Annotated in this window: 57 protein-coding genes and 2 pseudogenes (1 of these 59 cut by a window edge); 24 read left to right on the top strand and 35 right to left on the bottom strand. The window is 59.4% G+C overall.

Annotated features, from left to right (window positions below; translation table 11 throughout):
* Positions 1-921: the 3' portion of an acetyl-CoA C-acyltransferase gene (locus V1T76_RS27630; protein ID WP_330563891.1), read on the top strand. It extends 282 nt beyond the left edge of the window; the window shows 921 of its 1,203 coding nt (coding positions 283-1,203); its start codon lies off the left edge, out of view; the stop codon is at positions 919-921.
* A 109-nt stretch (positions 922-1,030) separates the two neighbouring features.
* Here the strand turns inward: V1T76_RS27630 and V1T76_RS27625 are convergent, their stop codons facing one another.
* The 7 genes from V1T76_RS27625 to V1T76_RS27595 form a co-directional block, all read right to left on the bottom strand.
* Positions 1,031-1,504: a thioesterase family protein gene (locus V1T76_RS27625; RefSeq protein ID WP_330563890.1), complete on the bottom strand. Its 474-nt coding sequence runs from the start codon at positions 1,502-1,504 to the stop codon at positions 1,031-1,033.
* Positions 1,501-2,475, bottom strand: coding sequence for a branched-chain amino acid ABC transporter permease (locus V1T76_RS27620; protein ID WP_442970192.1), 975 nt, complete (start codon positions 2,473-2,475; stop codon positions 1,501-1,503). Before V1T76_RS27620 ends, V1T76_RS27625 begins: the two co-directional genes overlap by 4 nt.
* Before the next feature lies 1 nt (position 2,476).
* On the bottom strand, positions 2,477-3,364 hold the full coding sequence (locus tag V1T76_RS27615; protein WP_330563889.1) for a branched-chain amino acid ABC transporter permease: 888 nt from the start codon (positions 3,362-3,364) through the stop codon (positions 2,477-2,479).
* 1 nt (position 3,365) lies between these two features.
* Positions 3,366-4,109, bottom strand: coding sequence for an ABC transporter ATP-binding protein (locus V1T76_RS27610; RefSeq protein ID WP_330563888.1), 744 nt, complete (start codon positions 4,107-4,109; stop codon positions 3,366-3,368).
* On the bottom strand, positions 4,102-4,896 hold the full coding sequence (locus V1T76_RS27605; protein WP_330563887.1) for an ABC transporter ATP-binding protein: 795 nt from the start codon (positions 4,894-4,896) through the stop codon (positions 4,102-4,104). Before V1T76_RS27605 ends, V1T76_RS27610 begins: the two co-directional genes overlap by 8 nt.
* Before the next feature lie 10 nt (positions 4,897-4,906).
* A complete protein-coding gene (locus V1T76_RS27600) occupies positions 4,907-6,112 on the bottom strand; it encodes an ABC transporter substrate-binding protein (RefSeq protein WP_330563886.1) in 1,206 nt (401 codons plus the stop codon).
* Positions 6,113-6,182: 70 nt separating this feature from the next.
* On the bottom strand, positions 6,183-6,926 hold the full coding sequence (locus V1T76_RS27595) for an enoyl-CoA hydratase/isomerase family protein (protein WP_330563885.1): 744 nt from the start codon (positions 6,924-6,926) through the stop codon (positions 6,183-6,185).
* A 137-nt stretch (positions 6,927-7,063) separates the two neighbouring features.
* On the opposite strand from V1T76_RS27595, the gene V1T76_RS27590 reads away from it, so the two are divergent.
* On the top strand, positions 7,064-8,692 hold the full coding sequence (locus V1T76_RS27590) for an AMP-binding protein (RefSeq protein WP_330563884.1): 1,629 nt from the start codon (positions 7,064-7,066) through the stop codon (positions 8,690-8,692).
* Positions 8,693-9,084: 392 nt separating this feature from the next.
* Here the strand turns inward: V1T76_RS27590 and V1T76_RS27585 are convergent, their stop codons facing one another.
* The 8 genes from V1T76_RS27585 to hemA form a co-directional block, all read right to left on the bottom strand.
* Positions 9,085-9,732, bottom strand: a complete 648-nt coding sequence (locus tag V1T76_RS27585) for a cytochrome c3 family protein (protein WP_031269311.1) — start codon at positions 9,730-9,732, stop codon at positions 9,085-9,087.
* A complete protein-coding gene (locus V1T76_RS27580; RefSeq protein WP_330563883.1) occupies positions 9,732-10,199 on the bottom strand; it encodes a nitrate reductase cytochrome c-type subunit in 468 nt (155 codons plus the stop codon). The genes V1T76_RS27585 and V1T76_RS27580 overlap by 1 nt, the downstream gene beginning before the upstream one ends.
* An 8-nt stretch (positions 10,200-10,207) precedes the next feature.
* Positions 10,208-12,703, bottom strand: coding sequence for a periplasmic nitrate reductase subunit alpha (gene napA / locus V1T76_RS27575; protein ID WP_330563882.1), 2,496 nt, complete (start codon positions 12,701-12,703; stop codon positions 10,208-10,210).
* Positions 12,700-12,984, bottom strand: a complete 285-nt coding sequence (locus V1T76_RS27570; protein ID WP_330563881.1) for a chaperone NapD — start codon at positions 12,982-12,984, stop codon at positions 12,700-12,702. The genes napA and V1T76_RS27570 overlap by 4 nt, the downstream gene beginning before the upstream one ends.
* Positions 12,981-13,496: a ferredoxin-type protein NapF gene (gene napF, locus V1T76_RS27565; protein WP_330563880.1), complete on the bottom strand. Its 516-nt coding sequence runs from the start codon at positions 13,494-13,496 to the stop codon at positions 12,981-12,983. The genes V1T76_RS27570 and napF overlap by 4 nt, the downstream gene beginning before the upstream one ends.
* Before the next feature lie 4 nt (positions 13,497-13,500).
* Positions 13,501-13,656 (bottom strand): periplasmic nitrate reductase, NapE protein, encoded by a 156-nt coding sequence (napE, locus tag V1T76_RS27560; protein ID WP_330563879.1) that lies wholly within the window; start codon positions 13,654-13,656, stop codon positions 13,501-13,503.
* A 280-nt stretch (positions 13,657-13,936) separates the two neighbouring features.
* Positions 13,937-14,320, bottom strand: a complete 384-nt coding sequence (locus V1T76_RS27555; protein ID WP_006938184.1) for a c-type cytochrome — start codon at positions 14,318-14,320, stop codon at positions 13,937-13,939.
* Positions 14,321-14,536: 216 nt separating this feature from the next.
* A complete protein-coding gene (gene hemA, locus V1T76_RS27550; protein ID WP_330563878.1) occupies positions 14,537-15,760 on the bottom strand; it encodes a 5-aminolevulinate synthase in 1,224 nt (407 codons plus the stop codon).
* Between the two features lie 171 nt (positions 15,761-15,931).
* Between hemA and V1T76_RS27545 the strand changes: the two genes are divergently transcribed.
* Together V1T76_RS27545 and V1T76_RS27540 are read left to right on the top strand one after the other, a co-directional pair.
* Positions 15,932-16,636, top strand: a complete 705-nt coding sequence (locus tag V1T76_RS27545; RefSeq protein ID WP_330563877.1) for a Crp/Fnr family transcriptional regulator — start codon at positions 15,932-15,934, stop codon at positions 16,634-16,636.
* A gap of 2 nt (positions 16,637-16,638) precedes the next feature.
* Positions 16,639-17,199, top strand: coding sequence for a DUF4202 domain-containing protein (locus V1T76_RS27540; RefSeq protein WP_330563876.1), 561 nt, complete (start codon positions 16,639-16,641; stop codon positions 17,197-17,199).
* On the opposite strand, the gene V1T76_RS27535 is transcribed toward V1T76_RS27540, so the two are convergent.
* From V1T76_RS27535 to V1T76_RS27510, 6 genes are read right to left on the bottom strand one after another with little or no spacing between them, the layout of a single operon-like run.
* The gene (locus V1T76_RS27535; RefSeq protein WP_330563875.1) at positions 17,189-17,464 is read right to left on the bottom strand and encodes a hypothetical protein; all 276 of its coding nucleotides are present in this window, start codon (positions 17,462-17,464) and stop codon (positions 17,189-17,191) included. The genes V1T76_RS27540 and V1T76_RS27535 overlap by 11 nt on opposite strands.
* Positions 17,465-17,467: 3 nt before the next feature.
* The gene (locus V1T76_RS27530; protein WP_330563874.1) at positions 17,468-18,046 is read right to left on the bottom strand and encodes a cytochrome c oxidase subunit 3 family protein; all 579 of its coding nucleotides are present in this window, start codon (positions 18,044-18,046) and stop codon (positions 17,468-17,470) included.
* Positions 18,047-18,054: 8 nt separating this feature from the next.
* Positions 18,055-19,992 carry a nitric oxide reductase activation protein NorD gene (locus tag V1T76_RS27525; RefSeq protein ID WP_330563873.1) on the bottom strand — a complete coding sequence of 646 codons (1,938 nt, stop codon included), beginning with the start codon at positions 19,990-19,992 and terminating at the stop codon, positions 18,055-18,057.
* Positions 19,993-20,002: 10 nt separating this feature from the next.
* Positions 20,003-20,818: a CbbQ/NirQ/NorQ/GpvN family protein gene (locus V1T76_RS27520; protein ID WP_330563872.1), complete on the bottom strand. Its 816-nt coding sequence runs from the start codon at positions 20,816-20,818 to the stop codon at positions 20,003-20,005.
* Positions 20,818-22,188: a cbb3-type cytochrome c oxidase subunit I gene (locus V1T76_RS27515; protein ID WP_023001478.1), complete on the bottom strand. Its 1,371-nt coding sequence runs from the start codon at positions 22,186-22,188 to the stop codon at positions 20,818-20,820. Before V1T76_RS27515 ends, V1T76_RS27520 begins: the two co-directional genes overlap by 1 nt.
* Before the next feature lie 24 nt (positions 22,189-22,212).
* Entirely contained in the window at positions 22,213-22,665 is a 453-nt protein-coding gene (locus V1T76_RS27510) for a c-type cytochrome (protein ID WP_023001477.1), read from the bottom strand.
* 370 nt (positions 22,666-23,035) lie between these two features.
* Between V1T76_RS27510 and V1T76_RS27505 the strand changes: the two genes are divergently transcribed.
* The 12 genes from V1T76_RS27505 (at position 23,036) to V1T76_RS27450 (ending at position 33,170) form a co-directional block, all read left to right on the top strand.
* Positions 23,036-24,790, top strand: a complete 1,755-nt coding sequence (locus V1T76_RS27505; RefSeq protein ID WP_055660798.1) for a nitrite reductase — start codon at positions 23,036-23,038, stop codon at positions 24,788-24,790.
* 70 nt (positions 24,791-24,860) lie between these two features.
* Positions 24,861-25,664 (top strand): uroporphyrinogen-III C-methyltransferase, encoded by an 804-nt coding sequence (cobA, locus tag V1T76_RS27500; RefSeq protein ID WP_152507811.1) that lies wholly within the window; start codon positions 24,861-24,863, stop codon positions 25,662-25,664.
* On the top strand, positions 25,657-25,974 hold the full coding sequence (locus V1T76_RS27495; RefSeq protein WP_330563871.1) for a c-type cytochrome: 318 nt from the start codon (positions 25,657-25,659) through the stop codon (positions 25,972-25,974). Before cobA ends, V1T76_RS27495 begins: the two co-directional genes overlap by 8 nt.
* The gene (locus V1T76_RS27490; RefSeq protein WP_330563870.1) at positions 25,971-27,119 is read left to right on the top strand and encodes a cytochrome D1 domain-containing protein; all 1,149 of its coding nucleotides are present in this window, start codon (positions 25,971-25,973) and stop codon (positions 27,117-27,119) included. Before V1T76_RS27495 ends, V1T76_RS27490 begins: the two co-directional genes overlap by 4 nt.
* Positions 27,120-27,122: 3 nt before the next feature.
* A complete protein-coding gene (ahbB, locus tag V1T76_RS27485) occupies positions 27,123-28,112 on the top strand; it encodes a siroheme decarboxylase subunit beta (RefSeq protein ID WP_330563869.1) in 990 nt (329 codons plus the stop codon).
* Entirely contained in the window at positions 28,109-28,564 is a 456-nt protein-coding gene (locus V1T76_RS27480) for an Lrp/AsnC family transcriptional regulator (RefSeq protein ID WP_330563868.1), read from the top strand. The genes ahbB (V1T76_RS27485) and V1T76_RS27480 overlap by 4 nt, the downstream gene beginning before the upstream one ends.
* Entirely contained in the window at positions 28,561-29,049 is a 489-nt protein-coding gene (gene ahbB / locus V1T76_RS27475) for a siroheme decarboxylase subunit beta (protein ID WP_330563867.1), read from the top strand. The genes V1T76_RS27480 and ahbB (V1T76_RS27475) overlap by 4 nt, the downstream gene beginning before the upstream one ends.
* 3 nt (positions 29,050-29,052) lie before the next feature.
* Positions 29,053-30,273, top strand: coding sequence for a heme d1 biosynthesis radical SAM protein NirJ (gene nirJ, locus V1T76_RS27470; protein ID WP_330563866.1), 1,221 nt, complete (start codon positions 29,053-29,055; stop codon positions 30,271-30,273).
* A complete protein-coding gene (locus V1T76_RS27465) occupies positions 30,248-31,795 on the top strand; it encodes a cytochrome D1 domain-containing protein (protein WP_330563865.1) in 1,548 nt (515 codons plus the stop codon). Before nirJ ends, V1T76_RS27465 begins: the two co-directional genes overlap by 26 nt.
* Positions 31,752-32,495 carry a sirohydrochlorin chelatase gene (locus V1T76_RS27460; protein ID WP_330563864.1) on the top strand — a complete coding sequence of 248 codons (744 nt, stop codon included), beginning with the start codon at positions 31,752-31,754 and terminating at the stop codon, positions 32,493-32,495. Before V1T76_RS27465 ends, V1T76_RS27460 begins: the two co-directional genes overlap by 44 nt.
* Entirely contained in the window at positions 32,492-32,743 is a 252-nt protein-coding gene (locus V1T76_RS27455; protein WP_023001466.1) for a hypothetical protein, read from the top strand. The genes V1T76_RS27460 and V1T76_RS27455 overlap by 4 nt, the downstream gene beginning before the upstream one ends.
* 25 nt (positions 32,744-32,768) lie before the next feature.
* Positions 32,769-33,170, top strand: coding sequence for a hypothetical protein (locus tag V1T76_RS27450; RefSeq protein ID WP_330563863.1), 402 nt, complete (start codon positions 32,769-32,771; stop codon positions 33,168-33,170).
* Between the two features lie 12 nt (positions 33,171-33,182).
* Here V1T76_RS27450 and V1T76_RS27445 read toward each other — a convergent pair whose 3' ends face one another.
* From V1T76_RS27445 to V1T76_RS27410, 8 genes are all read right to left on the bottom strand, one after another.
* Complete coding sequence (locus V1T76_RS27445; RefSeq protein WP_330563862.1) at positions 33,183-34,208, bottom strand: FAD:protein FMN transferase; 1,026 nt, start codon at positions 34,206-34,208, stop codon at positions 33,183-33,185.
* On the bottom strand, positions 34,205-34,753 hold the full coding sequence (locus tag V1T76_RS27440) for a nitrous oxide reductase accessory protein NosL (RefSeq protein ID WP_168687703.1): 549 nt from the start codon (positions 34,751-34,753) through the stop codon (positions 34,205-34,207). The genes V1T76_RS27445 and V1T76_RS27440 overlap by 4 nt, the downstream gene beginning before the upstream one ends.
* Positions 34,750-35,580 (bottom strand): ABC transporter permease, encoded by an 831-nt coding sequence (locus V1T76_RS27435; protein ID WP_075281792.1) that lies wholly within the window; start codon positions 35,578-35,580, stop codon positions 34,750-34,752. Before V1T76_RS27435 ends, V1T76_RS27440 begins: the two co-directional genes overlap by 4 nt.
* Before the next feature lie 3 nt (positions 35,581-35,583).
* Entirely contained in the window at positions 35,584-36,504 is a 921-nt protein-coding gene (locus V1T76_RS27430; RefSeq protein ID WP_330563861.1) for an ABC transporter ATP-binding protein, read from the bottom strand.
* Complete coding sequence (locus tag V1T76_RS27425; RefSeq protein WP_330563860.1) at positions 36,501-37,784, bottom strand: nitrous oxide reductase family maturation protein NosD; 1,284 nt, start codon at positions 37,782-37,784, stop codon at positions 36,501-36,503. The genes V1T76_RS27430 and V1T76_RS27425 overlap by 4 nt, the downstream gene beginning before the upstream one ends.
* 3 nt (positions 37,785-37,787) lie before the next feature.
* On the bottom strand, positions 37,788-39,698 hold the full coding sequence (gene nosZ, locus V1T76_RS27420; RefSeq protein ID WP_330563859.1) for a TAT-dependent nitrous-oxide reductase: 1,911 nt from the start codon (positions 39,696-39,698) through the stop codon (positions 37,788-37,790).
* 30 nt (positions 39,699-39,728) lie between these two features.
* On the bottom strand, positions 39,729-41,942 hold the full coding sequence (locus V1T76_RS27415) for a 4Fe-4S binding protein (RefSeq protein WP_330563858.1): 2,214 nt from the start codon (positions 41,940-41,942) through the stop codon (positions 39,729-39,731).
* Between the two features lie 155 nt (positions 41,943-42,097).
* Complete coding sequence (locus V1T76_RS27410; RefSeq protein ID WP_330563857.1) at positions 42,098-43,264, bottom strand: NnrS family protein; 1,167 nt, start codon at positions 43,262-43,264, stop codon at positions 42,098-42,100.
* Between the two features lie 190 nt (positions 43,265-43,454).
* Here V1T76_RS27410 and V1T76_RS27405 point away from each other — a divergent pair, with 190 nt between their 5' ends.
* Positions 43,455-44,216: an NnrU family protein gene (locus tag V1T76_RS27405; RefSeq protein ID WP_330563856.1), complete on the top strand. Its 762-nt coding sequence runs from the start codon at positions 43,455-43,457 to the stop codon at positions 44,214-44,216.
* 11 nt (positions 44,217-44,227) lie between these two features.
* On the opposite strand, the gene V1T76_RS27400 is transcribed toward V1T76_RS27405, so the two are convergent.
* The 4 genes from V1T76_RS27400 to ubiT are packed head-to-tail and all read right to left on the bottom strand — an operon-like array spanning position 44,228 to position 47,066.
* The gene (locus V1T76_RS27400) at positions 44,228-44,614 is read right to left on the bottom strand and encodes a hypothetical protein (protein ID WP_330563855.1); all 387 of its coding nucleotides are present in this window, start codon (positions 44,612-44,614) and stop codon (positions 44,228-44,230) included.
* Entirely contained in the window at positions 44,587-45,501 is a 915-nt protein-coding gene (gene ubiV, locus V1T76_RS27395; RefSeq protein ID WP_330563854.1) for a ubiquinone anaerobic biosynthesis protein UbiV, read from the bottom strand. The genes V1T76_RS27400 and ubiV overlap by 28 nt, the downstream gene beginning before the upstream one ends.
* Complete coding sequence (ubiU, locus tag V1T76_RS27390; protein WP_442970194.1) at positions 45,502-46,488, bottom strand: ubiquinone anaerobic biosynthesis protein UbiU; 987 nt, start codon at positions 46,486-46,488, stop codon at positions 45,502-45,504.
* Between the two features lie 20 nt (positions 46,489-46,508).
* On the bottom strand, positions 46,509-47,066 hold the full coding sequence (ubiT, locus tag V1T76_RS27385; protein ID WP_075281785.1) for a ubiquinone anaerobic biosynthesis accessory factor UbiT: 558 nt from the start codon (positions 47,064-47,066) through the stop codon (positions 46,509-46,511).
* A 149-nt stretch (positions 47,067-47,215) separates the two neighbouring features.
* Between ubiT and V1T76_RS27380 the strand changes: the two genes are divergently transcribed.
* The 5 genes and pseudogenes from V1T76_RS27380 to V1T76_RS27360 form a co-directional block, all read left to right on the top strand.
* On the top strand, positions 47,216-48,730 hold the full coding sequence (locus V1T76_RS27380; RefSeq protein WP_330563852.1) for a UbiD family decarboxylase: 1,515 nt from the start codon (positions 47,216-47,218) through the stop codon (positions 48,728-48,730).
* Positions 48,727-49,308: a UbiX family flavin prenyltransferase gene (locus tag V1T76_RS27375; RefSeq protein WP_330563851.1), complete on the top strand. Its 582-nt coding sequence runs from the start codon at positions 48,727-48,729 to the stop codon at positions 49,306-49,308. The genes V1T76_RS27380 and V1T76_RS27375 overlap by 4 nt, the downstream gene beginning before the upstream one ends.
* Positions 49,309-49,448: 140 nt before the next feature.
* Positions 49,449-49,817, top strand: a complete 369-nt coding sequence (locus V1T76_RS27370) for a FeoA domain-containing protein (protein ID WP_330563850.1) — start codon at positions 49,449-49,451, stop codon at positions 49,815-49,817.
* Positions 49,817-52,186, top strand: coding sequence for a ferrous iron transport protein B (gene feoB, locus V1T76_RS27365; protein WP_330563849.1), 2,370 nt, complete (start codon positions 49,817-49,819; stop codon positions 52,184-52,186). The genes V1T76_RS27370 and feoB overlap by 1 nt, the downstream gene beginning before the upstream one ends.
* Positions 52,187-52,473: 287 nt before the next feature.
* Positions 52,474-52,656 (top strand): annotated as a pseudogene (locus V1T76_RS27360) (class D beta-lactamase); the annotation flags it as partial.
* Between the two features lie 50 nt (positions 52,657-52,706).
* On the opposite strand, the pseudogene V1T76_RS27355 reads toward V1T76_RS27360, so the two are convergent.
* A pseudogene (locus tag V1T76_RS27355) lies at positions 52,707-53,101 on the bottom strand (IS6 family transposase); the annotation flags it as partial.
* Between the two features lie 185 nt (positions 53,102-53,286).
* Between V1T76_RS27355 and V1T76_RS27350 the strand changes: the two are divergent.
* Positions 53,287-53,583, top strand: a complete 297-nt coding sequence (locus tag V1T76_RS27350; protein WP_330563848.1) for a hypothetical protein — start codon at positions 53,287-53,289, stop codon at positions 53,581-53,583.
* Here V1T76_RS27350 and V1T76_RS27345 read toward each other — a convergent pair.
* Entirely contained in the window at positions 53,543-54,295 is a 753-nt protein-coding gene (locus tag V1T76_RS27345) for an IS6 family transposase (protein ID WP_330563907.1), read from the bottom strand. The genes V1T76_RS27350 and V1T76_RS27345 overlap by 41 nt on opposite strands.
* A gap of 440 nt (positions 54,296-54,735) precedes the next feature.
* Here V1T76_RS27345 and V1T76_RS27340 point away from each other — a divergent pair, with 440 nt between their 5' ends.
* Positions 54,736-55,368: a hypothetical protein gene (locus V1T76_RS27340; protein WP_330563846.1), complete on the top strand. Its 633-nt coding sequence runs from the start codon at positions 54,736-54,738 to the stop codon at positions 55,366-55,368.
* Positions 55,369-55,492: the final 124 nt, after the last annotated feature.

The following is a 55,492-nucleotide window of genomic DNA, read 5'->3' as shown; positions in this document are numbered from 1 at the left end:
ATGGCGATCGCGATCGCTGCCAAGCAGATCATATCCGACGGGATGGCTGTGACGATCGGCGGCGGTGTCGAGCAGATTTCGCTGGTTCAGACGCGCGAGATGAACACCCGTAACTGGCAGGATCCATGGATTACCGAGCGGCTTCCCGCAACCTATATGTCGATGGTGGAGACTGCGGAGATCGTCGCGCGCCGCAATGGTGTGAGCCGCGAAGCCCAGGATGCCTACGCCCTGCAGTCGCAACATCGCACCGCCGCTGCCCAAGTGGCCGGCAGGTTCGACAAGGAGATCGTGCCGCTCAGCACGGTCATGCAGGTCACCGACCGAGAGACTGGTGAAACCACAATGCGGGAAGTGACCCTCGAGCGCGACGAGGGAAACCGCCCCGGCACAACTCTGGACGGTCTCGCCAGCCTTGCCCCGGTATTCAAGGATGGCCAGCAGGTGGCGGAGGGCGAGTTTGTGACCGCCGGCAATGCCTCGCAATTGTCTGATGGCGCGTCCGCCGCAGTTCTGATGGAACGCAGCCAGGCGGAACGCCGCGGGGTCTCGCCGCTCGGTCTTTATCGCGGCATTGCCGTGACCGGCGTTTCGCCGGAGGAGATGGGGATCGGCCCGATTTCCGCGATCACAAAGCTTCTAGCCACCCACGGAATGAGCGTCGATGATATCGGCCTTTGGGAATTGAACGAAGCCTTCGCCGCCCAGGTCATCCCCGTGCGCGACCAGCTTGGCATTCCGGAGGAGCTGATGAACGTGAATGGTGGCGCAATCTCGATTGGCCATCCCTATGGTATGTCGGGCGCACGCATGGTCGGCCATGCCCTGATCGAAGGTAAGCGGCGTGGGGCGCGCTACGTTGTCGTCACCATGTGTGTTGGCGGCGGCATGGGAGCGGCAGGACTTTTCGAAGTTCTCTGAGCAAAAACAGTGAAACGGTCAGCGTGAACGGTGGCCGTTTTTTCATTGGCTTTAAGGTCTGCCCGGCATGCGCTGAAGAGGCCGGACGGGCGAGCCTGGAACCTCAAACTCAACCGATGCCGGTGCGCCGATTGAGCCAGTCCGGGTAAGGTTGGTCCCGCTGTGCCATTTGCAACGCCTCGAGGCGTGCGGCGACAATCGGAGGAAAAGGCGCGGCCTTCGGCTGGCCGGACGTGCGGGCAACATGGAGCAGCACTTGCTCGCACCACGCCAGCCGCTCTCCGCTCTCGTCCAGCATCTCCTGATAGAGGTGCATCCGTTTGACATCGACCGCCAGAACCCGCGTGCCGACCGTGAAGGTGTCGCCCTCATGGCACTCTCGCTGATAACCGATCCGCATCTCAAGCGTGTAGAGCGTGGCTTCATTTTCGGTGCGATAGGACTCGTCGAGGCCGATTTCGTCCATCAGAGCAGTGACCGACCGGGAAAAGGCGATGCCATAAGCGAAATCGCCCATGTGGCCGTTGTAGTCGACCCAATCTGGCAGCACGTTGAACGCCTGCCTGGACACTGCGATGCTCATTGTTTGCTCCTGGCAGCGAAACGGTGGCGAAGTTCGCCCACGATTCCGCGGCGGAACAGCAGAACGCAGACAATGAAAGTTGCGCCAAGCGCCGTGGTTACGGGAAACCCGGTTGTGGCAAAATAGTTCTGAAGGGTGACAACCAGCCCCGCACCGACGATCGGCCCCGCAATGCTGCCGATCCCGCCGAGAAGCGTCATCAGGATCACCTCGCCCGACATGTGCCAATTCACGTCCGTCAACGTGGCGAACTGGAACAGAATTGCCTTGAGTCCGCCAGCAAGCCCAGCAAAGCCAGCCGACATCACAAAAGCGCCAAGCTTGTAGCGTTGCACCGAGTAGCCAAGCGAGACTGCCCTTTGTTCATTCTCGCGGATGGCCTGCAAGACCATACCGTAGGGCGAATATACGATCCGCCTGATCGCAAAGATGCTGGCAACGAAGACGACGGCGATGACGTAGTAAAGCACGTTGCTGTCGGCGAGATCGATCAATCCGAAAAGACGCCCACGCGAGAAACCCTGAATCCCGTCTTCGCCATGGGTGAAAGGAGCTTGCAGGCAGAAGAAGTAGAACATCTGCGCAAGCGCGAGGGTGATCATCGCAAAATAGATTCCCTGCCGGCGCACCGCCAGCAGCCCCATGATCAGGCCCAGCACAAGCGCGGCGGCGACCCCTGCAAGAATGGCAAACTCGGGGTTCACCTCCCAGACCTTCAGCGCATGAGCTGTGACATACGCGGAACCGCCGAAAAAAGCAGCATGGCCAAAGGAAAGGAGGCCGCCATAGCCAAGCAACAGGTTGAATGCCGAAGCGAAAAGAGCGAAGCACATCAGCTTCATCAGCAAAACCGGATAAACCCAGAGCGGAAGCAGTATCAGAAGGGCGATGAGCGCCAGCATGACGAGCTGTTGAAGCCGGTGCGGACGGGTGGTGTCGACTACCGTTTCGAATTCTTCGGCTTCGATCATCTCAGTTCTCCTTTCCGAAGAGACCTGCGGGGCGTAACAGCAGAACGATCGCCATGATGACGAAGATCGCAATGTTCGCTGCCTCGGGGTAAAACACCTTGGTCAGACCCTCGACGAGCCCCAGCAGATAGCCCGTGGCTATGGCGCCGAGAATCGATCCCATTCCGCCGACAACGACCACTGCGAAGATGATAATGATCATGTTGGAGCCCATCGTCGGGCTCACCTGAAAGATCGGAGCAGCAAGGACCCCGGCAATGCCCGCAAGCCCGCAGCCGAAGGCATAAGTCAGGGTCAACAGGAGCGGCACATTGACCCCGAATGCCTGCACGAGGATGGAATCTTCCGTCGCAGCGCGCAGGTAGGACCCGATCTTGGTCTTTTCGATCAGCGCCCAAGTGCCGAAGCATATCAGCAGAGAGGCGACGACAACCCAGCCTCGATATACGGGCACTGTCGCGAAATCGGTGCGCACGACGCCCCGCATTTCGACCGGCGTCGAAAAGGGTTTGCCGGACGCGCCGTAAAAATGCTGGAACGCCCCCTCCAGAAGCAGCGCGAGACCGAAAGTGAAGAGCAGGCCGTAGAGGTGGTCGAGATCATAGAGACGGCGCAACATAGTGCGCTCGACCAGGGCGCCGGCAAGGCCAACGATGACAGGTGCAATCAGCAGCGACCCCCAGTAACCCAGTCCCAGATATTGGCCAAGCATCCACGCAACGAAGGCTCCGAACATATAGAAGGCCCCATGGGCGAAGTTCACCACGCGCAACAGCCCGAATATCACCGCCAGGCCGAGCGACAACAGCGCGTAAAACGATCCGTTGATCAGGCCGATCATCACCTGCCCGGTCAGCACCACAAGCGGCACGCCAAAAATCATTGTCATGTCAGACTCCCAGGGCCTTGTTCAGCGCCTCGCGCCTGCCGGGCAGTTCGGCGACTGCAAAGCTGTCAATCATCTCGCCTTGGTCCATGACGTAGAAGTGATCCGCAATCCTGGCGGCGAAGCGAAAATTCTGTTCGACCAAAAGGACGCTGAGGCCGTGCGCCTTGAGTGCCTTCAGCATCTCACCGATCCTGTTAACGATCACCGGGGCCAGACCTTCGGTCGGTTCATCGAGGAGGATCAAGCTGACGCCGGTACGCAAGATGCGCGCAATAGCAAGCATCTGCTGTTCACCCCCCGAAAGCTTGGTGCCGGGGCTGTAACGTCGTTCCAACAGGTTTGGAAACAGCGTGTAGATCTCTTCGAGCGACATTTCCTTGCCGTTGCGGGCCACCAGCGGTGGCAGCATCAGATTCTCTTCCACGTTCAGCGAGGCAAAGATCCCGCGTTCCTCGGGCACGAAGCCGATGCCGGTACGCGCGACCCGATGCAGCGGCAATCGCAAAATCGACTGTTGATCGAATTCGACCGTGCCGGTCCGCTTGCGCACAATACCCATCAGGCTTCGCAACGTCGTGGTCTTGCCGACGCCGTTGCGACCGAGCAGGGTGACGGTTTCGCCGGGATAGACGTCAAGATCGACGCCATAGAGCGCCTGGCTCTCTCCGTACCAGGCTTCCAGGCCGCGCACTTTCAGTTGCTGAGACCCGCGAGCCTCGCGCGTCGTCACGCAAGTATCATTCATCGTCCTCGGTCCCCATATAGGCTTCCCGCACGCGCGGATCGGCGCTGACCTCGTCGTAGCTTCCCTGTGTGAGGATCTCGCCGCGCTGCAGCACGGTGATGTCATCGCCAATATTGGCAACAACCTTGATATTGTGTTCCACCATCAGGACAGCGCAGTCGCGGGCGACATCGGAAATGAGCCTGGCCATGGTTTCCACGTCCTCCTGGCCCATGCCCGCCAGCGGTTCGTCAAGAAGGAGCACTCTCGGGTCGAGCGCCAGCGTGGTGGCAATTTCCAGAGCGCGTTTGCGGCCGTAGGAAAGGTCCGCTGCCCTTTTATCGGCCATGTCGGCAAGGCCGACGCGAGCGAGCAACTCCATCGCGCGGGGCCTCAACCGCGACAGGCTGGCGAGCGACCGCCAGAACTGCACGGCAAGCCCGTTCGGCCTTTGCAGCGCCACGCAGACATTATCCACCAGCGACATGTCGCCGAATGTGGCTGAAATCTGGAACGACCGTGCTACGCCGAGCCGCGCCACATGGGCCGGTGCCAACCGGGTTATGTCTGTCTCGCCAAACATGATTGTCCCCGCGCTTGGCTGCAGGAACTTGGTAAGCAGGTTGAATACCGTACTTTTGCCTGCGCCGTTTGGACCGATCAGCGCATGGATTCGGCCCTGATGAATGTCGATGTCGACATCCTTCACAGCCTGGAAATTTCCGAAGGACTTGCTGAGTCCCCGCGCCGACAGTGCGGCACGGGTGCTCTTCAGCGTGGCGTTCACCGAAACGGTAGCCATCGTCATGATGTCGCCTTCACCCGTTGATCAGCGGACAATCGCTCTTGTCGAGCGGCCGGAACGCCTCGGCACCGGGAATCGTGCGCAGGACCTTGTAGTAGTCCCACGGACCCGCGGATTCCTCGGGCGTCTTTACCTGAACGAGGTACATGTCGTGAACGACGCGGCCATCCTTGCGCAAGGAGGCGTTGCGGTTGAAGAAGTCGTCGATATCCATGCCGCGCATGGTTTCCATGACCCGCGAACCGCTCTCTACCTGCCCCGTTGCCTCGGCCGCCTTGAGATAGTTCATGACAGCCGAATAGACGCCGGCATGCACCATTGTCGGCATCTTGCCGTCCATCCGCTCGCCAAAACGTTTAGACCAGGCGCGAGTTTCGTCGTTCATGTCCCAGTAGAATGCGGTCGTCAGCGTCAGGTTCTGCGCGATGTCGAGGCCGACGCCATTGACGTCGGTCAGGAAAAGCAGCATGCCGGCGATATTCTGCCCGCCAGCCGTGATGCCGAATTCTTCCGCCTGTTTCAGAGCGGTCATCGTATCACCCGAGGAATTCGCAAGCGCGATCACATCTGCGCCAGAGGCCTGAGCCTGCAGCAGGTAAGACGAGAAATCGGAAGTCTCCCGTGGATGCATGACCTGGCCGACAACAGTGCCGCCGGCGGCTTCGACAGCCGCTGCCGTGTCGGCCTCGAGCGCGTGGCCGAAGGTGTAATCTACGGTCAGGAAAAACCACTTCTTGTCGCCTTCGAGCGTCATTGCGCGGCCGGTTCCGTTGGCAAGCGCATAGGTGTCCCAGGTCCACTGGGCCGTCGATGGCGAACAGGAAGCGCCGGTAAGGGCTGAAGAACCTGCAGTCGAGATCAGCAGCGCTGTATCGCTTTGGCGGGTAATTTCCTGAACGGCGAGCGCCACCGAGGATGTCGGTACGTCAGCGATTGCGATCACATTCTGCTCATCGATCCAGCGTCGCGCCAGGGTTGAGCCGACATCCGGCTTGTTCTGGTGGTCGCCTACGATGACTTCAATCTTTTCGCCCAGAAGCGTGCCGCCGAAGTCCTCGACAGCCATTTGCGCAGCGACTTCCGAACCCTTGCCGGAAAGGTCGTAATTCATACCCGACATGTCGGTCAGAACGCCGATCCGATATGGCTCGGCCTGCGCTCCCGCCACGAGGGCGACAGAAAAGGCCGACGTCAGAATAGCCTTTCTTATTAAAGTCATTCAATTTTCCTCCCGTTTTGCACCGCTGAGGTGCATGAAAAAGCCGGACGAACTCACGCCCGGCCAGTGATCATCCTGCACCGCCTTCAGAAAGCAGCTTGGCCAGTAGAAACTGGTCGCCCTCGGTGCCTTCGGCCCAATTCCGACGGGCATGGGCGTCAATGGTGGATTTGGTCATGCGCAGCGACATCGGCGGTATTTCCGCAATTTCGTTCGCCCATGTCTGTGCCTCGTCAAGCGCCGCGCCTGCGGCAGCCTTGCGGTCGGCGAGGCCGAGCGTCAGTGCTTCGTCGGCCCCGATCGTTTCGTCGCAGCACAATATCCTTTTGGCGCGACCCGCGCCGACGCGTTCGGTCAGCAGCGGCAGCCCGCCCCAGCCGAGTGTCATACCGAGTCGGATTTCCGGAAAACGCAGATAGGCATCCTCGGCCATGACGCGGAAGTCGGCGCAAAGGGCAAGGATCGCGCCACCGCCGATCGCCGGTCCCTCAAGCGCGGCGATGACGATCTGCGGCAGCCGCCGCCAGGCCGTGCTCATGCGCACGCCCGCGTTCATCGATAGATGGCGGGAGACGGCCTGGCCCTGTGGGTTCCACAGCCGTGCATCCTTCAGATCAACGCCCGCAGCGAAGATTTTCGGCGTCCCGGCCAGCACGATCACCGAAACGTCGGGATTGAGCGATAGCTCCCTGGCTACCGTCTCCAGCGCATCGATCATCGCATGATCCAGCGCATTGGCTTGTCCGCCACGATCGAATCGGACGGTTGCAATTGCGCCTTCAACCTTAACCTCAGCACCCGGCATTGCGGTCATTCCTCCCGTTATTGCGCTGCGGTAGAGCGACATACTACTAAGTATGTTGCACACTGAGGCGCAACAGTGCAATATGAAATGTGAGAGGACAAAAGCCTGCGCGCGTCCTGATTTTGACTTTTCTTGAGGAGGACAAGATGGCCCATACGCCTGCGGGCAAGGCCCCTGAAATCGTTCGGTCGGTCGATCCTGCACTGGACCGAAGGCGTTCAGTTCTGCGCTATGTTATTGATAGCTATGCACAAACTCAGCCTGACGCCCCCTTCGTTCAATTCTGGCCAGGGCCGACGTGGACCTATGGCGAACTGCATCGCAAGGTGCGCCTGCGGGCGAGCGCGCTGGCCCAGGCGGGTGTCAAACGAAGCGATCATGTGCTTTGTCTGATGGGCAACAGCCCCGACCTTCTTTGCACCTGGTTCGCGATCAACTACCTCGGCGCGGTCTATGTGCCGATCAACACCGGCGCGCGCGGGCACATGCTTGAACACATCCTCAGCGATGCCGATGCGCCCGTCCTGATCGCTCAAGCCGCGCGGCTCGAGCGGTTGGCGGAGGTGCAGCCTGGCAAGGTTGAGACCGTGCTGGTGGTCGAGGGCGAACCTGCTGCAATTGATGGCTACGACGTCCAGCCGCTGATTGATCCGCAGGTCGAAGACGCGGACGCGCTGGATCTCACGCAGCCGATCGAACCCTGGGACCTTCATGCGATCATGTATACATCGGGCACCACGGGCAACGCCAAGGGTGTGATGAGCACCTATGCCCAGCACTACACCATGGGACCGGACGCCTTCGACTGCGTCGAGGCCGATGACCGTTGCATGATTTGCGGCCCGATCTTTCACTGCGGTTCGACGCTTTATGTGAACGCTATGCTGGCGCGCGGCCTTTCAATCGGCATGATGCGCGAGTTCAAGACGGACACGTTCTGGCAGGCCATTCGCGAGACCGGATCGACCTACTGCCTTCTTCTTGGCGTCATGGCCGCCTTTCTGGTCAAAGCCCCGGCCCAACCGGACGACCGCAATCATTCGTTGCGCCGTGCCTTCATAACGCCCTTCGGTGAGGATGGCCCTCTTTTTGCCGAACGTTTTGGTGTTGAAGCCTGGACCATCTACAACATGACCGAGATCGCAAGTCCTCTGCACGCAGGGCCCAACATCAAATCCAAGGGGATTGCCGGCAAGCCGCGCCCCTGGTGCGAGCTCAGGATAGTCGATGAAAACGACCTGCCGCTGGGTGACGGCCAGGTGGGTGAGCTGATCATTCGTTCACACCGTCCCTGGGCGCTGATGGCCGGCTACCACAACAATCCCGCGGCAACGGTCGAGGCCATGCGCAACGGCTGGTTCCACACCGGCGACAGCTTCCGGAGAGACGAGGACGGGACCTACTACTTTGTCGACAGGCTCAAGGACGTCATCCGGAGGCGCGGCGAGAACATCTCGTCGTTCGCGCTGGAGAGCGAAGTCCTCAACCTGCCGGAGATCCGCGAATGCGCCGCCGTGGCGGTGCCTTCCGAGTTCACCGAGGATGAGGTGCTGATCGTAGTGTCGCCTGCCAGCGGACAACGGATCGACGCGGAATCCGTTATTGCAAGGCTTTCGGCCACGTTGCCACGCTTCATGGTGCCACGTTACTTGCGCGTTCTGGAAAACCTGCCGAAGACGGCATCAGGCAAAGTGCAAAAGCATCTGCTGCGCGAAGACGGCGTGACCGCCGACACCTGGGATCGCGAGGCCGTGAAAGCTTCTCTTGCGCGTTGACACTACCTTCACAACGGCCGGGTATGTCGCAACTTTCCTCAAAAGGCAGAAATCTGTCTGGAGGGAAAAGTTGCGACAGGCCCTTCCGATCTGCAGTTTGACCAACTGGGTGGCTCGATATGAAAAGTGATCGGAGTATTATTGACGGGATTGCCAACTCATTCTGGTGGACGAGACGCAACAGCTTCTGGTCTGAAACTGGCGGGCGTCATCAATGGCTGCAATGCGCTCCTATTTGGTACGTTTGCAGAATTTCGGCGACGTGGGCAAAGCCACCGTTCGTTGTACAGCGAACAAAGGTCTTTAGCGGACGTTCGCTGCAAGGTGGTCGAATGACCGAATTGGACGGAATCCTTCAGTTGACTATTGCGTCTCCATCCGCATCACAGAATTCAATCTTGCCGCGTTGCCAGAAAGGCGGTGGCTTCCTTCAGCATTTTTTCAGGTTTTTCTCCGTGCCATGCCGACTGGGACATGTCCGGCAGCCGGTGCGCGATGCCCTTGTGGCAATCGATGCAGGTTTTTTCACCGGTGAACAGGAACCGCTGGTGCGCTTCCGAGGCTCTTCCGCTCTGGCGGGTGATGTCCATGGAATCGGCGGAATGGCAGTTACGGCATTCCAGCGAATTGTTGGCTTTGAGCCGGGCCCATTCGTGCTGGGCCAGTTCAAGCCGGTGCTCGAGAAACTTTTCCCGCGTATTGATTGTCCCGAAGATCTTGCCCCAGACCTCCTTCGAGGCCTGCATTTTGCGGGCGATCTTGTCGGTCCATTCGTGGGGAACGTGACAATCCGGGCAGGTGGCTCTCACGCCTGAGCGGTTGGAATAATGGATCGTCGTTTTCAGCTCGGCAAAAACGTTGTCACGCATTTCGTGACAGCCCGTGCAAAACTTCTCGGTATTGGTCAGTTCCAGCGCGGTGTTGAAACCACCCCAGAATATGATACCCATGATGAAGCCGCCAAGGGTCAGAAAGCCAAGGCTGTAGTGCACACTCGGGCGGCGGATGGTGGTCCAGAGCCTTTTGAGGAAGGCCAGCATCATTTGGCTCCCTCTTTTGATTTCACATATTCGAGAACTTCATCGACATCGACGAAGTCGTTTTCGACCAGTGGCCGGGCGTCGGTCTGCGGCACGTGGCACTGATTGCAGAAGTACCGGCGGGGCGTGACGGACGCCAGGAACTGGTTGTCCCGGTTCATGAAATGCGTGATCGACACCATCGGGGCCTGGCTGACTTCAACGGCTGTGCGGGCATGACAGCTCAGGCACTTGTTGGAGTTCTTGTCGATCTGATAGCCCTCGATCGTGTGTGGGATCAAAGGTGGTTGTTCGGGGTAATTCCGCACCTGGCGAATGTCGGAGTTCACCGGCTTAGGCATGGGGGCGGGCGTCCCGTTTTCAGCCAGCGGCGTCGTCGGGCGCATGGTGGCGATATTTTCCTGGGCGGCTGCAGCTGCGGCAACCAAGAAGGCGGCACAGGCAAGGCCGATTGCAAAGCGTTTCATGGCTCACCTCACACTGCTTCTACGCGCACGGCGCATTTCTTGAAGTCGGTCTGCTTCGACAGCGGATCGGTCGCATCCAGCGTGACCTTGTTGATCAACTGGCGGGCGTCAAACCAGGGAACGAAAACCAGCCCCTTGGGCGGTTTGTTGCGGCCTCTGGTTTCCACCCGTGTGAGGATCTCCCCGCGTCTGGATTTGATGCGTACTTCCGCACCGCGCCTCAGGCCAAGGGCTTCGGCATCGTCCGGATGCATGAAGCAGAGAGCGTCTGGCACGGCCTTGTAGAGTTCAGGGACGCGCTGCGTCATCGATCCGGAGTGCCAGTGCTCTAGCACCCGGCCGGTGGAGAGCCAGAAAGGATAGTCTTCGTCCGGGCTTTCCGCAGGTGGTTCATAGGGCAAGGCGAAGGCGACCGCCTTGCCGTCCGGTTTACCGTAGAAGTCGAACTCCGCTCCTTCTTTTACGTAAGGGTCGTATTTGCCGTTGTAGCGCCAGCGGGTTTCCTTGCCGTCGACCACTGGCCAGCGGAGACCGCGCACCTGGTGGTAGGTGTCAAAGTCTGCCAGGTCGTGGCCGTGTCCGCGGCCGAACTGGGCATATTCCTCGAAAAGGCCCTTCTGGATGTAAAAGCCGAAGTCATCGGCTTCGTGGTTGGCATAGTCTTCCGCCCGGTCGCTGTTGGGGAAAGCGTTCACATTGCCGTTTTCGAACAGAACCTCGTACAGGGTCTTACCCTTGTAGTCCGGATTGTCTGCCAGAAGCTGGGGCGGCCAGACTTCGTCCGTCGTGAAGCGCTTGGAAAATTCGACCAGCTGCCACAGGTCCGACATCGCTCCTTCCGGGGCGTCGACGAGCTGGTGCCAGAATTGGGTGCGGCGCTCGGCATTGCCATAGGCGCCTTCCTTTTCAACCCACATTGCGGTTGGCAGAACAAGGTCGGCGGCTTCGGCCGTCACGGTCGGGTAGGCATCGGACACGACGATGAAGTTTTCCGGATTGCGATATCCGGGCAGACCTTCTTCCATCATGTTCGGGGCGGCCTGCATGTTGTTGTTAACCTGCACCCAGTAGCAGTTGATCTCACCGTCCTTGAGTTTCCGGTTTTGTAGAACGGCGTGGGCACCGATCCATTCCGGCACGGTTCCGGACGGCAGTTTCCAGATCTTTTCTGCTGTTGCCCGGTGCTCGGGATTTGCGACCAGGAGGTCGGCAGGCAGGCGGTGGGCGAAGGTGCCGACTTCGCGGGCGGTGCCGCAGGCAGACGGCTGGCCCGTCAATGAGAAGGGCGAATTACCGGGCTGGGCGATTTTACCGGTCAACAGGTGGATGTTGTAGATGAGGTTGTTCATCCACACACCGCGGGTGTGCTGGTTGACACCCATGGTCCAAAGGGACATCACCTTGGTGTCGGGATCGGCATAAAGCTCCGCGATCTGCTGTAGCCGCTCCTTCGAAACGCCGGATTTTTCGGCCGCGTAGTCCAGAGTGTAGGGCTCTACGAATTCGGCGAATTCCTCAAGTGTCATCGGTTCGGAATCGCCGCTGCCGGCATTGGCCGCCGCCACTTCAAGCGGATGGTCCGGTCGCAGGCCATAGCCGATGTCTTGAGCCCCTTTTCGGAAATTGACATGGCTGGAAACGAAATCCTCGTTCACCGCGCCGGACTGGATGATGTGATTGGCAATATAGTTTGCGATGATCATGTCCGTCTGCGGTACGAACACACCCGGTATGTCCGCCAGATCGAAGCTGCGATGCTCGAAAGTGGAAAGCACCGCGACCTTGACATGTGGATGGCTCAGGCGTCGGTCTGCGATCCTGGTCCACAGGATCGGGTGCATTTCCGCCATGTTGGAGCCCCACAGCACAAAGGCGTCGGCATTTTCGAAATCGTCGTAACAGCCCATGGGTTCGTCGATGCCGAAGGCCCGGATGAAGCCGACGACGGCAGAGGCCATGCAGTGGCGCGCGTTCGGGTCGATATTGTTGGAGCGGAAACCGGCCTTCATCAGTTTGGAAGCGGCATAGCCTTCCCAGACTGTCCACTGACCGGAGCCAAACATGCCGACAGCCTTGGGGCCCTTGGCCTTGAGAGTCGCCTTCCATTTCTCGGCCATGATGTCGAAGGCCTCGTCCCAAGACACCGGCTCGAAATCGCCGTCCTTGTCGAACTTGCCGTTCTTCTTGCGCAAGAGGGGTGTCGTCAACCGGTCGTTGCCGTACATGATCTTCGACAGGAAGTAGCCTTTGACGCAGTTGAGGCCTCGGTTCACCTCCGCTTCCGCATCGCCATGGGTGGCGACGACACGGCCTGCTTTGGTGGCAACCATGATGGAGCAACCGGTGCCGCAGAAGCGGCAGGCGGCCTTGGACCATTTCAGGTCAGTCAGATGCGCCTGAGTGACAAGGTTCTGCGCGGCGGCAGGCACGGGAAGGCCCGCAGCAGCTGCGGCGGCGGCCACCGCCTGCGCCTTGATGACATCGCGTCTGCTTATTCCGCTCATTTTATGTCTCCTTGAAGGGAGGTGGGTGCTGCCTCGGGCGCACCGTCTGTCTGGTGATAAACAAGGGATGCGCTGACAACGCCGGAGAGCTTCTGGATATCGGTGAGGGCCTGAACGATTTCCGTCTCGTTGGCGGTTTCCAGCGTCACGATAAGGCGGCCCTCCTCATCGGAATGGGCTATCTCTGCGCCGTCGATGGCAAGCAAATCCCGCTCGACTTGCGATACAGCTTCGGTCCGCGCGTGGACGAGAAGACTGGCTATGTGGATTGTTGCGTTCATGCTGTCTCCACATCCTCTTCGGGTTGGACAACCGCCAGCGCTTCCTGCGGACAGACCGGCAGGCAAGCGCCGCAGCCCGTGCAGGCGTCGGTTTCAATGCGAAGCCGGCCAAAGGGTCGTTTGGTGAGATCAATGCGGATTGCCGAAGTAGGGCAGATATCCCGGCACACCTGGCAGGCTATGCCGTGATCCTGCAGGCAACCCGGTTGAAATTCTGCCTTCATCGGCCAGGCCGGCGTGCGCTTCGTGTCAAAGACATCCTGTGCACAGACGTCTGCGCATTTGCCGCAGAAAGTGCACTCGCCGCCATCGAAGACAACTTCCGGCCGACCGGTGTCGTCCGGTCTCAGGATGGACTCGGGGCAAGCCTCGCTGCAGGCGTTGCAACCGGTGCAGCGCGCAGCAACCAAGGCTTCGCCCGACCAGGGCGGACGCAGCCTCTTGATATCCGGTTGGCTGGGCAGTTTCAGAAATGCTCTGCGGCTGGCCGAAAAATGTGGATCGGGTGACATGGAATCAGCCCGTCGGCGGTCCAAGGACCAGCTGAGTCATCCAGATAATAAAGCCGTAGCCGCCAACAATTGCGACGGAAAGCGCCGGCGCCAGCACAACGGCCAGCAGGATGAACGCAATCCGTTCGTCCCGTTTCTTTGGAACACTGTTCTCCGCCATAGCCTCTCCCTCAGCTTGCGGTCGATCAGGAATTAGGCACGGGATGTTGGTCTTGTTGTTCGTACCTGACGGAAACTTAGGCAGAAGATAGGTTGTTGATATATACGTGTTACTACTTATAAGATAGATATATATATTCGAATGTATTGGATATTTAAATATTTTAAGGGTACTGCCAAGTTTTGGAGCGCGCAGCCTGCGGAAATATATAGTCTATGCTAAATAAATTTAACAAAGCACTGACTGATGTCAGTGCTTCGCGCTGTTAGTGCTCAAGAAGCTATTGAAATGTCTTCAAGTACGCAATAACGTTCTCAATTTCCTCGTCCTTGCGCAAACCGGCAAAGGACATTTTTGTCTTTGGGACGACATCCTTGGGTTTGTGTAGATAAGCTGTCAGGGTTTCTTCGTCCCAGACCAGACCGCCTTCGGCCTTTTCGGTCATGCTGGCGGAGTATTTGTAGCCCTCGACCTGGCCTGCAGGCGCGCCGACAATCCCGTTGAGGGCCGGTCCGACCTTGTTCTTAGCGCCGTCACCAACCGCATGGCAGGCTTGGCATTTCTTGAAGATCTTTTCTCCGGCGGCAGCGTCGCCGTCAGCCCAGGCAGGAGCCGCCGCGAGGAGACCTGCTAGCGTAACAAGGCAGGTGAGTGTCTTTCTCATGATGTTTCCTTTCCTGATGCCGACACATTGCCGGCAATACAGCCAGCGGACGGCCTCGGTGTTTTGTCATGGTGGCCGGGTAAACCCTGTTTGCCCGGCCCGACCGGTCCGTCTCCAGGCCTCATTGTCGGACGGACGAGGTCATGGTGATGGTGCAAAGCCAGAAAGCCGGTGATCGCCCTTCACATCCTTGACATCCGTCAAGCGGTCCGGCGCCTATTCTGCGGCAACGAGCTGTCTTGCAAGATGGCATTGCGACCAGAGCGAATGCAGTGCGCAGACCAGCCGGTCGACATCCCCGGATGTGTGAACCGGCGACGGCGTAATCCGAAGCCTCTCGGTGCCCTTTGGAACGGTCGGGTAGTTGATCGGCTGGATGTAGATGCCGAAATCCTCCAGGAGCGTGTCCGACAGGAATTTGCACTTGGCCGGATTGCCGACGATCACCGGTATGATGTGGCTGGGATTGTCGACATGTGGAATGCCGAGCGTATCGAGACGCCGCCGAACCTTGGCGACGATGGCCTTGTGGGCTTCCCGTTCCACCGAACTTTCCTTCAGATGCCTGATGGACACCGTTGCGGCCGCCGCGATGGCGGGGGGAAGGGCTGTGGTGAAGATGAAGCCGCTGGCAAAACTGCGCACGAAATCGCAAAGTTCGGCAGAAGCTGCGATATATCCGCCGACAACGCCGAATGCCTTACCAAGGGTGCCTTCGATGACGGTCAGGCGGTCCATTACACCTTCCTGCTCTGCGATACCGCCACCGCGCGGCCCATAAAGGCCGACGGCATGGACCTCGTCCAGGTAGGTCATGGCGCCATACCGGTCGGCAAGATCGCAGATCTGCGAAATCGGCGCGATATCCCCATCCATGGAGTAGACGCTTTCAAAAGCGATCAGCTTCGGCTTTGCCGGGTCGGCAGCCTGCAATTTGGCTTCCAGGTTCTCCAGGTCGTTGTGTTTCCAGATCACTTTTTCCGCACGGGACTGGCGAATGCCTTCGATCATCGAAGCATGGTTCAGACTGTCGGAAAAAACGATGCAATCGGGGATCTGCGATGCGAGCGTGCCAAGCGCAGCCCAGTTGGAAACATAGCCGGATGTAAACACCAGCGCGGCTTCCTTGCCATGCAAGTCTGCCAGTTCGGCTTCCAGAAGAACATGATCGTGCGTCGTACCGGAAATGTTTCTGGTTCCGCCTGCCCCGGCTCCGCAGCGGTCGACCGCCTCGTGCAGGGCTGCCAGAACCTTCGGGTGTTGACCCATACCGAGGTAATCGTTCGAGCACCAGATGGCGACATCTTTGGTGCTCTCTCCGCTGGTCCACTTCGCTTCCGGAAAATTGCCGCGTTTACGCTGAAGGTCGATGAAGACGCGGTAGTTTCCGGCGTGCTTCAGGTCTGCAAGACGGCTTTTGAAAAAGGCTTGATAGTCCATGACGTCCCCGCTTTCTCAAGTGTCCGGTAGACGCTAGTTGCGGGGCAGGGCAGGCTGAATGACAATAGTCAAGAAAGGCAAGAATCCGTCGATGGTCCGCGCTTGCTATTGTGCAAAGTTACTAGGTCGGGCTAGACGTTCTTGCATATCACTTGAGCAGGACCTTCATCGATGCCAACCGACCGCCAGCGGAAAATTGCCCAGAACTCCCTGCTTCTGAAAAGCTTCCCGCAGGAGATCTGCGACATGGTGCTCGGCATGTCGAGCTGGCGCACCTATGACCGAGGCGAGACGTTGTTCCTGCACGGAGAGACGGCCCAGGCAATTCACATCGTCATGGATGGTTGGGTCAAGCTCTACCGGATCGCGCCCAATGGGGGCGAAGCGGTGGTCAATGTCTTTGCCAAGGGCGAAAGCTTCGGTGAAGCGGTTGCGTTCCGCGGGCTCGCCTATCCGGTTTCGGCGGAAGCGGTAACTGCCTGCGAAGTCATGCGCATACCCAGCACGGCCATCCTGGAAGCCATGCGCAAGGATCCGGACATTGCGGTTTCCGTTGTGGCGTCGACCTTCATTCACCTGCATTCCCTCGTTTCGCAATTGGAGCAGCTTAAGGCGCAAACCGGACCGCAAAGGGTCGCCGAGTTCTTGCTGGAATTGTGCGAGCAGGAAAGCGGTAGCTGCGAGGTGACCCTGCCATACGACAAGTTCCTGATTGCCGGCCGTCTCGGCATGAAGCCGGAAAGCCTGTCGCGGTCTTTTGCTCGGTTGAAATCAGCGGGCGTCCGCATCAATCGAAATCATGCGGAAATCAAGGATATCGAGCGGCTTCGGGCCTTCTCCGAAGAAGATCCGGTGGATGCCTGGACCAAGGGGTGACCATGATGAAACTGGACATTGCCTTGACGGCCATCGACACCGCGAACGCCGCCGATCCCAACCAGGAAGACGGCAAGCCTGCGGCTCTTCTATATGGGCAACGGATGAGCGAAGAGCTGGACCGGCTCTACCCGGAGGCGACCGATCCGTTGAAGATTGCGGCCAGGGGCCAGCACATCGAGCGCTGGATCACTCCGCGCCAGTCCTACCCGGACGGCAAGGCCGGCTATCACGCTTGGCGCCGGGATCAAGCCCGTCACCACGCGGACCGGGTCGGTGAAATCATGGCCAGCGCGGGCTATTCACCGGAGGAGATCGAGGCGGCGGCGAAGATGCTGCGCAAGGAAGGCCTCAAGCGGGACGCGGACGTGCAGGCGCTGGAAAACGTGATCTGTTTTGTGTTCCTGAAATGGTATTTCGCGCCATTTGCCGCCAAGCACGAGGACGGCAAGGTGCTCGATATCGTGCAGAAAACGGCACGGAAGATGTCGGAGGAGGGACGGGCCCGGGTGCTTGCCGAATTCGATCTTCCAAAGCAGCTCGCCGAAGCGTTCAGGGACTGAGCCCCGGTGCCACGTAAAGCACCAGCAACAGCAGGCAAAAGAACCCGATCACCCAACTGAAGCCTGACAGCCAGGCAGGCGCCTGCCACAACCCGAGATATCGGGACAGGATGATCCGTGCCTTGATGAAGGCCAGCAGCAACAGCAATCCGCCGAAAAGAGCCGGACTGAAATGTTCCGTTCCGCCTGTTGTCACCAGAACGGTGGCGGCCGACAGGCCCAATAGTGCAATCCACGCAAGCGTGACGGAGGGAAGGGTCATCATTCGCTATCCCAGGACATAGATCACCGGAAACAGCAGAACCCAGATGAGATCGACCATATGCCAGAAGGCGGTGCCTGTTTCGATGGTACGTGGTTCGTCTTTCCAGGCAACCAGACCCAGCACAACGATCCCCGCGAGCACATGAGCCGCGTGAAATCCGGTGAGCAGGTAGTAGAAGGTGAAGAAGGGATGGGTTTCCGTGGAGATCCCTTGCTCAATCTTGACCGCATATTCCTGTATCTTGATGGCGAGGAACACGCAGCCGAGGGCCATGGCACCAATCAGGTGCAAACGCGCCGCGGTGCGTTTCATCGCAAGCCGAAGCTCCAGGCTTCTGGCCGCCAGAAAACCACTGGTGATCAGAACGATCGTGTTGATGCCCGCAAGCGCCGGGTCGAGATGAGCTCTTGCGGCAGCAAATCCTGCCGGATCGGATATTCGCACGCCCATGAAGGCGGCAAGACCGGCACCGAACACCAGCAATTCACTGACGATGAGTACCCACATCATCAGTTCCCCGGGCAACTCGTCGAGGATGCCGGCGTCGCCGTCTTGATCCGGCTTCGGTGACGGAGCGTGCATCAGCGGCTCTAGCCTCCGACAATCTGGCGGTAGATCTGCGGCAAGGCCTGTGTCAGCCGATCGGGATGCGGGATCACGGCAAAGCCGCCTTGACCAAACAACCGCGGAAACCAGGACTTGGCCGACTTGTCGATGGTGACGCCAAAGACGGATTGGCCTGCCCGCCGGGCTTCCCGAACTGCCATCCTGGTGTCTTCGATGCCGTGCCGCCCCTCGTAGTGATCAAGATCGTTCGGCTTGCCGTCCGTGATCACCAGAAGAAGCTTGCGCTTGCGCGACTGCGCTGCCAGATCGGCGGATACATGACGAATGGCTGCCCCGAGACGGGTGTAGAAGCCGGGACGCAGCGTGCCGATCCTTTGTTCGACAAGGGCACTCATCGGTTCGTTGAAGCCCTTGCAGGACTGAAGGTACACGCGCTGCCGTTTCAGCGATGAAAACGCAGTGATGGCGAAATCATCGCCGCAGGCGTTCAGACCCCAGGCCAAGGCTGTCAGGGCCTCCCTTTCGATATCGATCACGGCGCGTCCGGTGACGGCGCTCTCGGTGGAGCGGGAAACGTCGAGCAGGATGGAAACCGCAAGATCACGCGCTTCCGGACGGGTCTGCAGCCAGATTCGTTCCGAGCCGGTGCCGCCCGCAATCCGTTCGGCTTCAGAGCGCACGGCTGCATCAAGATCCAGTCCGTCGCCTTCCAGGTGTCCACGTGTCGTCACCCGGCCCGGGCGGAGGGCCTCGAACTGCTTCTTCACCGAGCGGATGCGCCGTTTGGCCCGCTCGTCCATGCCGGCAGATCCCTTTTCAGGATCCGCTTCCGCGGTGCTGGTCAGAACGCAGACGTGGTCTGCCAGATAGCGGCCGCTGCGCGTGTCCCATTCCGGGTAGAGATGCCGTCCGGACAGTCTTTCGCGGTCCACATCCTCCGGGGCGAGATCAAGATGCAGCTTCAGACGGGTTGCCGGTGCCTTGGAGATTTGCCCAAGGCCGATCTCGTCCTGATCGTCTGCCGCTTTCTTGGCGCTGTCGTGGTCGTCGTCATCGACACGCCGATTGAGATTGAGAAACTCCGCCCAACTCAGAATGGCTTCAAACTTGTGGAGGATCAGACTGTCCTTGCGTTCCGCCTGATCTGCCTTGCGTCTGCGGGCGCGCACGGTTTTGCCGGTCGCTTCCTCGGGTGGGCCGTCTGTCTCGCGGCTGTCGACTTGGTCTCCCGCTGAAAACACGACCTCTCTGAGATCCGGCCAAAGCGGCACAGGCCGGAAAGGGCGGTAACCGCGCGGGGCAGTTATTTCCTCGAACGAATTCCGGTCAACCCGCTCCTGAAGTTCCAGGACATCGCGGGGAGGAAGCGCGGGGTCTCCCAGCATTTGACGCACAAGCCTGTCGACCCTTGCTTCCATGTCCGGCAGCGGGGAGAGAGGTCTTGCTGCCAGCACCCGCTGGCAGAGTGCGGCGTAGAGATCCCGCAAGCCGGGAGCATGTTCGAGCGTGTCTCGAACCATCGTGGAAATCGCCCTGAGCGCTTGAAGATCGGCGCGGAGCGGATCCGTTTCGGCGATATGGGTTGGTGCATGGGCCGCAAGGGCGGTCAGCCAGACATAGAGTGCTGCATTTGCCTCCCGCAGCGGGAACACCGCTAGACTGGCCGGCAATCTCAGGATTTCGCCGTCGAAGCTGGTCCGTGTCACGGTTTCGGCTTCCGTGCCGAGCCGCCTCAGAAATCCGAGGCGATGGCGGGAAACCTCCTGGGCGACCGGACGGAGCTCGACACTGTGAGCTCCGCCCAATCCCCGGAAAAGGACAGCAAGCCGCCCGCCGACCTCATCGAGGCCGACCGCGGCTCCATGATGCACCTCGGGTGCACCCAGGCGGCTTGCAAACGCGTGCCACAGTTTCCCGACAGTTTCCTCGGGTTCCCATGGCTCGATGTCGATCTTGCCCATCGGTCTGGCCTCACCCAAACACGGCCGTGACAAGATCAAGGAGCCCGCGTTTCACGTCTTCATCGTCGGTCAGCGGTTCGATCATTGCAGCTTCGATCGCCCGTCCGACAGGCATGCCCTGCGCAATCAGCGTTGCCGCATAGACGACCAGACGGGTCGACACACCTTCTTCGAGATCCTGGCCTTTCAGTGCCCTGAGTTTCCCGGCCAGACGTACCAGCGAGGCGGTCCGGTCGTGATCGAGGCCGCTTTCCTCGCAAACCACTTCCGTTTCCAGATCCGCCGGCGGGAAATCGAATTCAAGTGACAGGAACCGCTGGCGGGTGGATGGTTTCAGGGTCTTCAGGATGTTCTGGTAACCAGGGTTGTAGGATGCGACGAGCATGAAGCCGGGTGAGGCAATCAGCTCTTCTCCGGTTCTGTCGATCGGCAGGGTTCTGCGATCATCCGTGAGGGGATGAAGGACGACCGTCACATCCTTGCGCGCTTCCACAACCTCGTCGAGATAGCAGATTGCGCCTTCCCTGACGGCCCGTGTCAGCGGTCCGTCCACCCAGACGGTCTCTCCGCCCTTGAGAAGATACCGGCCGATCAGGTCGGCGGCGGCAAGGTCGTCATGACAGGCGACCGTGTAAAGCTTGCGGCCGAGCCTTGCCGCCATATGGGCGACGAACCGGGTCTTGCCGCAGCCGGTCGGTCCCTTCAGCAGAACTGGCAGGCCGTTCCCGTGCGCGGCTTCGAAGACATCGCATTCGTCGCCTTGCGCGAGGTAGAAGGGGGCAGATGCCGCCCCCTTTTCCACGGAGACTGTAGCGTCCATATCCATCACTCCGCCGGGGCGCCGGCTGCTTCACCGGGCTGGATGACTTCGCGGCGTGGAACCGCAACTGCGTAGATGAAAAGGATCGCACCAAGTACAAAGGCTGCACCGGCCCCGAACCGCATCCAGTAGAAAACGGCCAACTGGTCCTGAACGTCCATGTAGTATTCGCCCATGACGCGCTGCAGGTGGGTTTGCACTGTTCCGGCGAACGTCAGGACGAAGGTCATGAAGGACATGCCGCCGGCCATCAGCCAGAAGGACGCCATGTTGAGCACCTGGTTGTAGGGATCCCGGCCACGCAGAAGCGGCATGGCGTAGGTGATGATCGCCAGGTTCAGGGAAACATAGGCGCCGAAGAAGGCCAGGTGCCCGTGGGCAGCGGTGATCTGCGTGCCGTGGGTGTAGTAGTTCACGCCATGCAGGGTGTGCAGGAAGCCCCAGACGCCGGCGCCGAAGAAGGCGAGCGTGGCACAGCCGAGCGACCACAGCAGCGCGGCCTTGTTGGGGTGGTCCCGCCGGCCTTTCCAGACCATCACGAAGGCAAAGGCCATCATGGCGAAGAAGGGGATCACCTCCAGCGAGGAGAAGATCGAGCCGATCCACTGCCAGTATCCGGGTGTCCCGATCCAGTAGTAATGGTGGCCGGTGCCCAGGATGCCGGAGAACAGTGCGGCGGCAACGATGACATAGAGCCATTTCTCGATGACTTCGCGGTCGACGCCGGTCAGCTTCAGCATCAGGTAGGCGAGGACCGAGGCCATGATCAGTTCCCAGACACCTTCGACCCACAGGTGCACGACGTTCCACCAGTACTGCTTGTCGAGCGAGAGGTTGCTTGGATTGTAGAAGCTGAACAGGAACAGGAGCGCCAGGCCCCACAGGCCCAGAAGCAGGATGTTGGTGATCGCGGTTTTCTTGCCCTTCAGCACTGTCATGGTGATGTTGAACAGGAAGATGAGGGCGGCAACAACGATGCCCACCTTGACCCATTTGGGCTGTTCGATGAACTCGCGGCCTTCCTTGCCCAGCAGCCAGTTGCCTTCAAACAGGTTGAAGACATAGGTGAGAACCACACCCAATGTGCCGACCACCAGAATGATGAGCTGCAGATAGGCGAGCTTGGTGGAATGGATTTCCCGTTCCGCTTCTTCCGGGATCAGGAAATAGGCGGAGCCCATGAAGCCGAGCAGCAGCCAGACGATCAGGCTGTTGGTGTGCAGCATCCGCACAATGTTGAAGGGAAGCAGCTCCGACAGAAAGTTCGGCGCCACATAGATGTAGCCGGCGAGCAACCCGCCCAGAACCTGGACGGCGAACAGGCCGAGCGCCACGGCGAAATACGCCAGCGCAACCTTTTGAGATTGGTATTTCATCTTGGGTTTCCTCAGCGTTCAAAATCAGCCGGCGTCGTTCGGCGGCCAGTCCTGGGCGTCGATCTTGTCTGTCCAGATCAGGAAGTTCGAGAGATCGCGGATCTCTTCGTCCGTCAGGTGGAACTGCGGCATCTGTCGGCGACCTTCGATGCCGGAGGGCTGGGATTCCATCCAGCCCTTGAGGGTCTCGAATGCCAGGTCAGGATCGTCCAGCACACCCCAACGGGTCATCACGTTGCCGACTTCGGGGGCGAAATACGCACCCTCGCCGAGGATCGTGTGACAGTTGATGCAGGCCTTGTCCTCCCAGACCCGTTTGCCTGCGGCAACGCTTTCGGTCAGCGTTTCCGCATTCGTCGATGTGCTGGTGATGTAAAGGTGGCTGTGCGCCGACAGCCCCACAAAGATGATGATGAAAAAAAGCGACCCGCCATAGAATATGTTTCGGGCCATGCTTTTGGTCATGACTTCGCGCATAGCGCGCTCCTTTCCCCGGAGTTGATCCTGCCGGGAGGGTGCCAGCGCGCAGCCGCATTTCCTTAACCAAAGTCAAGTGGACCGGAAAGCGGTGCCGAAGACAGTGAAATTCATTGCAATGGGATCGACGCGTTCGCCGATGTAGCCGTGAAGTGCATGCTCCCCTGCGACAATTGTGTCGTTTTGCAGGCGGTGAACTCCTAATTATCTCATTAAAGACAAAGGCTTAGGAGGATCGTGTCTTGCCGGTTTTCCCGCCGGGCATGGCTGAACAAACCTGCCTGAAAATTTCAAGTTAACGAAAGTCAAGGAAGCAGACCCTGCCTGCGCGCACCGTCCGATTGCCTCACCAGTCGAACGGAGACTAATCATGATCTCGACACGAGCCATTCGGAGAAATGCGCTGCTGATGAGTGTGGCTTTCACACTCGGATTGTCGGCAGTTGGCGTTTCTGCCCAGGATAAGCCGGCGGACCACGGCAGTGGTCCTTCAGCTGCCTATGAGCCTAGCATGTCAACTCTCGGCCAGCTGAAGGTCGAGATTCCGGGGCGCAAGGAAGGCGATCCCGTGATGACGCCTGAAGAATATCAAAATGCAAACCAGATCTATTTCGAACGCTGCGCCGGTTGCCACGGCGTGCTGCGCAAGGGCGCGACCGGCAAGCCGCTGACCACGGATATCACCCGGGAAAACGGCTACGAATATCTGCGCGACTTCATCACCTACGGATCGCCCGCCGGCATGCCGAACTGGGGGACCTCGGGTGAATTGACCGAGGAACAGGTCGACATGATGGCGCGCTACATTCTGCTGGAACCGGCGTCACCGCCAGAGTTCGGCATGGACGAAATGCGCAAGAGCTGGAAGGTGCTGGTTGCACCGGAAGACCGCCCGAAAGAGAAGTTGAACGATATCGACATCGACAACCTCTTCTCGGTCACCCTGCGCGACAGTGGCCAGGTCGCCCTTATCGACGGTGAAACCTATGCCATCCATGCAGTGATCAACACCGGTTACGCGGTTCACATTTCGCGTATTTCCGCCTCCGGCCGCTATCTTTACGTGATCGGGCGCGATGCGCTTGTGAACATGATCGACCTTTGGATGGAAGAACCGGCAACAGTGGCGCAGATCAAGGTCGGCACCGAAGCCCGCTCCATCGAAACATCGAAAATGAAGGGATGGGAAGACAAGTATGCGATCGCCGGTTCTTACTGGCCGCCGCAATATGTGATCATGGACGGCGACACGCTGGAGCCGCTCAAGATCAAGTCGACCCGTGGCATGGTCTACGACGACCAGACCTATCATCCCGAGCCGCGCGTCGCCTCCATCGTGGCATCGCACTACAATCCGGAATTCATCGTCAACGTGAAGGAAACCGGCAAGATCTTGCTGGTCGACTACTCGGACATCAAGAACCTGAAGACGACCGAGATCGAAGCCGAACGCTTCCTGCATGATGGCGGGTTCGACAGCACCAAGCGTTACTTCCTCGTGGCTGCCAATGCCCGCGGCAAGGTCGCGGTCGTCGACACCAAGGAAGGCAAGCTGACGGCCCTACTTGAAACCGGTGGTCAGACACCTCACCCGGGGCGTGGTGCCAACCTGATCCACCCGACCTACGGACCGGTTTGGGTCACTTCGCACCTCGGCGATGAAACCGTCGCCCTCATCGGGACGGATCCGGAAGGCCATCCGGACAGTGCCTGGAAGGTCGTGCAGACCCTCTATGGTCTCGGCGGGGGCTCGCTCTTCGTCAAGTCCCATCCGAAGTCGAACCATCTCTACGTGGATGCACCCTTGAACCCGGACGCGGAAGTCTCGGGCGCGATCGCAGTGTTCAACGTCGACGACCTGACCCAGGAAGAACCTGAATACAAGGTTCTGCCGATTGTCGAATGGGCGGATGTTGGCGAGGGCCAGCCGCGTGTCGTTCAGGGCGAATTCGACCAGGCGGGTGAGGAAATCTGGTTCTCCGTCTGGAACGCCAAGGACAAGGAAAGCGCGATCGTCGTCGTTGACGACAAGACGCTCGAGCTGAAGCACGTCATCAAGGACGAACGGCTGATCACTCCGACCGGCAAGTTCAACGTCTTCAACACGCGCGCCGACGTCTACTGACGTCCCGCCGGGAGAGGCGGAATTCCGCCTCTCCCGTTTCTTTCTTCCATGCCGCCTGCAGGAGCAAACGATGAAACAGCCAGGGAAGGTCTATCTGATCGGTGCGGGACCCGGTGACCCGGAGCTTCTGACGCTCAAGGCCCTGCGAATGCTCCAGGAAGCGGATGCCGTCGTTTTCGATCGTCTGGTTTCACCTGAAATCCTGTCGTTGGCTCCGTCCGGTGCCCTGCAGGTGCCTGTTGGAAAATCGCCCGACAATCATCCCGTTCCTCAGGAGAGGATCAACGAGATCCTTGAAGAACTGGCGCTGGAAGGCTTGACCGTCGCCCGCCTGAAAGGCGGCGATCCGCTGATCTTCGGTCGCGGTTCGGAAGAAGCCGAACATCTTTTGTCACGCGGCATCGCGGTCGAATATGCGCCCGGCATTACCGCTGCCCAGGGGGCTGCCTGCGTAACAGGTGTGCCGCTCACCCATCGTGGTCTGGCAACCGGCGTCCGCTATGTGACCGGACACCGGCAGGCAAACGGCGTTCTCGACCTCGATTGGAAAAGTCTCGCCTGCGAGGACACCACGCTGGTCGTCTACATGGGGGTTGCCAACATCGGGCAGATTGCCCTGCGCCTGATTGCCGAAGGACTGAGCGGGACAACCCCCGTACTTGCCATCGCAAACGCGACGACACCGCGTGAAACCAGGCTCTATTCGGAACTCGACAGGATCGCGATCGATATCCGCGACGCCAGGTTCAAGGCACCGGTGCTGTTTGTTGTCGGCAAGGTCGTGACCCTGAGTGCCGAATGGCCGGCAGCCACCCTGGACGCGATGCTCAGTGCCGTGGACAGCGGCACGGCTGGAAGGCTGGTCCATGCTTAAGACGCTGCTCACCATTGCCTTCTGTCTTCTGGCCATCACAAGCCTCGCGCTTGCCGAGGAACAAGAAACGCCTGCGGCATTGGTCAACCTGGTGCGGCAGGACTGCGGCTCGTGTCACGGCATGACGCTGAAAGGTGGCCTTGGACCGGACATCCGGCCGGATGCCCTCGGTCATTACGACATCGACACCCTGTCCACGGTGGTTCTGGACGGCATCCCGAAAACGGCAATGCCTCCCTGGCGTCCGATCCTGAGCGAGGCCGACGCGAGGAGAATTGCCGAATATCTTTTGAAGGGAGACACGAAATGAAGTGGCTATGTGGAGCCGTTCTGGCAGCCATGTTGACCGGCACTGTCCAGGCGCAGTCGGTCGTTGCCACCGGCGATCTCGGTCTTGTGGTTGAACGGGCGAGCGGGTCTCTGTTGCTGGTCGATCAGTCCGACCGTGCCTCCCTGGCACGGATAGAAGGGCTTGGCGACCTTTCCCATGCAAGCCTGGTCTATTCACCGGACGAACGTTTCGCCTATGTCTTCGGCCGCGATGGCGGCCTTTCCAAGGTCGATCTTGTCGAGAAACGGATAGCCAAGCGGGTGATTCAATCCGGAAACGCCATCGGTGGGGCCATCTCGGACGACGGCTCACTGGTCGCGGTTTCCAACTATGAGCCTGGCGGTGTGCGTATCTTCGACGCTCAGACGCTGGAGATGGTTACAGATATTCCGACCGGGTCGAAGACAATCGGTCTTGTCGATGCGCCCGGCAAACGCTTTGTCTTCACCTTGTGGGATGCAGGCGAAACCTGGATCGCGGACCTCAATTCGGAGGAACCGAAGATCACCAGGATTACCGGCATGGGCACCAACCCCTATGACGCCCTGATCACCGGTGACGGCCGTCTCTACATCACAGGCCTGTTTGGCGAAGACGGTTTGACCGCGCTCGACCTGTGGCAGGAAGATCCCGAACCAATTCGCGTTTTGCCCGGATATGGCCGCGGGGAAGCGGAGCTACCGGTCTACAAGATGCCGCATCTGGAAGGTTGGGCACGTGCCGGCCAGGAGTTTGTCCTGCCTGCCGTCGGGCACCACGAGGTTCTGTGGGTCGATGGTGAAACGCTCGCCGAAACCGGACGCACCAGTACCCATGGTCAACCGGTCTTTGCCATGGCGCGGCCTGATGGCCGCCAGGTCTGGGTAAACTTCGCACATCCGCTCAATGACACCATCCAGGTGATCGATACGGTCACAAAGCAGGTCGTTCACGAATTCAAACCCGGCCCTGCCGTACTGCACATGGAATTCACGCCACGCGGTAACGAGGTCTGGGTTTCCGTGCGCGATGCCGGCAAGGTCATGATCTACGACACCCGGACCTTCGAGAAGACAGGCGAAATCGACGCCGAAAGCCCATCCGGCATCTTCTTTACAGCCCGGGCACACAGGACGGGGTTGTGAGCCATGACAAGCCTCATCGACCCCATTGACCTGACCCTGCTCGACAACTGGCAACGGGACTTCCCGTTGGTGCCGAGACCTTTCGAAATCATTGCAGCGGGAACGAACTGCTCAGAAAGTGACGTTATCGGGCGGCTGCAGGATATGGCTGCGACCGGCCGGATCACGCGTGTTGGTGCCACCTGTGCACCCAACACGGTTTCGGCAAGCACATTGGCGGCCATGTCGGTGCCACACGATCGCATCGAGGCCGTTGCAGGGATCGTCGGTGCTCAGCCGGGTATCAATCATTCCTATCTACGGGAGAATTACCGGAACCTCTGGTTCGTTGCCACCGGCCCGGACCGGGAGCATGTCAACGGGGTTCTGGACACCATTCGGGACCAGACGCAGCTTGCCGTACTGGATCTCCCGATCATCCGTCCGTTCAATATAGACCTAGGCTTCAGCTTGAACGGCGGCCTGGGCCGGCCACCAGTGCCCCGGCCGGTCCGGTTGGAGCGACTGCAGGAGGGAGACGATGACCTCCTGCAGGCTCTGACCACAGGACTCCCGATCATACAGCGTCCCTACCTGCGTATCGCAGAACACCTCGGCCGAACGGAAGAGGACGTTCTGGAACGGATTGGAAGGCTGCTTGAAGCCGGTATCATTTCCCGCTTCGGCGTGATTGTACGTCATCGCGCCCTTGGCTGGCGCGCGAACGCCATGGTTGTCTGGGATATCGAACCGGAAAGGATCGCCTCGGCGGGGCCGGCGCTTGCTGCGCATCCGGGGGTGACCCTGTGTTACGAACGCAGGCCCGTGGCAGGCGTGTGGCCCTATCGGCTTTACTGCATGATTCACGGCCGGAGCCGGTCGCAGGCACTTGATGTTCTCATTCAGGCATCGCGCCTGCCGGAAGTGGCGGGCGTCAGGCATGACGTTCTCTTTTCCACCCGTTGCTTCAAGCAGACCGGGGCGCTGATCTCTCGTCAGGGAGTTGCGGCATGACCCGGAAACTGTCTCCTCTTGAACGGACCTTGATCAATCGTCTGCAGGACGATCTGCCGCTGGTTCCGCATCCCTTTCAGGAATTGGCGCAGGAACTGGGCCTGAGTGAAGAAGAGCTTGCCGGGCACATCCGGACCTTGCGCGACGACGGCCTACTGACACGGTTCGGACCCTTCTTCGATGCGGAAGCCCTTGGCGGTGCCTTTTGCCTTTGCGCCATCGCGGTACCGCCAGAGCGTTTCGAAGACGTCTTAACCAAAGTCAATGCCTACCCCGAAGTCGCCCATAACTATGAACGGGACCACAAGCTCAACATGTGGTTCGTCCTGGCAACGGAAAGTCAGGCCGCAATTTCGGCAACTGCCGAAGCAATCGAACGCGACACAGGCTTGCCGGTGCTGCTGTTTCCGAAGGAACGCGAGTTTTTCATAGGCTTTCGGGTGAACGCATGACCTTGACCCCACAGGACCGAACGATCATCGAAGCCACACAGGCCGGATTGCCTCTGGTCACCAGACCCTTTGCCGTGGTTGCGGAAAGCCTGGGACTGAGCGAAGCGGAGCTGATCGACCGCCTGAAGCAGCTGAAGGCGCAAGGTGTCATCCGGCGTATCGGGGCCGCCCCAAATCATTACCGACTCGGCATGACAGCCAACGGAATGACCGTCTGGGATGTCGATGACGCAGTGGTCGACAGTCTCGGCGAAAAGGTCGGCGCCCTGCCGTTCGTCACGCATTGTTACCGCCGTCCGCGGGCGCTGCCCGACTGGCCTTACAACCTCTTTGCCATGGTTCATGGAGAAACCCGCGAGGAAGTTATTGCAAAGCGGGCGGAGATTTCCAGTCTGCTGGGCAAGGCCTGCCGTGCCGGCGACATCCTGTTTTCAACGCGCATCCTGAAAAAGACCGGTATGCGCCTTCGCGGCAAGGAGGGCTGAACGATGTTCCGCCTATCGGAATACATGCACCAGATCGTGGAGCCGACACCTGTCAGGACACGCCGCGGCACCGGTGCGGTCAAACCGGTGGTGATCTGGAACCTGACCCGGCGCTGTAACCTGAAATGCCGGCATTGCTACACCGTGTCGGCAGACGTCGATTTTCCGGGCGAGTTGACCCACGACCAGGCCATGGCGACCCTGGAGGATCTTGGACACTTCGGCATTCCCGCCCTGATCCTGTCCGGGGGTGAACCGTTGGACCGGAAAGACCTCTTTGAAATTGCCGGGCGCGCCAGAAGCCTTGTGCGCATGCTGGCTCTGTCGACCAACGGCACCAGGCTGCACGGCGAGACTGCCGACAAGGTGGCGGAGATCGGCTTCGATTATGTGGGCATTTCCATTGACGGGATCGGGTCCACGAACGACTGGTTTCGTGGCGTCGAGGGAGCTTTCCAATCTGCCCTGCGGGGCGTTCGCGAATGCAAGTCACGCGGCATCAAGGTCGGATTGCGCTTCACCCTGACTGAGGGCAACCACGAAAGCCTGCCGGATCTTCTGCGTCTGTGCGACGATGAAGGTGTCGACAAGTTCTATCTGTCCCATCTCGTCTATGCCGGCAGGGGCGACAAGCACCGCGGCGAAGATGCCGAGCACAAGCGCTCCAGATGGGCAATGGACATTCTGATGGACCGCGCATGGCAAGGTGTCAGCGGTGGCCGGCCACTCGATATCGTAACCGGCAACAATGATGCCGACGCGGTTTACTTTCTGGAATGGGTACAGCGGATCTTTGGTCCGGAAACGGCAGCCCAAGTGCGCGGTCATCTTGCGGCCTGGGGAGGCAATTCCTCCGGTCTCGGTGTCGCCAACATCGACACCCTCGGCAACGTGCATCCGGATACCTACTGGTCCGACTACACCATCGGCAGCGTAAAATCCGTTCCGTTCTCCGAACTCTGGACCGGTGAAGACCCCATGCTGGCCCGGCTCAGAACAAGGCCAAGACCGCTCAAGGGGCGCTGCGGTGCCTGTGCCTTCAAGGACGTGTGCGGCGGCAATACCCGTATCCGCGCACTGCAACTGACTGGCGATCCCTGGGCCGAAGACCCTGCCTGTTATCTCAATGACGACGAAATCGGGCTTGCCGGCCCTGGCGGCGAGCGCCTGGCCGTGACCCCGTTCCGAGGAAAACGCCATGATCCGGCTCACCGCTTCGCTTAGCGCACTCCTTCTGATGACCTCGCTTTCGGTTGCAGGCCCCGCGCAGGACTATGCAGACAACTGCCAGGACTGCCATGGAGCAGGCCGTCTTGGTGGTGTCGGACCGGCACTGATCCCGGAGACCCTCGGCCGCATGCGCGGACCGGATCTTGATGCTGTCATTCGAGACGGCCGCAAGGCGACGCAGATGCCGGCATTCGCCGATATTCTAGGTGCCGATCAGATCGAGGCCCTGGCCGCTTTCCTTAAGGAACCACTGAGTGACGTTCCGGACTGGACCGAAACGGATATTGCCGCCAGCCAGGTGATCAATGAGGACTATCAGCCCGTCGAAAAACCGCTCTGGCAGTCCGATCCGATGAACATCACCCTTGTCGTCGAAACAGGTGATCATCACGTGAGTGTTCTTGACGGCGATACCTTCGAGACACTCGATAGGTTCGCAACGCCGTTTGCGGTCCATGGCGGGCCGAAATTCTCGCCGGACGGGCGCTATGTCTTCATCATGTCGCGCGACGGTTGGGTCCAGAAATACGATCTCTACGCGCTTCAGGAAGTTGGCCGGGTGAGGGCAGGGCTCAACAGCCGCAACATTGCCATGAGCCATGACGGCAAGTGGCTGGCGGTTGCCAACTATCTGCCGATGACGCTGACGATCCTGTCGACCGCGGACCTTTCGGTCGCAACCGTGATGGATGTGACGGCCAAGGACGGCACGGCCAGTCGCGTTTCGGCGGTCTATCAGGCTCCCAACCGCAAGAGCTTCATCCTTGCCTTGAAGGATGCTCCGGAAATCTGGGAAGTAGCGACCGATCCGGAAGCCGACCCGGTCTACGAAGGCTTCGTGCACAGCCGGGAAAAAGGCATGGTCGAAGCTTTGCCTTCGTCCGTCGGTCTCTTCGCCCGCCGCCGGATCCTGACGGCAGAACCGCTTGACGATTTCTTTTTCGATGATGACTACCGGCATCTCGTCGGAGCGTCGCGCGACGGCGCGCGCGGTGTCGTGGTCAACCTGAACGTCGGACGTGAAATCGCTGAACTGCCGCTGGAAGGCATGCCGCATCTCGGGTCCGGTATCAGCTGGGAGCGGGATGGCCGCAGGGTCATGGCGACCCCACATCTGAAAGAAGGCAAGCTGTCGGTCATCGACACCGAAACCTGGAAGCAGATCGCGACAATCAAGACCGACGGTCCCGGCTTCTTCCTGCGCAGTCACGAGAACACGCCCTATTTCTGGGCCGATGTCTTCTTCGGTCCGAACAAGGACGAAATTCATGTGATCGACAAGGAAAGCCTGGAAATCGTCAAGACCTTGAAGCCCGTCGAAGGCGCGACGGTTGCCCATGTCGAATTCACGAAAGATGGCCGCAATGCCCTTGTCTCCGTCTGGGAGGACGACGGTGCGGTGATTGTCTACGACGCCAGCACGCTGGAAGAGATCCGGCGCCTGCCCATGCGAAAACCTTCGGGGAAGTACAATGTCTGGAACAAGATCACCTTTTCGGAAGGAACGAGCCATTGAGGCGATCCTCGTCTCGCATGGCCAGCCGTCGCACCCGCAGGCAGGTGAAGCGTATTTGCGCGCACTTGCGCAGCAGGTCCGCGAATTCCTGCCCGGCTGGTCCATCCGCTCGGCCACGCTGGCCGCGCCTGGCGCTCTTGAACGGGCCCTGGGCCTTGCCGGGCCTGAACCGCTTGTTTTTCCGGTTTTCATGGCCGAAGGCTGGTTCACGCAGACCGCTCTGACAGGCAGGCTGAAAGGGACGGGCGCCCGGCAGCTGCCTGCCCTCGGTATTCATCCCGAGTTGCCACGGTTGACGGCGCATTTTCTGGAAATGACAGCTGAAAGAACTCACTGGAATGCGTCCGGCTACGAACTGCTGCTGGCAGCCCATGGGTCGGCAACCTGCCGGTCGACCGCGCAAAGCACCCTCCGCTTTGCCGCTGGTCTTGCCGAATGGTTGCCGGAAAGACCGATCCGACTGGGCTTCCTGGAAGAAGCACCCTTCCTGGAACAAACGGCTACAAGCTGCGGCATGAGAACGGTCTTGTTGCCCCTGTTCGCCGGAAACGGGCACCATGTGACCCAGGACATTCCGGAAGCTCTCGACAAGGCCGGGTTCGAGGGACTGCGCCTTGCTCCGCTGATCGAGGCGCCTTTCGTACCCAAACTCATTGCCTGCGCGCTGGAGAGCGCCAATCGGAAGGAACTGGCGGCGTGACACGGATCGAAACCGGCTGGCCGGTGCGCAAACTTGCGATCGTGCTTTACCCGTTCACGGCCGCTGCCGTTGCCATCAATCTCTTCATGCTCAGCCTTATGGGGCAGGCCATCGGCTTGCCGGCCCTGTCGCCGATCGTGTCGATCTGGATCAGCTTGCCACTCGGCATCCCGGCCACATGGCTTGCAGCAAAGTGGGTGCGGCGACTGATGGACGAAGCAGATGGAAAACTGCCACCGGCAGATTGACACCCTCGTAAACGGGAAACGGACCATGTTGATACAAAGGGATCTGCGTCGAGGAACTGGCCTGCGCATGGCTGGTGCCGCCGCCGCTGTTTTCGGTGTCATGACAGTCGTGAGCGGTGGAACGGTTCTCTTTGGTGGCGATCAGCTATCCAGACTGGCTGGCAACGTCGTCTCGTTTGTCCTGTGGTTCAATTTTCTGGCGGGCTTTGCATATGTAATGACTGGCATCGGGCTCTGGTTCGCCAGAGGGTGGGCTCGCTGGATGGCCATCGCGATTCTGATCGGGACCGCGATCGTCCTATGTGCATTCCTTGTGTATGTGTCCCAGGGCGGGCCTCATGAAACGCGCACTCTCGTGGCATTGATCTTCAGAACGGGCTTCTGGGCGATCGTTACCTCGACCGCCCTGCGCGCCGTAATCCGCTGACAGACGCTTTCCTCAAGCCCTCAGCCACCCTGTCGAACCATCGCGGCGCACCACGAAGGCGCTGGTTGCCGGAAAGTCGGTAAGGGCTCTGCCAAGGCGGCTCTCTTCAAGCACCAATGCGGCCGTGGACAGGCCATCGGCAAGAGCTGCGGCCGGAGCTATGACGCTGGCGCCTTCTACTGCACCCGCAACCGGCAGGCCGGTTCGCGGATCGATGATGTGGGAGCGCCGGCCAGCCTGATCGAACGTTGTTCCGAGCCGCGCGGAACTGGCGACTGCGGCGTTCGTCAATCTGATCCTGGTCTTCGCCTCTGCGCTTTCGGCCACTGGCTGCAAGGTCACTGGCCAGCCACGGTGAGCGCCTGCGTCAAGCGCAGGTTCATCATCCGGCCCACCTCTGGTGACGATCTCACCGAGATCGACCACCATGTTCGTGCATCCCTTCGCGGCTAGCAGGGCCGTCACTCTGTCCGTGATGTAGCCTTGGGCAATGCCGTTGAAGGACATGGACATGCCTTTTTGCGCAAAGCGGATCTCGCCCGGTCCATAAACGACGTGTCTGAAGCCTGTGCGACTTCGGGCGGCCGCAAGATCCTCTCCGATGTCGCCGGACGCCTGCCTGGCGTAATAAGTCCACAAAGGTTGAATGGTCGGGTCGAAGGCTCCTTCAGTCGCGGCATGAAGCCTGTCGCACAGGCCGAGCAGATCGACCATTTCCAGAGAAGGTGCCGAAAGCCGTCCGTTGGCATTCAGCCGGACCAGCTCGCTGTCCGGTTGGTAGAGACTGAAGATCGCTTCCAGCCTGCGGATTTCCGCTTCCACCTTGCTGAACAGGCGTTTCGCTTCGCTTGCGCTTTCATGCAGGATATCGATCTCGGCCCCAGCCCCGAGCGCAATGCCGCGCCAGCGGTACAATTGGGCCTGTGCACCTGCCATTGCTCCGCCTGCGGGCAATGCAAGGCCAGTAACACCGGCGGCGCAGATCCGCAGGAAACGCCTGCGGTTCATGGGTGGTTGATTGATGGTTGCATGTGTCATTGCGCAGCCCCGTGTTTTGCAGACATGGGGACCGAGGTGGCGGCGGATACATCGACGGCTCCCAGAACGTAGTCGGTCGGGATGTCTTCAGCGCGGACGACGCGGCCCTTGTTGTCCCGTGCGAAGGCGTCCGCTCCGGCCTGCGTACCAAAGGGAATTGCTTCCGGGGCTCCCATGCCGCCTGCCACGTCGCTGCCGATGACAAACCAGGCCCCATCCAGATCGATCCAGTTGTCGGTACCCGGCTGGGTCCAGCTTTCTGCCTGCTCCATGTCATTGACATAAACGGCAGCAATATCCTTCGGCTCTTCGGGAGAACGCAGGAAGGCAACCGCATCGCGGACCTGTGTGAACCAGAGCGGATTGGGATTTCCTGCCAGATGGATCTGCGCCTTGGGGCCGTCATGTTCCAGAACGGTCATCTGGCAGTAGTGACCAGCCGCCTCCGGTGTCAGATGCACGGCATCGGGTTTGGCAATCTGAACCTCTTCCTGGCAGGCAGCCAGGACCCCGAGCATGAATATCGAAATGAGCGCGCGTTTCATGGCGCAATCCTTTTTATCAGAAGAGCGGAGCCGGCCATGGCCAGGCCGGCAAATGCGGCCAGGGAGCCAAGGGCGAGCAAGGGGTCGAAGGGCAGCGTGTCTGCCACCCCGGCCATGCCGCCCACCAGATCGCTTGCGCCGAGGGCGGCCAGGTTGAACAGGCGGAAGGCGTCGGCCGGGTTGAGCAGGATGGCGTAGGGGAAAACGTCGGACGCAAAGACACCGCTTGGGTTTGCGACCAGCGCGCCAAGCAGCGCAAGGTCATACAGGACGACCAACATTAGCCACACGGCAACTGAAGCCGCCGCCGCAGTGCGCGACTGGCGTGTCAGTGAACTCAGAACGTAGCCCGTGGCGAGAAAGCAGACGCCGAGCAGGATCGAGGTTGCGATCAGACGCGCAAAATCCGCAAGGCCCGAGAGGGAGCCGAAGCCCGCTGCCACAAGCAGTCCGGCGGTCAGGCCGTAGCCGACAACCAGTGCGAACGCCAGAACCAGCGTGTGGCCGACGGCCTTGCCGATCAGAAATTCGACACGGGAGATCGGGCAGGACAGCGTCATCAGCAGTGTGCCACGCTCGATCTCGCCGCAGATGGCATCGAATGCGAGCAGCAGGGCGATGAGCGGCACGAGATAGACCGACAGACTGGCCAGAGAGGCAACGGTAATGGTCAGGCGGTCGACGCCGAGCGTTCCGGCTGGTGCCGAGCCGAGCAGGGCGAGCGCCAGCGAGAACACGGCGAGGATCATCGCTGCAAGCAGGATCCACCTGTTGCGGATACCAATTCGGATTTCTTGTCCTGCTACGGTGAGGATTCTGGAGAACATGGTTCAGGCCTCCTTGCCAGCAGTGCTGGAAAAATACCGGTAGACGTCGTCGAGGCTTGGCGCGTGCACATCGACATCCTCAACCAGGTTGCCGAGTGCGCTGATTGCCGAAAGGGCTTTGACCTTGTCGTCCGCGTTGCAGTTGAACTCGACCGAACGTCCGTTCATCTGCCCTCCGCCGAGGCTTTCGGAGACATGAGCAAGGTCTTCGGGCCTGGTCCAGACCTTCAGCCTGATCGGCAACCCTGCCTGGGCACGCAGGCGGCTCAACACATCGTCGGCAACGAGCCGGCCTTTCGACAGGATCAGGATCCGGTCTGTCCGGGCCTCCAGCTCGGTGAGGGCGTGAGACGACAACAGCACCGTCGTTCCCTGATCAGCGATTTCACCAATCAGTTCATAGACCGTCTGCCGGGAAATGGGGTCAAGTCCGGTGGTGGGCTCATCCAGCAGGATCAGCCGAGGTCTCCCGACAAGAGCCTGGGCGAGACCAAGGCGTTGACGCATGCCCTTGGAATACGTGCCGACCCGCCGTTTTGCAGCCTCCGCCAAGCCAACCCTTTCGAGCAGCGGCAAGGCCCTGGCCGGGCTTTCGCCTTTCAGTCTCGCGTAGAAGGTCAGTACTTCCTTGCCGGTGAGCGAGGCGGGAAAGGCGACCGATTCCGGCAGATAGGCCGTGCCGACACGGGCATCGTGACTGCCGGGGGCAGCTCCCATGACGGCGACGTCTCCATGGTCGCGCTTCAGAAACCCGAGCACGATCTTGAACAGTGTGGTCTTGCCGGCGCCGTTGTGCCCGAGCATGGCAACCCGTTCACCTGCGTTCAGCGAAAAAGACACGTCATCGACGGCCTTGTGCCCGGAAAAGGTCTTGCAGACGCCGTCCACGCGGAGGGTCGGTGCAGAAAGGGACGTTTCGGTCATCCTTGAACTCCCGAATTCGGTGTCGCCCGCACCGGCGGATACATCAGTGGAGCGTTGTCGACGATGCCGCCTGGCAGCAGCGCCGGAAATTGAGATTGGGTCCACCGCAGCAGCTGAACAGCCGGACTGCCGACCAGAAGCTTGGCGGAAGGTTGGGTCCAGAGGACCTGGTCGACCATGTCGTTGGGCCGGTAGGCGGTGTCGGCAATGCCGTCGCCGTTCATGTCGAAGGCGGGGTGATCGCTCCAATAATTTCCGCGTCCGTCCGTGCTCCAGTCGAGTTGACGGCTGCCGACATATTTCACCTGCGTCTTGTTGCCGATAAAAGCATTGCCCTCGAAGGCGTTGTTCGCGGATCCCGCCGTGAAGTGAACGCCTATGGGGCAGCCTTCGAAGCTGTTGTCTGTCACTGTGTTCTTGTTGGCATTGTACATGAACAGACATTTTTCACCGCCGCCTTTGACCTGGTTGCCGGAGATCTCGGCGTGATTGGCGTAGTTCAGCATGAGGCCGTGATTGCGGTCGCCGATCGATACGTTGTTGCGCACCTTCAGCCGGTCGGAAAACATCAGCGCGTAGCCGATGTCATTGCCCTTGGAAAAGTTGTTCTCGATGGTACCGTTGTTGCCGTGCATGTAGTGGACGGCAAAACGCAGGTCCTCGAAGCGGTTGTTGCGAAAAGTATCCTTGGGGCTGGTATTGACGAAAATACCGTCGCGGCCGAACCGGATTGTGTTGTATTCGGCCAAAAGACCGGGCGCGTTCCAGACATAGATGCCGTTGCCGCGCTCGTTCATGCGCAGGTCCTGGCGGCCTTCGATGAGATTGTTCGATACAGTTGCGTTGCGCGCACCATGAACATCGACACCTGTCAGGTTGTCGAGGATCCGGTTGTCACGCACAATGGCGCGATGTGCGGTCTTGGACAGCTTGACGCCTGCATCCAGCGTTTCCTGCGAGAGGCCTGAGCCGGTCAGTTCCAGCCCTTCCACGACACTGTCTGGTGCGTTGATGGTGACGACGCTGCCGGTGCCATTTCCGGCAATACCTGCCTTGCCCGCTCCACTCAGGGTCAAAGGTTTGTCGAGAACCACGGGGCCCTCATGGTTGCCGGGCGCAAGCCGGAGAACATCCCCGGCCTGCGCTTTTTCAAGAACCTGCTGCAAGGCGCCCTTTTCGGCCGGCACCTGCCATTCCTCTGCCTGAAGCGGCCCGCAGACAGCCAGGCTTGCGACACCAGCGGTGGAAAGTGCCAGTAATCTGAAAAGAGCGCGGTGCATGGCTCAGGCGTTCCTCGGCTCCACGAACATCCGGCCGCGCATTTCCATGTGCAGCGCATGGCAGAACCACTGGCAATAGTACCAATGGACGCCCGGGCGTTCGGCAACAAAGGTGACCGACGCGGTCGCCTGCGGACCAACTTCCATGGCGATGCCATAGTTGGACAGGCAGAAGCCATGGGTCAGGTCATCGATATCATCGATGTTGGTGACGTAGATGGTCACTTCGTCGCCCTGCTTTACCGTGAACTTCTCGAGGCTGAATGTCGGCGCGACCGAGTGCATGTAGACACGCACCTTGTTGCCGTCGCGGATGACGTCCGCGGCATATTCCAGCTCGACACCGTCGGCGGCTGCCTGTTTCTTGGCATCGTCAAACCAGGGATGGTTGCGATCCCAGACAGTTGCCGGATTCAGCTTCGACGCATGCACGATGATGCTGTCATGAGGTTCGGCGAAGGTGGGACCGTCGTGAACGACCTTCATGTCGTCGGTGGAAATGTCGATGAGCTGTTCGTTCTCCGGTTTCAGCGGACCGACGTTCAGGAACCGGTCCTTGGAGAACTTGTTCATCGAGATCAGCCATTTGCCGTCCGCTTCCGCGGTTTCACCCATGGACGTGGAGTTGTGGCCCGGCTGATAATGCACATCGACCTTCGAGATGATCGGATCGACTTCTTCGCCCGCATAGGCGCGGATGGCCTTGTCGACGTTCCATTTCACGATCTGGCTGTCGAGGAACAGGGTCGTGAATGCGTTGCCCTTGCCGTCGAAAGCCGTGTGGAGCGGGCCAAGGCCGAGCTGAGGTTCGGCGACAACAGCCGAGCGTGGATCGGCATTGTCAGAGAAGAGCGCGTCGACCTTGGTCACGTCGATCACCGTGCAGGTGGGCGACAGCTTGCCATTGATGACGATGTGCTTCTTGTCCGGTGCCGCGTTGCAGCCGTGCGGGCTGTTCGGAACCGGGATATAGCGGGTGAACTGGGAATTGGCTTCTTTCCGGCCGTCGACGATCGGCACACCGTTGAGTTCCCGGTAGTTGCCCGCAGCGACGGCTTCCTCGATCGCCTTGATGTTGAAGACGACGCAATGGTCCAGTTCGCTCTCGGTCATTTCGGCAAGGTTCATGCCCATTTCCGAGTTGTAGCTGGTCGAAAAGGCGTATTTGCCCTGATAGTCGGCGTCACAGTTGTCGAGGTTGCCCGACACGATCACCTGCCAGGCGACCTTCATCTCGTCGCCGTCGATGGCGGTGAACAGGCAGGAATACTGAGACGGATCGTCCAGGATCTTGCCGTCGTTGACCAGCGGAGCTTCATGCTCGCCGTTCGCGAAGATGTAACCCGTGCGCGGATACTTTTGCGGCCGCATGCCGTGGATGTCGTGCGCATTCGGGATTTCGATGATCTTGTCGCACTTCATCGTGGTGCAATCGATGCGGGCCACACGCGTATTCGCCTTGTCGTTGGCGAAGATGTAGCGCCCGTCATAGGTGCCGTCGGTGAAGGACATGTGCGGATGGTGCAGATCGCCGTTGTCATAGGTGACCTTGCCCTGAGCCGCGAGATACGCCTTGGTTTCCGGCAACAGACCTTCCGTCAGGATCTTGAGGGATTCGTTGGTCTGACCCCAGCCGGTTGCCGAGCAGCGGTTGAAGACCGGAACGCGCATCAGCTCGCGCATGGACGGGAACCCGAGAATGCGCAATTCGCCGCTCTGGCCTGAAGACCAGAAGCCGTAGTATTCGTCGAGTTCACCCGGTGCGAGTTCGAACTTCTGGCCGTCTCCCTGCGCATATGCAAGGTCTGCACTGCTCAGGGCAACCGCGCCCATTCCGGCGACGATGGCGGTCTTGGCAGATCCGCCCAACAGATCCCGGCGGGATACACCGCGCTGTTCGTTATTGTCCTTCATGGCTGATCTCCTTGGGTTGCCTTTTGAAGGTTACTTGGCCGGCACTGGCGTTTCCGCCTTGGCTTTCGTGTCCGGCTTGACGAGACCGGTCTGCACCTCGAACCGCCGTCTTTTCGCGAGCTTCTTGATGCAAACAGGACATTTCTGGTCGTGCTGATACAGAACCTGGCAGTGCAGGCAGTTCAGGCACTCGTTTGGATTGATGTTGCCTTCCGGATGGATGGCCTGGACCATGCATTCCTTGGCGCAACGGTTGCAGGGGTTGCCGCATTCACGATACCGCTTCAGCCAGTCGAACATCCGCAGACGTGCCGGGATCGCGAGTGCTGCGCCGAGCGGGCACAGATACCGGCAGTAGAACCGCTCGATGAACAGGCCGGCTGCCAGCAGGGCGACCACGAACAGGACGAAGGGCCAGGCGCGTTGGAACTTCAGGATGATGGCCGTCTTGAACGGTTCGACCTCGGCATAGTGTTCGGCAATATCGAGTGAGTAGAGCGACAGTCCGAACAGACCCAGGAAGATGATGTATTTCACCGGCCACAGGCGCTCATGCAGACCCCAGGGCACTTCGATCTGCGGGATGCGGCACAGCTTGGCGATACGATTTGTCAGCTCCTGCAGGGCGCCGAAGGGGCACAGCCAGCCGCAATAGGCACCGCGTCCCCAGAACAGCAGGGCGGCGGCCACGGAGAACCACAGCAGGAACACCAGCGGATCCATCAGGAAGGCATCCCAGCTGAAGTCGCTTGTCAGTGCCGAGAAGAAGGCCAGCACGTTGACTACCGACAGCTGTGCATTTTCCATCCAGCCGAGCCAGACCAGCGTGAAGGTGAGGAAGCCGATGCGGAACCAGAAGGTGAAACGCTCGTTACGGGTCACCTGCATCTGGAAGAAGAACACCAGCGTGAGCACGGCGATGGCAGCGCCAAGGATCAGAACGTCCGTCTTGCGGTCATTCCAGATCCGTTTCCATAGTGCCTGGACGCCTGTGTCCTTTTCCGCGAGGGCTCCGCTGGATTGACCCGAAGCTGCGGCAGGCGCTGCGGCTGGCGCAGCGGTCTTCAAATAGCTGTCGGGCAGCCGGTAGCCGAGGTCGAACGTCAGGAACACCTTTTCGATCGGCCCGACCGGGCGCTGCACGAGCAGCTGCAGCCGGAATTCCTTGGCAGGATCGAAGCCTGAGCCCGCCGAAATGATGAAGAGGTCCATTTCCGAAAAGGCTGGGGCACCGTCTGCGGCGATGGTGCCGACGCGGTTGTGCTGGCGATCATGGAACCGAACCGAGATATCGTCCTGGATGAGCTGGATCCGGTCGAAGATCCCGCCCCGAACATAACCCGACCCCTTGAAGGAATAGCGTCCCCGGCCGGCAACCAGTATGGCGTGGTCGCCGTCGTTCAGCCGTGCCATCAGGTTGGCATATTCCGCTTCGCCCAACAGCGACAGGCCGATTGAAGGTACATCTGCAAGAGCGAGATAGAGGTCGATGAACGTGTCGGTTTCCGGGCCTTTTTCAGGCCTGTCGACCGCACGTTTGTCGCCCTGGCTCACAAAGGATTCGTTGATCTGCGCAACATCGAGAGAGAGGCGCCGTACCGAGCCATCACCGGTCAACGTCATCCAGTCACTGATGTCTTTCTTGCCGGTATCGACTTCCCTTTGCGGGCCACTCTCCGCAACTTCGGAAGCAAGACCACCCAGACCCAGGGTCCGTGCAACCTTCAGGCCCGAACGGATGATGGAATCGTCGATGACCATGATAGTCACGGTCGCGCCGGAAATGATGTCGAGATCGTGTGCCGAGCCACCACTGGCAGCTTCCGCCTTCAGGTCGAGACCTGCATAGCCTTCCGTGACCGCACGGATTTTCTTGTCCGGAATTCCGATCAGGACAATCGGTTCGGAGTGTTTGACCAGTCGGACACCCGTGATGACGGCGTCCTTGTCGACCCCGACCAGTGTGTGAATCGGTTTGCCGGAATAGCCCGTTGTGGAGACGAAATCCGAAGTCAGGTAAACCCAGCCGAGCGTGTCTTTACCTTTCAGGGCAGGCACGACCGGAACATCGTTCTTCAACGGGCCGAAAGTTTCGGCCCCCGGCACGAGTTCGCCCGGCGCTACCTTGTCGAGGTAATGCTGGACCAGCGCTTCATCTGCCTTGACCGGTGCGATACCCGCCAGACCCAGGGCGACAGCGATGCTCAGAAAGGCGAACAGAAAAATGTGACGGGGATGACCCACGAGACGCGCTCCAAGAAGTCGTGTGTTTTCTCTTGGGGCTAGTTGTCGGCCTTCGTGGCCTGGAACTTCTTGACGATAGTCAAGCGTGTCGAAATTGATTCTTCGGGAGATGAAAAACAGGCGCTCACCTGTGGCGAGCGCCTTGATAAATATTGTTATTTTCGTATTCGAGGTGTTGTCAGAATCGGGAAATAGACCCCGACATACAAAGCGAAGGCCACGATCCACAGACTGCCCGACAGCAGCATGGTTTCGAAATAGTCGAGGGCGCTGAGCCCGAAACTTCGAACCAGCGCGGCGGCGATCAGAAGCACATAGGCAAGCACGATCGGCCTCGACACCTTCAACGGCAAACCCGCGTGACCGAGCGAGGCGCGCGTCATCATTGCAAGTGTCATGCTGCCGATTGCTCCGGCTGCAAGCAGATGCAGGGCAGCCGTTTCGGAGTATTCGCCGGTCAGTAAAGTCACACCGTAAACCAGGTACCCGGACCCAAGCAGCAGATAGGCGGCATGCAGGATCCAGAGGATCGGTTCCCTTCGCGCCGCCCAGCCTTGCCAACCGGCAAGACGCAGCAGGGTTACCAGCCCGGCAGCAAGGCACAGGCCGCCAAGCAGTGTTTCGGGCACAAATGGCAGGCAGGCGAGGGTGGACAACAGCACGAACAGGATGCCTGCCCGGTCCAGCCAGACACGCGACAGGGGCAGATCGCCTTCATGCCCTGCCCGCAGGAGGGCGTTGCGCGTGAAAGCCGGCACGACCCGTCCACCGATGATCGCGATCATGGCCGTGCTGGTGAAAATCCCCATTCGAACGCCAGCCTGAGCGCTGTCGTCCGTCCAGCCGATCCACTCCAGATGCATCATCAGATTGCCGGTGAGAAGTACGGTCAGTAGCCCAAGGAACACCATGTTACGGGCCTGGGATTTGCGGGCAAGGCGCCCCAGCACGGCGGTGGAGAGGACGGGGACGAAAGCAAGGTCAACCACTGCAACGATAACCGGGTCGATGCTGGCGGAAAACCATATGGCAAGACGGCCCGCGAGCCAGACCGTGCCGCTGACGATGACAAACAGCGAACCGGCTTCCTTCGTTCCGGTCCAGTTGGGTACCGCGGTCACGAAGAACCCCGCAATCACGGCTGCCGTGTAACCGTAAACCATTTCATGCGCGTGCCAGAGATGCGGGGCCATGGACATGGGTGTGGAGACAAAGGTGCCTCCGGTGGCATGCACGCCGAGCCAGACGGTCCAGGCAAGCATGGCGAAAACCGAAAAAATGCCGGCGGACAGGAAAAAGAACCTGAACCCGGCGGTCAACACTGTCGGGATCCGGGTAGGGCTGCCCAATGCCCCAAAACGATGAGTTGCCATCATGAGCTTGCCTTTCAGGGTGTTTCTGCCGGCAGACCGGCAAATGCAGCTGAAGATGAAACAGGCCGAAGGGCCCTTGGCTCATGATCCCAAGACAGGTCTGCAAGTGTCTTGACCATCGTCAAGTCGGATTGGATTCATGACTATAAGAGTCATGTATATAGACGGAGCTGCGAGGTTCCGGAAACGTGTTCATGAAGAGAGCGCCCCGTCCATGCACAGCCTCAACTGGCTCAATTTTATCGCGGCCTTCCTGGTCTTCTTCGCGTCCCACATGGTTCTGGTCAGGCCACCGCTTCGTCCCCTTCTGGTCGCCTTCCTCTCACCGCGCGGGTTTTCACTCTGCTATTCGCTGCTTTCGCTGGTGATCCTATGGTGGCTGATTGTGGCAGCCCGTGATGCGCCATACGTTGCGCTTTGGCCCTGGGAGACCTGGCAGACCTATGTACCCGTATTGATGATGCTGCCCGTCTGTCTGATCCTCGCCTTCGGGATCGGTGCACCAAACCCGTTCTCCTTCGGCGGTCGGCACACCAATCGGTTCGATCCCGAGCGTCCAGGCATCGTTGGCCTGATGCGTCACCCGATCCTGGTGGCTGCGTTTCTGTGGTCGGTAGCGCATGTTGTTCCGAACGGAGATCTGGCGCACGTTTTCCTGTTCGGAACGTTCGCGGTTTTCTCTCTGGCAGGCATGAAACTGATCGATCGGCGCAAACAAAGGGAAATGGGCAATACCTGGAATTGCCTGCTCGCCGACATGAAGCGTTCGTCCAGCGTGGCTCCGGTCAACTGGCAAGCAATCCTTTTCAGGGCAACGGCAGGGCTTGTGCTCTACATTGTCCTGGCTGTTGCGCACCCCTTGTTTGCAGGTGTCGATCCCGTGGCAACGCTGATGCCGTAAGGCAGCAGTCTTCAGGTCTTGCCGGAAATTCTGGCCAGTTCCGTCAGCCGCCGGGCACACCGATCCGCCATATCTGCCAGAAACTTGAGGCTTTCGGCATGATCGACCATCTCCTGCGGTGTCAGCGGCTTGCGACTGAGGAGCGCCAGATCGCTCAGGAAGGATATACCGGCAGCCATCTGCGCATACTCGGCCTCGATATTGCCGGTCAGGTCCCTCTGCAGCTTGAGGGTTCTCCAGGTTTCTATGGCGACGATCGTCCGGTCCAGTTGTTCCTTGCACGTACAGGGCATGTCCAGGCGTTGCAGTTCACGGTGGATCTGCTCGATGACATCCGGAAATGGTTCGCTTCGCGCTTCGGTGCCCGGTCTCAGGCCGGGAGTGTCGCTGTCTTCCATCCTGCATCTCCTGCGAGATAGGCGTTGCAGACAGGGCCGGGCAGGCCTTGGCCTGCGAGCTCTGCATTCAAGTCTTCACATGTCAGCTCGCCATCCAGAAAACGCCTGAATGTGCCGGCGACCTTCACCATGTCCAGCGAATGAGGAGACAGTCGTAGCCGGCGGATACCCGTTGCCTGCAATTGTCCGCTGGTTACGCCCGCAACATGAACGGCATCCGACAGAGTCTGAATTCCGTTTGCCGCCAGGAACCTGCGATCGTCCAGTGTGGCGATGTTCATTCCGTCTGGGTCGCGATCACAGACAAACTGACAGGCATCCTTGCGCAGCCCATGTGCCCTTGCATGATAACAACGGGAGGAGAGTGCGAGTGGAAGCCTGCCGAACGCAAAGAGTTCAATGTCCACCTCTGGCACGAGCGCGGCGATTTTCTGGATCGAAACAAGAGGCAGTTCGACCGGAGGACACCAGGCCGTGGCTCCTCTGTCGGCAAGCAGTCTGAGGCTGGCTTCGTTGTAGATATTCAGAAACGGGCCTGCCGTGAATTCCTGGCCAGCACGGCCCGGGACCATCGACAGATCGTTGATCTCGATCAGCATGTCATAACCGGCCTGCTGGCGCAGGATCTCCCGTTCCCGCTTGTTGACGGGTTGCGCAAGCCCCGACAGGACCACCTGTTTACCGGCCTTGGTCAGCATCTCCATGATGTCCGGCCAGATAGCATCGGTGAACGGCATGCGCTTGCCGCACACGACTTCACCCAGATACACGCGGTCGATGTCCGCTTCCTCGGCGATACCGCGGTAGAAGTCGACAAGCCGCTCTGCAGACCAGTTGAAGAAACAGGGCCCGAGCGCAAGTTCAATTTTCGGATGGTCCGGCATCATCTATCGCCATGTTTTCTTGTAGGAGCCTGCGGTCTGACGACCGCCTTCCGAAAAGGCTTTCAAGGCGCCGATGGCCGGGCCGGGGTCGCCACCGTCTGAAAGACTGTCGACAGCCTTCCGGAAAGCGCCGACGACGCCCGCGATATAGGCCTTGCCGCGTTGGCGACCTTCGATTTTCAGTGCGGTGACACCTGCCTTGGAAAGGTCTCCGAGAAGCTCGAAGGCATTGAGGGAAACCGGGTCCTCGAACAGGTAGCCGGTCTTGCCTTCCGCGGTGAACTGGCCCTTGCAGAGCGTCGGATAACCGGCTGCCTGGCCTTGTTCGAAACTGTCGATTGTGAACCCGCCGAGCCGGGCCTGAAGTTTGCCGTCGGCGTCTTCGGTGTAGTCGACTTGTTCCGGCGGCGAACACACGCCGGTCAGGTTCGGCGACTTGCCCGTGGCGTAGGAGGAAAGCGAACATCTGCCCTCTGTCATCACGCAGAGCCCGCCGAAAACGAAGACCTCGGTTTCAACGTCGATTTCCTTGTTCAGGCTCGCGATTTCAGGCACCGACAGCACCCTTGGCAGGACGACGCGCTTCACCCCGAAAGTGTCCGCATAGAACCGGATCGCCTCGGGCGTGTTGGCGGCCGCCTGCACGGACAGATGAAGCCTCAGTTCAGGATGGTTGCTTGCCGCATGATCGAGAACGGCTAGATCAGCGGCAATGACGGCGTCGGCCCTGCATTGCGCAGCGGTATCAACAGCCTCTCGCCACAGACCGACATCTCCGGCCCGGGCAAACGTGTTGATCGCGACCAGCACCCTGGACCCCTTGCGGTGGGCAAAGGCAACGCCTTCCGCCAGCTCTTCCGGCGAGAAGTTCAGCCCGGGAAAGTTGCGCGCGTTGGTCTCGTTTGCAAGACCGCAATAGATCGCGTCGGCCCCAGCTTCCGCGGCCGCGCGTAACGCGGCAGGGGTTCCTGCCGGGCAAACCAGTTCCATCGCCTTTGCTTCAGGTGATTTCATGAGAGTTTCTGCCGGGAACAGTCAGCCTGGGCGGATTTTTGCGCAAAGGCACGAACCTGGCCCAGCAGCTTGTCGCTGATGGTGTTCACCCAGTCGGCCGATTGTCCGCTCAGGCCGAAGAATTCGCCCGGGGTGAGATCTGCCTCTTCCAGCGTGTTGCGCAGCGCCAACACGTGTTCTGTCCTGCCTTCGATACGAAGATCACGGCTGAAAAACAGGGCGTCGCCATCATAGGTGCCGTCCAGCAGTCCCAGCAGCACCAGAAAGGGAGCGCGCACGATCGCCCTGGCATCGCCGATCCGGCTCTTGTCACAGATCCGGACCCTGGAGTTGTCGGGGTCCAGTGACAGAAGAAAGGCGTGGGGCAAATCGTCCGGAACGATCGCGATCGGCACCTGGACTACGTCGCCGAGCCTGCGGATCAGATCCGGCCGACGTGCGACGAGGCGTTTCGTGAGGGTCGACAACAGCGCTTCCATTGGAGGTTTCGGCAGGGGCGAAACAAGGGAGGAAACGAGTGGTGGCAGGCTTTCCGAAGAGGGGTGTGTTTGCATCCGGATCTCACTTTCTGTGAGCGGAGCCTAGACCGGCATCGCCCCTTGCCAACTTGACAATTATCAAGGCAGGCATCGGTCGTTCTGCCGATATCGCCGGACACTCTGAGCAGCGTGTTGCCACACGCGCATGTCTTGCTGGAATCACGATGCAAAAGACCGGTCGCGACCTGCCTCCCTTTCCCAACTTGCGGAAATTCCTGGATTTTCTGGGTCGTCAAGACGATCTGAAGACCCTGAGCACCCCCGTGGATGTTCATCTTGAAGCGACCGCGTTGCATCAGAAGGTGATCGGGAGTGCCGGTCCCGCGGTCCTCGTTTCCAATCCAGTCCGGGCAGACCGGGGCGGTTTTGCCGCACCCCTTCTGATCAATCTCTTCGGCACCTCGAAGCGCGTTGCGAACGGACTGGGTTTTCACCCCGAAAACCTGCCCGACCTCGGACAGTTTCTGGCCAGCTTGCGCAGTCCACAACCGCCAGCTTCCTGGCGGGAGGCTGGAACCCTGATCCCGATGGCAAAGGCAGGGCTTAACTCAAGGCCGAAGATGACTGGCGTTCCCAAAGATCTTCACCGGGTTGAGCCGGATCTCTCGCAGCTTCCGGTCCAGACCTGCTGGCCGGGCGATGCGGGACCACTGATCACCTGGGGAATGGTCGTCACCCGTAGCCCCGGCAGGGACGACCCCAGGAGCTACAATCTCGGCATCTACCGGATCCAGGTGCTGGACAAGGACAGGGCAATCCTGCGCTGGCTGCCGTTTCGCGGCGGTGCCCAACATTACCGCCAGTGGCAGCAGTCAGGCGAGGTAATGCCTGTTGCCGTGGTAATCGGCTGTGATCCGGCAACCTTGCTGGCGTCTGTTATCCCGGCTCCGGCAAACGTGAGTGAACTGGCGCTGGCCGGCATCTTCAACGGCACGCCATCAAAGCTTGCTCCCTGCGATACGATCGAGCTTCATGTCCCGGCGAGTTCCGAGATTGTCCTAGAAGGGGAAGTCCAGCCGGGAGAGACGGCGCTGGAAGGACCTTTCGGCGATCACACGGGGTACTACAACGAAGCCGCCGATTATCCTGTGTTCCGCCTGACGGCCATGAAGATGCGCCGGGACTGCGTCTATCCGTCGACCTTCACAGGCAGGGCACCCGACGAACCCTCTGTTATCGGCGAGGCCATGACGGGTCTCTTCCGCCCGCTGCTGCAACAGGCCATTCCGGAAATTGTCGATGTCCATCTGCCCCCTGCGACCTGCTCCTACAGAGTGGCGGTCCTTCGGATCGCCAAGACCTATCCCGGTCAGGCACGGAGGGCGATGATGGGCTTCTGGTCGCTCTTGCCGCAGTTCTCGATGACCAAATATGTGATCGTTGTCGATCAGGACATCGACATCCGGAACTGGGACGATGTCATGTGGGCCGTCGCGACACGGTCCGACCCGGAGCGCGACCTGCTCGTCCTGACCGGAACACCGGTCGATCAACTGGACTTTGCCAGCCCGCGCGAGGGACTGGGCGGCAAGCTCGGCATTGATGCGACAATCAAGACTGGCGCAGAGACGACAAGGATGTTTGCGGAGAAACTGACGATGCCGGCAGAGATGGAAACGCGAGCTGACAGCCTCTTCGAGCAGCTGTGCCGGACACCAGCGGCCGAGGAGTACCCATGAGCCGGCGCAAACGACTTGTAATCGGCATTTCAGGGGCATCGGGTGCGGCAATTGCACTTGAAATTCTGCGGTTGTGCAAGGCACTCAGGCTCGACACCTTCACCACAGTGAGCGCTGCGGCGGAACGGACGATACAGCTTGAGTTGGGCGATGTGGCCCGCCGGGAAATCCACGATCTCGCGACGCAGGAATATGCCGCTTCGGATGTCGCCGCACCCATATCCAGCGGATCCTTTCAGATGGATGCCATGATCGTCGCACCCTGTTCCATGCGCAGCCTCGCTGCCATCGCCTACGGCACGGGGGAGGGACTGCTGGCGCGCGCTGCAGATGTCACTTTGAAGGAACGCAGGCAGCTTGTCCTGCTGGCTCGTGAAGCCCCGCTCCACGAAGGGCATCTGGAGGCAATGCTCAAGGTTACCCGCATGGGTGCGATCGTCGCACCGCCGGTGCCTCCGTTTTATCTGGGCCTTTCAACGATAGAGGAAATGACCCGGCAGATTGCTGCCCGCACGCTCGCAACGGCGGGGATCGATCCAGGAGACAGCCTGCGGCGATGGACTGGTGAACCAGCCTGAAATTGGATCTCCGGCAGCCCTTTGCCGGTCGATCTGTGATCTTTCGCCGCGACCGGGCCCCCTGTCAGACTTGACTATGGTCAATTGGGTCGGGTTCTCCCGGTGCTACGCCCTTATTCGGAACAAGAAGGGCTTCGCTAATGTCTGAACCAATCCTTCAAACCGAAAGTGGACAGATAACGCCGCCGCCGACAGCCGATGGCGCGGATGTTCTGACGCTTGCGCATGCTGTACCGGGCAAGGCGTATCACGTTGTCTGCCTGGGCGAGACACGCCACTCGCGCATGGAACTTCTTGCGGCCGGGCTTGCACCTGACACGGTCATCAATCTTCTTCGCGGCTACGGTTTGCGGCCGCGCATCGTGGCCTGTGGTAACATTCGCGCCGCCATCGGCGTGGATCTGGCCTTGTCGGTCCATCTCTCTCCTTGTGACTGTGGCTGCGGTTGCGACAGCAATCGCCAGAAGAAACAGGGACAAGAACACGTTTTCCGGAGGAGGGACGTCTGATGGGCTGTTCCAGTTGTGCCGCACCCGGTTGCGTTCGGCGGGATCTTCTGCCCTGTGCGCCGGCGCAGTACCGGGTGTTCCTGCTCGGCCCTGCCAATTCGGGCAAGTCCACGCTGTTCAACATGCTCACCGGCGCCCGGCAAACGATCGGCAACTGGCCCGGCGTGACCGTCGATCGAAAGAGCGGAACGGCTGTCATCAAGGGTCTGACCGTAGAATTCGTTGACCTGCCGGGAATCTCGAGCCTGTCCGCTCCCCAGGCGGAACGGATAGATGAAAGGGTTGCCAGAGACGCGCTCGTCAACGTGGCGCATGATGCCCTGGTTGTTGCGGTGGATCTGTCCGCGCCGCATCGCGGATTGTCCATGTTGCTGCAGGCCCGTGGAAACGGCGTGCCGGTTGTGGCGGTTCTGACGAAGGCCGACTGCTGGACGTCGGCTGCCGTGGACGCAGCCGCGCGGGTTCTGAGCGAACAATTGATTGTTCCAGTGGTTGCCGTTTCCGGCAGAACCCTTTCAGGGCTCGATCAGCTCCATGACCAGCTTGCACGTTGCCTGCAAGACCGGCAGCACGTTTCCTCTCCTCAGCAGACATCCTTTCCCGGCAAGGTCTGCGACGCCTTGGAGGCGTTGCAACAGGTACTGGACGGCAGGTCCGAATATGAAAACGCCAACACCGTTGCTGCATCGCGCCGGTTGATGGAACGGGACTGGCTGACGGAAAAGCGCGCGAGACAAGACCTTCTTGAAATACGTGACCGGTTGATCGAGGAAACCGGACCTGTGGAAGGCGTGCCGCTCGACCAGTATCTGGCGGACGCGCCCCTTGCACAGGCAACCCTTTTGGCGCGCCGCATAGATATGCCGCCCCCTGCAGGCCGCAGATTTCTGTCCGACAGGTTCGACCGGATCGCCCTTTCGCCTTGGTTCGGCCCGGTGCTGTTTCTTGGCGTTATGTATCTCCTGTTCTTCCTGACGATCAATGTGTCCGGCGTCTTCATCGATCTGTTCGACGGCCTCGGTCAGGCTGCCTTTGTCGATACGCCAGCGCTCGTTTTCCATCAGCTGGGGCTGTCCGGCACGGTCCTCGACATTGCCGTCGGCGCAATCGGTACCGGCATTCAGACGGTCGGGACTTTCGTGCCGGTGGTCGGGTTCCTGTTCCTGTGCCAGATCTTTCTGGAGGAAAGCGGATACATGACCCGCGCCGCCGTGGTCGCGGACCGTGTGATGCGTCGTCTGGGACTGTCGGGACGCGCCTTCCTGCCGCTTGTGCTCGGCTTCGGGTGCACAATTCCGGCCGTGCTGGCAACGCGGACACTCGACACGCGCGCCGAGCGCATTTTGACCTCGATGATGGCGCCCTTCATGTCCTGCGGGGCGCGCCTTCCGGTCTATGCGCTGTTTGCCGCTGCTTTCTTCCCGGTTGGGGGCCAGAATGTTGTTTTCGCGCTGTATCTGATCGGCATCGCGGCAGCGCTATTCACCGGCTGGATGCTGGCTCCCGGGCTGACCTTGCAGCGACCCCGGCCTCTGGCAATCGAGCTGCCGATCTACCAGATGCCGCCGTTTTCCAGGGTCCTGCGGCTCTGCTGGGCCCGGATCCGGCAATTTGTTGCCGAGGCAGGAAAAACCATCGTGGTCGTGGTTGCGCTTCTGTCGTTTCTGAATTCCGTCGGCCCCGATGGCAGCTTCGGCAATGAGGACAATGGCACCTCCATACTGGCGCTCACAGCCCGGCAGGTTACGCCCGTTCTTGAACCCATGGGCGTCAGTGCCGACAACTGGCCGGCAGCGGTCGGTCTTTTCACCGGCATGTTCGCAAAGGAAACCGTCGTGGGAACCCTGCAGGCTCTCTACGCGTCCGGCGAAACGACAGCTGAAGTGGTTCCCAATCCGATGGAAACCGCACAAGCCACGGTGCTTGCCCTGGGCGAATCCCTGCTCGGCCTGGCGGATGCCCTGCTTGATCCGCTTGGACTGGATGTCGGTGACATATCCAGTTTCGAAGCCGCCGCAGGCGAACAGAACGTCCAGCCAGCCGTCTTTGCCGAAATGTCCAGGTATTTCGGCAGCCAGAGCGCTGCATTTGCCTACATGCTGGCCGTATTGCTCTACATCCCCTGCGTTGCGACCCTTTCTGCGATTGCTCGTGAAATCGGCGCAGGGTGGGCTGTCTTTGCTGCGGCCTGGACAACGTTCGTTGCATATTCAGCGGCGACCATCGCTTATCAGCTCAGCCAATTTTCTAACCATCCGGAAGAAGCAATCTTCTGGCTGTCATTGATGACATTTCTGCACGGATTGTCCTATTTCACCGCAAGAAACTTTGCCATCTCATTCCGAGCCGAAGAAAGCTCATTCGGTTGATGTTCGTCCACGTTTCTGAAGATCGCGAACCAACGGCTTCGCATTCCCTGATCAGTCGTTCGACGAACCGGAGACCCCTTTCCTAAAGCCGCCGTTCACCGCAAGCGCAGCTAATTCAAACTTTGGGTGAGAAGCTCCCCGCCCGCCGCAAGTTTGCTCCTTACTCTACCCAGGTATTCCAAATCGAGGAGAAAACAGTCGGAAAGAGACTTGGACATTGTCACAGGTTGATCGGTATCTGTGCCCGGTACAGAAAGGACGTTCTTGTGACGAAAACAATTCTCTTTATGACGGCTTCTTTGATCGCGCTGGCGACACCGGCGGCGGCAACGGAGCGTATGGTCTGCACCCTGGCGAAGGAAATCGGTGCGACTGCCCCCATTCTCGATCAAGGCAACTGCGCAGATCGAATTTCGTCAGCATCGACCTTCAAGATTGCCATTAGCCTCATGGGTTTTGACAGTGGCATCCTTACTTCGTCGGACACTCCAAAATGGCCATTTAAGGAGGGATATACTGCCTGGACGAATTGCGTGACCAGCCTGCCAAAGAAACGCCTGGCTGCCTTTGCATGCCGGTGGGATAGAACCAGGATGTCGAGCACATCGCCATCGCCGTCAATTGCCCGCCAGAGCCAGTGTTTCAAACCGCCAATGACAATCACCATCTCATCAAGGTGCCATTTGTTGTTGGGCTTTGGCCGGTCCCGGCGAATACAGCGCGCGAAATGCCGACCAAACCGGTTCACCCAGTTGCGGATCGTTTCACGGCTGACGAAAATACCCCGCTCTGAAAGCAGATCTTCAACATCTGCCGTACTCAGCGCAAACCGATGATACGCCCAACCGCGTAGGAAATGATCGACCTGGGAAAACGGAAGCCCTTAAGGCGCGGAAAATCGGATCTCTGCAACATCATAGCCATCTACCAAAGCCGAGCGACCTCAACAACTTGGCAATCACGACGCCGGAAACGACGAAATTTAAGGTGGTGACGACGATGACGAGATCGATGGCGGCGCCGGAAGCGATGAACTCGATGGTGGAAGCGGTATCGATACAGCCTATTTCGACTTCTCAGGATCTGGCGTAACGGTAATTTTGAATGATGGCCTTGCTGAAAGGGGCGGTGAGGCTGAGGGAGACACGCTCACCAATATCGAAAACATCTCAGGCTCCGCATACAGCGACACAATTATTGGCGATGCCAATGCCAACTATCTTCTCGGCCAGGATGGCGATGATATCCTCGGTGGTGACGCCGGCAACGATCAGCTCGACGGCGGCAATGGCAATGACATGGGCTTGTCGCAACTTTCGCCGACGGGCAGCTTTCTCCCGTTTTGGGGAGCGCCTTTCAGGCTTCATTTCCTTTTTCAATTCCGAAGATCATCGTAAGCAGATCGTTCTGTTCCCAGACGCTCCATTGACCGGTCAAGCCGAAGCCCTTCCTGAGCCACAGCATGGCTTCAAAACCGGCGATGGATTTTCTGGCTGAGTTGAACGAGCGGAACCCGCCGACCTTCGGCATGCTCTTCTTCACCCTGAAATGATCGCTCTCGATACCCTGTTGCAAATGTTTGGTCACATGGTGCGCCGGATCCGGAGCAAGCAGGCCGCCGTCAACCGCATCCCCGATAGCCGGAGGAAAAGTGGCGGCACCATCGGTGCCGATTTTGCTCGGTGAAAGCAGCGGGGCATCCTTCAATATTTTTCGAAAGAACCGCTTGGCCGCATGCAGATCTCGCTTTGCCGTGAGCAGGAAATCGACCGGATTTCCATGCTTGTCGATGGCCCGATACAGGTAGCGCCATCGGCCCTTGATGCGCACATAGGTTTCATCGATACGGACCGAGCCACAATGCGGTTTGCGGAAACGCCGCAACCGTTTTTCCATAACAGGAGCGTAGGCCAGGACCCAACGGTTGATGGTGCTGTGGTCCACCTCAAAGCCGCGTTCTAGGAACATTTCCTCCAGGTCCCTAAAGCTCAGCGGATAACGCAAGTACCAGGAGACCGCCTGGATGATCAGCCATGCCTCGAACTGTCTGCCTTTGAAGTCATCCTTCGACTGGCATTTCAGTTTTTCAACGATGGCAGACAGAATCATGACGCGGAACTCCAAACTCAGGAGCGCTCTTTCAACAGCCAAATCTCAAGGCGTGGTTAACGCGAAAATCTTTGCGACACGCCCCAAATTATTGCCAAAGGAATAAGGTGACAGCACCAATTTGCGACAGGCCCTTCATGAAGGTGATGAGACACGACGTAGGAAACCATCGTCTCTTACGTGAAGTTACGACCAAACACTGAAATGTTGCAGATGAAGGTTATTCAACCATTTGGTGAAAATTTTGTTGCTTTCTGTTTGAATATATTGCTAAAGCTCGTGAAGTAAATGTGCATGATGGACACAGGTCAAGCAGCCTAAAAGATTTAGAATACAAATCTAAAACAAGCTAACCTTGTCAGAAGACCTCACGAGCTGGGAGTAATGTAATTATCTAGCGCGTTTCTGAAAAATTAGCTTTGAAACAATGGAATAGACACATGCCTGCGTTACGATTCATCCGTTCAGGACGAATTTTACTGCTTCTCTTGGCAACCACATTCACTGCTGCTGTGTATTTAGACCGAAAATTTGGCTACGATACCTACCGAGTTGATGACTGGTGTCTTAGGTTCAAACCTAGTGAGGTTGAGTGGCCTAATGACAGTCCATTTTTGCGCAAAACGTCGCCTTTCTTCTTTGTGCGCGCTCCAGTTCCTTATATGGGCGCAGAAGCACCTTCCGACCAAGGTATTGTTGTCAACTTCTGGAAACAAAGCGCCAACGAACGCGATCATAGAATTGAAGAAAATGGTTCGTTGAGGTGGGGCTGCAATATTCGAGACGCACAGTTTGGTCTCGTCGAACTCTACAAAGGGGAAGGTCGGTGTTTCCGCGCAAACGGCAGCAAGAGATACGAGCCTAAACAAAAAACCGGTGTAGATGCAGCTGTTTCGATTGCCTGCTCCACTGATGTCAGCGTCAAGAACTGCAAGATTAGCGATGTTTTGCCCAACAATTGGGAGGCACGTATCGCGATTCCCAAAGCCTCACTCTCCAAATGGCGTGCAGCGACAGCGGCTGCCAGAAACTTCTTTGACAAGAAACTGCAGGATTGCGGAACCGAACGATGAACTACAATGAATTCGACGAAATTTTTACTTCTAGCGGAGATTTGAAACTCCAGGTAGACGAAATCGGTATTGACCTGCTCCCCTGATTGTCCGCATTCAAAAGTTAGCTCTGTTCACGGTGTGA

Origin of the sequence: Roseibium sp. FZY0029 (assembly GCF_036350355.1) — a bacterium.
Classification (GTDB): domain Bacteria; phylum Pseudomonadota; class Alphaproteobacteria; order Rhizobiales; family Stappiaceae; genus Roseibium.
This window is presented reverse-complemented; position numbering and strand designations above follow the sequence as displayed.

Bases quoted from the DNA above. Each gene is read 5' to 3' on its own strand.
- V1T76_RS27625 (WP_330563890.1), bottom strand. From the start codon at position 1,504: ATGAGCATCGCAGTGTCCAGGCAGGCGTTCAACGTGCTGCCAGATTGG.
- V1T76_RS27620 (WP_442970192.1), bottom strand. From the start codon at position 2,475: ATGATCGAAGCCGAAGAATTCGAAACGGTAGTCGACACCACCCGTCCG.
- V1T76_RS27615 (WP_330563889.1), bottom strand. From the start codon at position 3,364: ATGACAATGATTTTTGGCGTGCCGCTTGTGGTGCTGACCGGGCAGGTG.
- V1T76_RS27610 (WP_330563888.1), bottom strand. From the start codon at position 4,109: ATGAATGATACTTGCGTGACGACGCGCGAGGCTCGCGGGTCTCAGCAA.
- V1T76_RS27605 (WP_330563887.1), bottom strand. From the start codon at position 4,896: ATGACGATGGCTACCGTTTCGGTGAACGCCACGCTGAAGAGCACCCGT.
- V1T76_RS27600 (WP_330563886.1), bottom strand. From the start codon at position 6,112: ATGACTTTAATAAGAAAGGCTATTCTGACGTCGGCCTTTTCTGTCGCC.
- V1T76_RS27595 (WP_330563885.1), bottom strand. From the start codon at position 6,926: ATGACCGCAATGCCGGGTGCTGAGGTTAAGGTTGAAGGCGCAATTGCA.
- V1T76_RS27590 (WP_330563884.1), top strand. From the start codon at position 7,064: ATGGCCCATACGCCTGCGGGCAAGGCCCCTGAAATCGTTCGGTCGGTC.
- V1T76_RS27585 (WP_031269311.1), bottom strand. From the start codon at position 9,732: ATGCTGGCCTTCCTCAAAAGGCTCTGGACCACCATCCGCCGCCCGAGT.
- V1T76_RS27580 (WP_330563883.1), bottom strand. From the start codon at position 10,199: ATGAAACGCTTTGCAATCGGCCTTGCCTGTGCCGCCTTCTTGGTTGCC.
- napA (WP_330563882.1), bottom strand. From the start codon at position 12,703: ATGAGCGGAATAAGCAGACGCGATGTCATCAAGGCGCAGGCGGTGGCC.
- V1T76_RS27570 (WP_330563881.1), bottom strand. From the start codon at position 12,984: ATGAACGCAACAATCCACATAGCCAGTCTTCTCGTCCACGCGCGGACC.
- napF (WP_330563880.1), bottom strand. From the start codon at position 13,496: ATGTCACCCGATCCACATTTTTCGGCCAGCCGCAGAGCATTTCTGAAA.
- napE (WP_330563879.1), bottom strand. From the start codon at position 13,656: ATGGCGGAGAACAGTGTTCCAAAGAAACGGGACGAACGGATTGCGTTC.
- V1T76_RS27555 (WP_006938184.1), bottom strand. From the start codon at position 14,320: ATGAGAAAGACACTCACCTGCCTTGTTACGCTAGCAGGTCTCCTCGCG.
- hemA (WP_330563878.1), bottom strand. From the start codon at position 15,760: ATGGACTATCAAGCCTTTTTCAAAAGCCGTCTTGCAGACCTGAAGCAC.
- V1T76_RS27545 (WP_330563877.1), top strand. From the start codon at position 15,932: ATGCCAACCGACCGCCAGCGGAAAATTGCCCAGAACTCCCTGCTTCTG.
- V1T76_RS27540 (WP_330563876.1), top strand. From the start codon at position 16,639: ATGATGAAACTGGACATTGCCTTGACGGCCATCGACACCGCGAACGCC.
- V1T76_RS27535 (WP_330563875.1), bottom strand. From the start codon at position 17,464: ATGATGACCCTTCCCTCCGTCACGCTTGCGTGGATTGCACTATTGGGC.
- V1T76_RS27530 (WP_330563874.1), bottom strand. From the start codon at position 18,046: ATGCACGCTCCGTCACCGAAGCCGGATCAAGACGGCGACGCCGGCATC.
- V1T76_RS27525 (WP_330563873.1), bottom strand. From the start codon at position 19,992: ATGGGCAAGATCGACATCGAGCCATGGGAACCCGAGGAAACTGTCGGG.
- V1T76_RS27520 (WP_330563872.1), bottom strand. From the start codon at position 20,818: ATGGATATGGACGCTACAGTCTCCGTGGAAAAGGGGGCGGCATCTGCC.
- V1T76_RS27515 (WP_023001478.1), bottom strand. From the start codon at position 22,188: ATGAAATACCAATCTCAAAAGGTTGCGCTGGCGTATTTCGCCGTGGCG.
- V1T76_RS27510 (WP_023001477.1), bottom strand. From the start codon at position 22,665: ATGCGCGAAGTCATGACCAAAAGCATGGCCCGAAACATATTCTATGGC.
- V1T76_RS27505 (WP_055660798.1), top strand. From the start codon at position 23,036: ATGATCTCGACACGAGCCATTCGGAGAAATGCGCTGCTGATGAGTGTG.
- cobA (WP_152507811.1), top strand. From the start codon at position 24,861: ATGAAACAGCCAGGGAAGGTCTATCTGATCGGTGCGGGACCCGGTGAC.
- V1T76_RS27495 (WP_330563871.1), top strand. From the start codon at position 25,657: ATGCTTAAGACGCTGCTCACCATTGCCTTCTGTCTTCTGGCCATCACA.
- V1T76_RS27490 (WP_330563870.1), top strand. From the start codon at position 25,971: ATGAAGTGGCTATGTGGAGCCGTTCTGGCAGCCATGTTGACCGGCACT.
- ahbB (WP_330563869.1), top strand. From the start codon at position 27,123: ATGACAAGCCTCATCGACCCCATTGACCTGACCCTGCTCGACAACTGG.
- V1T76_RS27480 (WP_330563868.1), top strand. From the start codon at position 28,109: ATGACCCGGAAACTGTCTCCTCTTGAACGGACCTTGATCAATCGTCTG.
- ahbB (WP_330563867.1), top strand. From the start codon at position 28,561: ATGACCTTGACCCCACAGGACCGAACGATCATCGAAGCCACACAGGCC.
- nirJ (WP_330563866.1), top strand. From the start codon at position 29,053: ATGTTCCGCCTATCGGAATACATGCACCAGATCGTGGAGCCGACACCT.
- V1T76_RS27465 (WP_330563865.1), top strand. From the start codon at position 30,248: ATGATCCGGCTCACCGCTTCGCTTAGCGCACTCCTTCTGATGACCTCG.
- V1T76_RS27460 (WP_330563864.1), top strand. From the start codon at position 31,752: ATGTCTGGAACAAGATCACCTTTTCGGAAGGAACGAGCCATTGAGGCG.
- V1T76_RS27450 (WP_330563863.1), top strand. From the start codon at position 32,769: ATGTTGATACAAAGGGATCTGCGTCGAGGAACTGGCCTGCGCATGGCT.
- V1T76_RS27445 (WP_330563862.1), bottom strand. From the start codon at position 34,208: ATGACACATGCAACCATCAATCAACCACCCATGAACCGCAGGCGTTTC.
- V1T76_RS27440 (WP_168687703.1), bottom strand. From the start codon at position 34,753: ATGAAACGCGCGCTCATTTCGATATTCATGCTCGGGGTCCTGGCTGCC.
- V1T76_RS27435 (WP_075281792.1), bottom strand. From the start codon at position 35,580: ATGTTCTCCAGAATCCTCACCGTAGCAGGACAAGAAATCCGAATTGGT.
- V1T76_RS27430 (WP_330563861.1), bottom strand. From the start codon at position 36,504: ATGACCGAAACGTCCCTTTCTGCACCGACCCTCCGCGTGGACGGCGTC.
- V1T76_RS27425 (WP_330563860.1), bottom strand. From the start codon at position 37,784: ATGCACCGCGCTCTTTTCAGATTACTGGCACTTTCCACCGCTGGTGTC.
- nosZ (WP_330563859.1), bottom strand. From the start codon at position 39,698: ATGAAGGACAATAACGAACAGCGCGGTGTATCCCGCCGGGATCTGTTG.
- V1T76_RS27405 (WP_330563856.1), top strand. From the start codon at position 43,455: ATGACTATAAGAGTCATGTATATAGACGGAGCTGCGAGGTTCCGGAAA.
- V1T76_RS27400 (WP_330563855.1), bottom strand. From the start codon at position 44,614: ATGGAAGACAGCGACACTCCCGGCCTGAGACCGGGCACCGAAGCGCGA.
- ubiV (WP_330563854.1), bottom strand. From the start codon at position 45,501: ATGATGCCGGACCATCCGAAAATTGAACTTGCGCTCGGGCCCTGTTTC.
- ubiU (WP_442970194.1), bottom strand. From the start codon at position 46,488: ATGGAACTGGTTTGCCCGGCAGGAACCCCTGCCGCGTTACGCGCGGCC.
- ubiT (WP_075281785.1), bottom strand. From the start codon at position 47,066: ATGCAAACACACCCCTCTTCGGAAAGCCTGCCACCACTCGTTTCCTCC.
- V1T76_RS27380 (WP_330563852.1), top strand. From the start codon at position 47,216: ATGCAAAAGACCGGTCGCGACCTGCCTCCCTTTCCCAACTTGCGGAAA.
- V1T76_RS27375 (WP_330563851.1), top strand. From the start codon at position 48,727: ATGAGCCGGCGCAAACGACTTGTAATCGGCATTTCAGGGGCATCGGGT.
- V1T76_RS27370 (WP_330563850.1), top strand. From the start codon at position 49,449: ATGTCTGAACCAATCCTTCAAACCGAAAGTGGACAGATAACGCCGCCG.
- feoB (WP_330563849.1), top strand. From the start codon at position 49,817: ATGGGCTGTTCCAGTTGTGCCGCACCCGGTTGCGTTCGGCGGGATCTT.
- V1T76_RS27345 (WP_330563907.1), bottom strand. From the start codon at position 54,295: ATGATTCTGTCTGCCATCGTTGAAAAACTGAAATGCCAGTCGAAGGAT.
- V1T76_RS27340 (WP_330563846.1), top strand. From the start codon at position 54,736: ATGCCTGCGTTACGATTCATCCGTTCAGGACGAATTTTACTGCTTCTC.